The sequence below is a fragment of the Clostridium sp. chh4-2 genome, from assembly GCF_002899675.1.
In the GTDB taxonomy this organism is placed as follows: Bacteria; Bacillota; Clostridia; order Lachnospirales; family Lachnospiraceae; genus CHH4-2.
Window position 1 is genome coordinate 57,672 of sequence record NZ_PKUU01000024.1, and the last position, 57,671, is coordinate 115,342.

Sequence of the window (57,671 nt, forward strand, 5' to 3'; positions counted from 1 at the left end):
TTTCCTGTGTTAAAGACGGCAAGGTCATGGTTAAATATGCGGAAGTCGGCGGCCACAAAACGTATCTCACTTCTTTGGACGTGAGAACCGTGGGCATCGGCGGCGGCAGCATGATACAGATTGACAATGGAAAGATGAAGGACGTGGGCCCACGAAGCGTGCATATCGCCGGAATGGATTATGAAGTGTACACTGACAGCGAAGAGATTGTAAATCCGGTTCTCTGCGCAGTGAAACCCAGGGAATCCGACCCCGATTATGCCTGCGTCCAATGTGAAAATGGTAAGCGGTACGCCCTTTCCTTGGCCGGTGCGGCCAATCTGGCGGGCTGCGTGTCAGAGGACGATTATGCCCGCGGCAATCTGGAAGCGGCAAAAAAGGCCTGGAAACCGCTGGCTGACAACATGGGACTTTCCGTGGAAGACGCGGCGAAAGAAGCGCTCCGGCTGTCGGCGTTAAAGAACAGCAAGGTAGTGGAAGCACTTCTTTCCGATTATAATATGGACCGGAGAACCACCATGCTGGTGGGCGGCGGAGGCGGAGCTTCGGCAGTCGTGCCTCATCTGGCCCAAAGCATGTCTTTAAAGCATAAAAATGCCAAAAATGCACCTGTAATATCTACCATAGGAGTGGCATTAGCCATGATCCGGGATATGGTGGAGCGCACCATCTCCAATCCGACGGAGCAGGATATTCTGGCTGTGCGCAGGGAAGCGGAAGAGCGTGCCATCAAATCAGGGGCGTCTCCGGAGACGGTGGAAGTGTCCGTGGAAGTGGATGCCACTCAGAACATGGTTCGCGCCATCGCAATCGGCACCACGGAAATGCGTTCCAAGGATCTGACCAACCGGAGGCTGGAGGAAGAGGAGATTCGCAAAAAGGTTGCCGAAAACATGGATGTGCCAAGCGACCGCATTTTCACCGCCGCATCCAATGGTTTGATGTATGCAATGCAGTACAAGATAGAAAAGAAGAAATTTTTCGGCATGTTCCGCGAAGTCACAAAACCAACCTCTGTCGTGGACGAAGAGGGCGTGATCCGGCTGCAGAAACGGGACGGAAAGATTCATACCTGCAACGGCGGCAATTGGGAAAGCGTGCTGATCCGTTCCATGGAAGAGATGACAGAATACAACGACGGAGGCAAGACTCTGCCCAATATCTACATGATCTTTGGAAAGCGGATCATCGATTTATCCGGTCTGGCCGACGAGGAACATGTGAAATCCTTAGCCGGAATTGAGCTGGCATCCGTAAGGGAAGACGACACGCTGATCATTCTCTGTTCGGCCCGGACGGACTAAGCGGCGTAAAGGCGAAATGAAACCGGAAATGAGAAAGGCGGACCGCACGATAGCAAAGGAGCTGGCAATGAAGGAATTTCCTTTTCCAAATAGAGAAAACAGCATGCAGGATTTACTTCAGGATTATGTGTTTCCTAAGATTGAAGCAAACAGGGTGAATGAGATATTCGACGACGCCTGGACTTTGGGAGAAATGCAGGGAGAGCTGTTCCTGAAAGAGCATAAAGACGACAATCCCCTGGATATGCTGGACATTATGCAAAAGAGCGGCGTTACGGTGGTATACCGGGATATAGACTATGTTCTTGGAAAACGGAGATATTTCTGCGAATACCTGTCCGGAAAGAATCTTTTAAAGATCTACAGGGGATCGGTTGCGCTCTGGTGTGAAAACAACGGTTTTTCTTTTGAAGAGGGGTTAAACGTCATATTATGCCATGAATATTATCACTATCTGGAATGCCACAAAATCGGCATGACTTCCCGAAGATACCAGGTTCCCATAATAAAAATGGGGCCGGTGAAGATCGGAAAGACAGGCGTTCCATCGCTCAGCGAAATAGGAGCCAATGCGTTTGCAGGCGTGTGCTACAAATATCTGGTGAAAGAGGAAGGGAGTTAAAATGCAGTATACAAAACAGATTGATCGGGTAATTAAGACAGATGTGCTGGTCATAGGCGGCGGTTCGGCCGGATTTGGAGCGGCTGTGGCATCTGCCAGAAACGGAGCGGATACACTGCTCATCGAACGGGCTCAAATGCTTGGCGGAATGGCCACCGCAGGTTTGGTGGGGCCGTTTATGACCTGCTATGATGACCAGCCAACCGAGCAGATTGTCAAAGGCATTTTTGACGAGCTGTGCAGGAGAACCGAGGAACGGGGCGGCGCCATCCATCCGTCAAAGGTGGAAGGAATGACCACTTACAGCTCCTATTATGTCAGAAGCCACTGCCATGTGACCCCATTTTTATCTGAAATTCTGGAAATCGTAATGGAAGAGATGGTTGTGGAATCCGGAGCCAGGATTCTCTATAATGTTCAAATGTGCGATGTCCTGACCGAGAACTCAAAAATCACCGGCGTGGTGGTTTCCATGAAAGAAGGACTGGCTCTGATCACGGCAAAGACTTACATCGACTGTACCGGAGATGCGGACGCCGCATATTATGCGGGAGCCGAATGTGTGTCGGGAGATGAGACTGACGGAGTGATGCAGCCGGTTACCCTGTTTTTCGAGGTGGGAAACATTGACCGGGAGAAATTTGTAGGCGCTCTGGAAGAAAAAAAGGCCAAAGGAGAACTGGGCATTCCGGGCGAAAACTGCTGGTCCTGGTACATAAAAGAAGCCAGAAAAAATGGAGACTGGGATATTGAACGCAATGAAATCGGCAATTATGAGCAGCCTGTAAAAGGCCGCTGGAAGATCAATACAACAAGAATTGCCCACATCGATGCCACCAACACGGAACAGATCACCGACGCGGTGATGGAAGGCCGAAAACAGGTGCAGAAAGTGATGCATTTCTTACAGAAATACGTGCCAGGCTGTGAAGATATACAGCTTCTGCAGGTGGCGTCCACTCTGGGAGTCAGAGAGACCCGGCATGTCAAAGGGCGGTACAAACTGACCGCACAGGATATTATGGAACGGAAGCATTTTGATGATGCAGTCTGCACCTTCGCATATGCCATCGATATACACAATTCAGAAGGCGGAGGAGCTACCTTCCAGCAGGTAAACGGATACTATACCATTCCATTCCGGTGCCTTGTACCAACGGATGTGGATAATCTTCTGGTAGCCGGACGCTGCATCAGCGGAACGTCGGAAGCCGCCGCCAGCTACCGGGTAATTCCCTGCTGCATCGCCACCGGCCAGGCCGCAGGAACCGCCGCCGCCCTCGCCCTGAGGGCAGGAACTCTTCCGGGAGATGTGGACGTGTCCGCACTGCAAAATACGCTGAAGGAGCAGGGGGCTGTTATTAAAGATTGATTTTATTAGGCGGAGACGTCTGGAAGAAGGGGAAATGGAGAGAAACCATTTCCCTTTCTTATTATTAGCTAATAAATATAAAATCTTATTTCAGTTCTGCCCAACAATTCTATAATCCATAAATTAGTAAAATAAATAAGCATTTCCGTTCAGATTTAATTTTAATGAAACCAATTGTTTTTTCCTCAGCCAGCGAAAACCAGCAGAAAAGAGGACCGGGGGAAGCCGGGGAACAGGGCGGGAAGGGGAGCAATGGAACGGTACAGGTTCGTTTGCAGGAGTTGTAGCTTCACTTAGGTTCTGAAGTTTTGCGTTGCCCGTCTAAATAAAGCTGTCTGAGCGGCTTCATCGCGAGTTTTTATTTGGACGGGCGTTTTTAGCAAAAGTTCAGGACCTTAGTGAACCTTAACTCCGAAACCCGCAACCTGTACCGTTCCATTGCTCCTCTTCCCGCCCTGTTCCCCGGCTTCCCCCGGTCCTCTTTTCTGCGCCCCCTCTCCAAATCTTCCGAAAAACGCAATATTTGCTTAATGAATGCGATATTGAATAATTACCCATTATAAGGTATACTGTAAAAGAATTTTGTGAAAGTGAGGGAGCAATGAAGCAAACATATAGAAAAGCTCTGTACTTGGGCATACCGGCCGTGGGAGTTCTGTTTTGTTTATGGTATGTCAAAATTGCAACCTATGATATTGTATACACGGATTATATCCGCCTGGTTAACAGCTACCTTCCGGATGTATGGAATCCGGACAAGTTCTTCGTACCGGATATTCTGACCAGAATTCCGGTTAATTATTTGGCCAGAATTATCAATGTGACATTTTTCGGATACAGGACCACCTTTGACATGGGGCTGGGCGTTTTGGGGCTGGGGCTGGCGGCCGTGGTTTTCGCCTGCTACAGTTTAAGGCGCTCTGTTTCGACCGTATGGTTTCTGCTTTTGATGATCGTCATGTTCAGCCTGAACAAGTGGGAGATGCTGACTAATGGTTCCGGATGGGTGCATTTCCTGGCTTTGGGATGCTTCTATTACCACTATTCGGTGATTGACCGGGTGTGGAGCCAAGAGGAGAAAAAGGCGGACCGGAAATTGCTGCTGGTGCTTCCCTGGATCATAACATTGGGAGTTGCCGGGCCGTACTGCGCCATCTATTCGGTTATCCTTATACTGACATATCTATGCCTGTTTTTGCTGGAATGGAAGGGGCCGGAAAGGAAAAAGGATATCCGGTATTTCTGGTATTCCGCCAGCGCATTGATACCTCTTTTACTCTATATGTGGAGCAATTCCTATGCGGTGGAAGATCATGCGGACGCGGTCAATCTTTCGATTGGAGAAGCATTTGGAATGGACCCGGTATTTCCGGTCCGTTTTCTGATAAAGTCATGCGCATCCATGATATTTGGCGAGGAAGTTTTGAATAACTGGATCAGCCCGGAACCGCCCGGCTTGCCGGTGCTTCCGTCCTGGACGGTCTATGTATTGGGCATTGTAGTTATACTCTGCTACCTGTTTGCAATTTGGCTGAATTTCCGCTATAAGCTGTATGAAAAGACAATTCTTCCGTGTATGCTTTTGGCGGCCGGGGGAATGAACCATCTGCTGATTTTAGTATCCAGATGGATATTTATGAAGGATAATTACGGCATGAGTTCCCGCTATGCGCTTCAATATCAGGTGGGCATTCTGGGCATTCTATTGACAATCGCTCTTTTATGGAAGAAGATGAACGTCAGGGCCGTGAGAGCGGGAGCTGTTGTCTGCTGTATGATATTTCTTGTAGGAAATGGCTATACCACATATAAGGAGATGAAAAAAGCTCCATACCGGGAGGAATACGGGGCGCGAATCGCAGCTGCGGCGCTGCAGTTTGAGGAATTGAGCGATGATGAGCTGAGAGAAACCTTTGACTACAGAAGGAGCAGGGAAGACAGCGGACAGAAGGTGAGAAGTGCGCTGGAGATATTGAAAGAGCAAAACTGGAATGTGTTCAGAGGACGATAAAATGAGAATTCAGGCCGCCAAGGCGGCAGAACAGAGAGGGCAGTGGGAAGTTCCTTCCCACGCAGAGTTTGGAAAAACCATTCCAAACTCCACGAATTCAGGCCGCCATGGCGGCAGAACAGAGAGGTAGATATGAAAGTTGTAATTTTGGCAGGAGGTCTTGGGACCAGAATCAGTGAGGAAAGCCATTTAAAACCAAAGCCGATGATCGAGATCGGTGAAAAGCCGATTCTCTGGCATATTATGAAATATTATTCCCAGTTCGGATTCCACGAATTTGTGATCTGTCTGGGCTATAAGCAGTATGTGGTAAAAGAGTTTTTTGCGGATTATTTCCTCCATACTTCGGATGTGACCTTTGATCTGGCTAATAATAAGATGGAAGTGCACAATAACTATTCGGAACCGTGGAAGGTAACGCTTGTGGATACCGGGCTTCATACCATGACCGGAGGCAGAATCAAACGGATCAGGGAATATATAGGGAACGAGCCGTTTATGCTCACTTACGGCGACGGAGTTTCCACGGTGGATTTAAAGGCTTTGGAAGAGTTCCACAGAAGCCATGGAAAGATTGCTACCATCACCACGGTAAACCTGGGACAGATGAAGGGCGTGCTGGATATCGATGACAGCAACACCATCCGTTCTTTCCGTGAAAAGGATGACAATGACGGTGCGCTGATAAACGGCGGGTTCATGGTGATGAATCCTGAGATATTTGACTATTTGAAAGATGACAGCACCGTATTTGAGCAGGAGCCGATGCAGCGTCTGGCGGAAGAAGGCCAGTTGATGTCCTTCTATCATGACGGCTTCTGGCAGTGTATGGATACTCAGAGAGAAATGATGAAATTAGAGAGCCTGTGGCAGTCAGGGCAGGCGCCGTGGAAGGTTTGGGAAAATTAATGAAAGATTTTTATCAGGGAAAAAAAGTATTGGTAACCGGCCATACGGGATTTAAAGGTTCCTGGCTTTGCAGAATGCTGACCCTTTCCGGGGCAGAGGTAACCGGATATGCGCTGGAGCCGCCTACCAGCCCATCGCTGTTTTGTGCGGCCGGTTTGGAAGAGACGATTCATTCTGTGATTGGAGATATCCGGGACCGGGCTCATTTGGCTGAAGTATTTAAAGAAGTGCAGCCGGAGATCGTGTTTCATCTGGCCGCGCAGCCGATTGTGAGGGATTCTTATAAAGATCCGGTTTATACTTATGAAACAAACGTGATGGGAACGGTTAATGTGATGGAATGTGTGAGGCAGAATCCTTGTGTCCGCTCATTTCTCAATGTGACAACCGATAAAGTGTATGAAAATAAGGAGTGGGAATACGGATACCGGGAGTGCGATCCCCTGGACGGTTATGATCCGTATTCCAACAGCAAATCCTGTTCCGAGCTGGTGACGCACAGCTATAAGAAATCATTTTTTGAGGACGGGCGCTGCGCAATCTCCACTTCCCGGGCCGGTAATGTGATCGGCGGCGGTGATTTTGCCAATGACCGGATTATACCGGACTGTATCCGTGCGGCGGCGGCGGGACGGCAGATCGAGGTGAGGAATCCGCATTCCACAAGGCCGTATCAGCTGGTTTTGGAACCTCTGCATGTGTATATGATGATTGCAAAGAGCCAGTATGAGGATGGAAAATATCAGGGATACTATAATGTAGGGCCGGATGACTGCGATTGTGTGACCACAGGCCGGCTGGTGAACCTGTTCTGCGAAGCGTGGGGAGAGGGAATCAGCTGGGCAGACCGTTATGACGGCGGACCCCATGAAGCCAATTTCCTGAAATTAGACTGCTCCAAGATTAAGCATGTATTTGGATGGCGTCCCCATTATCATGTGGAAGAGGCCATTGAAAAGACGGTGGAATGGTCAAAAGCCTATTTAAACGGCGAGGACATGATGGCGGTGATGGACCGGCAGATTCTGGAATTTTGGCAGAAGGGCCGATAGATTGGGGATTTACAAAGAGTTTTTGATAGAAAACGCCGCACAGACGGCAGACTGAGAGGAAGCTATGTTTGAAAATAAGACAGAGCAGCAGGCCAAAGAAGAGATATTAGAGATGGTAGGGGCTTACTGCGAACAATTTCATAATAAAAAGAAGCCATTTGAACCGGGCAACCGCATTTCCTATGCATCCCGTGTATACGATAAAGAAGAGATGACTAACCTGGTGGACAGCGCTTTGGAATTCTGGCTCACTTCGGGCAGATATACGGACCAGTTCGAAGCGGAGCTTGGAAAATATCTGGGCGTGAGATTCTGTTCTTTGGTGAATTCCGGGTCTTCCGCCAATTTAAATGCATTTATGGCGCTGACCTCTCCCCTTCTGGGAGAGCGCCGGGTAAAGCGCGGAGACGAAGTGATTACCGTGGCGGCCGGATTCCCGACAACCGTCACTCCGATGATCCAGTATGGCGCGGTTCCGGTCTTTGTGGATGTGACCATTCCGCAGTATAACATCGATGTGACCCGTCTGGAAGAGGCGTATTCAGAGAAGACGAAAGCGGTTATGATTGCCCATACCCTCGGCAATCCTTTTGATCTTTCAGAAGTTAAAGCCTTCTGCGACAGACATAATCTGTGGCTGGTGGAGGATAACTGTGACGCGCTGGGAAGCCGTTACATGATTGAAGGAGAGATGAAGTTTACGGGAACCATCGGAGACATCGGAACCTCCAGCTTTTACCCGCCTCATCATATGACCATGGGAGAGGGCGGAGCCGTTTATACGGACAATCCTCTTCTTCATAAGATCATCCGCTCCTTCCGCGACTGGGGCCGGGACTGCGTCTGTCCATCGGGCCGGGATAATATGTGCGGCCACCGGTTTGACCGTCAATACGGAGAACTGCCGTTAGGATATGACCACAAATATGTCTACTCCCATTTTGGATATAATTTAAAGGCCACGGATCTTCAGGCGGCTATCGGCTGTGCACAGCTGAAGAAATTCCCATCCTTTGTGGAGAAAAGAAAAGCGAACTTTGCAAGGCTGAAGGAAGGACTGAAAGGAACCGAAGAAAAGCTGATTCTGCCGAAAGCATGCGAAAATTCCGATCCCAGCTGGTTTGGCTTCTTAATCACCTGCAAAGAAGGCGTGGACCGCAATAAAGTTGTCCGCTATGTGGAGGACAAGGGAATCCAGACGAGAATGCTGTTTGCCGGAAATCTGACAAAACATCCCTGTTTTGACCAGATGAGAGAATCAAAGAGCGGATACAGAATTGCAGGAAGCCTGGAAAATACCGACCGCATCATGGCAGATACCTTCTGGGTGGGCGTATACCCGGGAATGAGCGGCGAGATGATCGATTACATGGCAGAAACCATCCGTGAAGCAGTCCGCTAGGCGCGGAAACAGCGAGGAGCCAAAAGGATATGAGTGATAACAATACAGCCTATGACCTTAAAAAGGTTCATGAGGCGAATCTGAAGATATTAAAGGAGATCGACAGGATCTGCCGGAAATATAGAATTAAGTATTTAATGGATGCCGGAACCCTGCTTGGCGCTGTGCGCCATAAAGGGTTTATTCCGTGGGACGACGACGCGGACGTGGCGTTTACCAGAAATAACTATGAAGCATTTGTAAAAGTAGTAAGACGGGAACTGCCGGAAGGAATGACGTTTTTCGACTGCACCACATTAAAAGGCGGAAAAGCGTTTTATGACTTCACGTCCAGAATCATGTACGATAAAAGCAAAACCCATGAAAGTACTCCGGAAATGGAATATTACGAGGGAACGCTGAACCATCTCTGGGTGGATCTTTTCATCATCGACGAACTGCCGGAGAAGAAGAGTTCGGCGGCACTGACCCTGTTCCTTCATAAAGCAGTTTACGGCCTGGCTATGGGGCACCGCTATCAGCTGGATTTTAGCAATTACAGTTTCATGTACAAAGTGTTTGTAGGCGGCCTTTCCGCTGTGGGAAAAATGATTCCCATGAAGATTATATTTAAAATGCAGCGTATGCTGGCTGTGAAAGATAAAAAGGGCCGCAGCAATCTGCGCTATTACAGCAATTATCAGCCCGACTACCTGTATGTGACCTTGCAGAAAGAGTGGTGTGAGGAAACGGTAGACCTGGAATTTGAAGATACGAAACTGATGGCTCCTAAAGAATGGCATCAGGTGCTCACCTGGATTTATGGTGATTACAATAAACTGCCGCCGGAGAAAGAGCGTGTTCCGTCCCATTCCAGCATGGAGATTGAGATCTATGAATAAGAAAATTTCAGTAGTTGTATCGGTTTACAATGAAGAACTTGCATTGAATAAATTTTATACGGAGACGGTGAAGGTTTTGGAACAGCTTTCCTGGGACTATGAGCTGATATTCGTCAATGACGGGAGCCAGGATGGCAGTTACTGCATTATGAGCGAATTGGCACAGCAGAACACGAAAGTGAAAACCGTGAATTTCTCCAGGAATTTCGGCCATGAAGCTGCCATGATCGCAGGAATCGACTACAGCACCGGAGACGGGATTGTCTGTATGGACGCGGATTTACAGCATCCTCCGGAATGCATTCCCCGGATCATTGAAAAGATGGAAGAGGGATATCAGGTTATCAACATGGTGCGGACGAAAAACCAGTCTGCAGGATGGTTTAAAAACTTTGCATCGGGAGCATTTTACGATCTGATCAATGCGGTTTCCGATGTTAAATTTGAAAAAAATGCCTCTGATTTCTTTGCCATAAGCGATAAAGTGGCTGAGGTGCTGAAAAAGAACTACAGGGAAAAAGTGCGTTTTCTGCGCGGATATGTCCAAAACCTTGGGTTTAAGAAGACTACGCTGGAATACGAGGCGCGGGTGAGGGTTGCGGGAGAGAGCAAATACAGCATTCGGAAGCTGCTTCGCTTTTCCATCAATACCATTATGTGCTTTTCCAATCTGCCGCTGAAGCTGGGGATTTATGCAGGGATATTTGCGGCGGTCTTAGGGCTGGCCGTGCTGGTTTATACGGTTTATTCCTGGGCGTCGGTAGGCACGCCGCCGGGATATGCAACCATGATCGTGCTGATCTGCTTCATGTTTTCAATCCTTTTCATCATTGTGGGAATCATAGGGGAATATATCTCCATCTTATTTTCAGAACTGAAGGACAGGCCGATTTACATCGTAGAAGAAACAAAGAATATGGAATAAAAAAAGGCAGGATGAACATTTCAATCAGGAATGCGGTTCATCTTGCCTTTTAATTATCCTCTTTTTTATTAAGTGTGTGCAGATAATTAGCGTATGAAATCAGATGTTTACGATTTTCTTTATCAAGAGACATTAACAGGGAAAGAAAATCTCCGATGGTGGTGTGGTTAACAAGCGGTTTATTTAAATCGGAGACGTATTGGCGGTATTCTGTCTTACCCAGAAGATAATCCGTTGTCACTCCGTAAAACTCAGATAGTTTAACTAAATGACGGGATGGGAATTCATGGGCACCTGTCTCGTAATTGGAATAAGACTGCTGCGTGATTCCAAGAATCTTTGCAACCTGTATTTGTTTTAATTCATTCTCTTCTCTCAATTCACGGATAATATCAGTGCTGTTCTGCATAAGACCACCTCACATTTTGTATAAATAATTTACCATAGAAACAGAAATAACGAGTAATATACAAGTATTATATGGAGGAAAAGAAATAAATACACTTAATTGTTGTGAACAGGACAATAATAAATGAATAAATGATGTATTTCATAAATATATGGGACGTTATATCGCCCGAAATTGTTTCCGAATTCGAATACACTATTTGAAAAAAGGAGAAAGTAAGATGCAGGTATACGAAGCGACAAAAAAGCGGATTAAAGAGTTGTGCAGACAGAAACGTATGTCAGAATATATGCTGATATATAAGGCCGGCATGCCGCCTTCGACCGTAAAAAGTATTTTGAATGGAAAAAGCAAAAATCCCGGTATCGCCAATATTAAGAAGATTGCAGAAGGGTTTGAAATCAGCATCCGTGAATTTTATGACTCTGATCTGTTTGACGATTTGGAACCGGAGGATTGATTAAGGGGTATCCATGGGGGGATATTTTAGATGGAAGGAAGCGTTCATTTCACAATTTCATTATAATTTTATCACAATTTCATCACAAATAGCTGATAGGATATAACCATAAAAAGTAGTTAAAATCAGTTGTTAAGATGAAGGGGGATCATATTATGTACGATGAAAATAATAAAAATGAATTCGGTTATATGAATCCTGATGAACATGCGGAAGTTTCAAAACAGGAAGAGAATATAGTAAGCCAGACGGCGCATCAGGATATACAGGATCAGGAGTTAAGTGAGAAACAGACGGTTTTGAACCGACAGAATGAGAGATCGGAACAGATATCATCACAGCCTGAAAAACAGAGTGAAGAGGCATTAGAAGTAAATTTTGTTCTTCAGGATTCCGCAAAATCGGAACCGGTGCAGCCGGGGCAGGCAGATCAGCCGTCACAGATGAACCAGGCGGTGCAGCCGGGCCAGATAAATCAGCCGTCACAGATGAACCGGACGGTGCAGCCAGAACAGGCAAATCAGCCGTCACAGATAAATCGGACCCCACAACCGGAACGGATGAACCAGCCTGCACAGGACGCATCCTCTTACCGCCCACAGGCGGCCGGGTATAACCAGTCAGCCGGTTATCAGCAGAGAATGGGAACGGAAAACAGGAACCCATCCGGGGGCGGACAGTATAACGGTCAGGCCCGGCAGCGTCAGGAACAAAGCCGCTACAGCCAGAACCCGCAGATTCCCAACGGATATTATCAGGGACCATATGCGTCCGGACCGGTGTACAGCCAGATTCCTCCGGAGCCTAAGAAAAAGCCGGGAAAGAAACATTCAGTAGCAGGAAAGATAGCGGGAATCACAGCGGCAGCGCTGCTGTTTGGAACGGTATCCGGCGGGACTATGGTGGGCATCAATGTTTTATCAGACCGCTTTTTAGCCAAACCGGTTCAGACAGAGACACAGCCGGTTACCTTAGGCAAAGCAGAGACAGAAGCTGAGACTCAAAAAAAGGAAACAACTGCTCAAGCCTCTCAGGCCATTGTCACGGACGTGTCTGCCATTGTTGAGCAGGCCATGCCGTCAGTTGTGGCGATTAACAATACCATGCTTTATAAGACAAATTCCTGGTTCGGACCGTCTCAGACCTATGAGGTTCCAAGCAGCGGTTCCGGTATTATCGTAGGAAAGAATGATGAAGAACTTTTAATTGTAACCAATAATCATGTGGTTGCGGATTCCAATAACCTGAGCGTGGCATTTATTGATGACCAGTCTGTTGAAGCCACCATTAAAGGAACGGATGCGGATTCCGATTTGGCTGTTGTGGCAGTACCGCTGTCTTCTATCCCTGCGGAGACTCTGTCTCAGATTTCTGCAATCAAGATCGGTGACTCCGACAGCTTGAAAGTGGGCCAGGGTGTGATCGCAATCGGCAATGCCCTCGGATATGGACAGTCTGTTACCGTAGGTTATGTCAGCGCATTAAACCGAGAGGTTAAGACGGACGATTCCTCCACAAGAAACCTGCTTCAGATGGATGCAGCCATTAACCCCGGCAACAGCGGCGGCGCTCTCCTTAACATGCAGGGCGAACTGATCGGCATCAACGCTGCCAAATATTCATCCACCGAGGTGGAAGGCATGGGGTATGCGATTCCGATTTCCCAGGCCAGCGATATTATCAATGAACTGATGAACAGAGAGACCAGGAATGCGGTGGAAGAAAGCAAACAGGGTTATCTGGGCATTCAGGGAAAGAACATCGACGAGACGGCTGCGAAAGAATTCGGTATGCCGAAAGGTGTTTACGTATACAAGATTTTAGATGACGGGGCGGCAGCCAAATCCAGCCTCCGCGAGAAAGACATCATCACTAAATTTGACGGACAGGGCGTTCGTTCCATGGCGGATCTTCAGGAACTTCTGACTTATTATGAAGGCGGAGAAACTGTGACGATGACTGTTCAGTCGCTGGAAAATGGACAATATGAAGAGCACAGTGTGGACGTGACTCTCGGATTCCGTCCGCAGGTTGAAACTTCCAAATAATGAGAAGTTTGGACTCGCTTGTGCCCGGAACAAAAATGTATTATAATGAACCCATGGCTTTAGAGACATGGGTTCTTTTCGTACCACTGATCTGGTCAGTTATCATCAATTTCAACGCGAGAAAAGGAGAAACAGTTTGGAAAACCAGGATAAGGAATTAGAAGAGAATAAAAATACAACAGACGAAGACGATAATAATGATTATGAGAATATATGTTATGTATGCCGCCGGCCGGAAAGCAAAGCCGGAAAGATGATTTCCATGCCGGGCGGCATGTGCTTGTGCAATGACTGCATGCAGAAGGCATTTGATTCCATTACCAAGGGCAATTTTGATTTCTCGCAGATTCAGAACATGCCTTATATGAACATGAATCTCAATGAATTTACCAATGTGCCGGAGATGGCAATTCCCAATAAGCAGAAGATTAAGAAGAAAGCGGCCAAGGAAGCGCCGAAACTGACGATCAAGGACATTCCGGCCCCTCATGTGATTAAACGCCGTTTAGACGAGTATGTGATCGGCCAGGAAAAGGCGAAGAAAGTTGTTTCCGTAGCCGTTTATAACCATTATAAACGCGTGATGCTGGACATGCCGGCAGATCCGGAAAAGGGAGAGGACGTAGTTATTGAAAAGTCCAACATCCTGATGATCGGCCCTACAGGAAGCGGAAAGACCTATTTGGTAAAAACGCTTGCGCGCCTTTTAGATGTGCCTTTAGCCATTGCGGATGCCACGTCTTTGACGGAAGCCGGATATATCGGCGACGATATTGAGAGCGTTATATCTAAACTTCTGGCCGCTGCCGACAATGATGTGGAACGGGCGGAACACGGGATCATATTTATAGACGAGATCGATAAGATTGCAAAAAAGAAAAATACCAATACCAGGGATGTCAGCGGAGAATCCGTGCAGCAGGAGCTTTTGAAGCTGCTGGAAGGAAGCAAGGTGGAAGTTCCGGTGGGTTCCAACCAGAAGAATGCACTTACCCCGATGACAACCGTGAATACCGACCATATTTTATTCATATGCGGAGGCGCGTTCCCGGATCTGGAAGATATTATAAAGGAGCGTTTGACGCAAAAGTCATCCATCGGTTTTGAAGCCGATTTAAAAGACAGGTTTGATAATGATCCTGATCTGCTCAGCCAGGTCACCAATGCGGATTTGAGAGCATTTGGTATGATTCCCGAATTCCTCGGCCGTCTGCCCATCACGGTAACGCTCAAAGGACTGACCGTGCCGATGATGGTGGAGATATTACGCAAACCTAAGAATGCGATCTTAAAGCAGTACATAAAACTGCTGTCTCTGGACGAAGTGAAGCTTGTTTTTGAAGATGATGCCCTGGAATGGATCGCTCAGGAAGCGATTAAACGGGAGACAGGAGCCAGGGCTCTCCGTGCCATAATTGAAGAATTTATGCTGGATATCATGTATGAGATTCCAAAAGACCCTAACATCGGTTCTGTGGTCATAACCAGATCCTATCTGGAAAAGAGCGGCGGACCGATGATTGAGATGAGAGGATAATTCTATTCACGAAAACGCAGCAACGAATTGAACAGATCCAGCGTGCCATAGCCGAATTCCCTATTTGGATATGTGTACGCTGGATTTCTTGATGCTCCCCTCACCAGATAACTTTTAACGCCGGGCTGATATATGGACAGAGGGATCGAATTTTTTAATCCCCATCCCAGCAAAACGGCGGCGGCGCCGGCCACATGGGCGGCCGCTACAGATGTGCCGGTTCTGCGGGTCATGGGAAAGACCCTGCCGTTTTCGGTGTCTCTGCCCAGCCCAGGACCATAGACATCCACGCCAGGTGCAGCGAGTTCAGGTTTAATTCCGCCGTCTCGTGAGAAACCGCGGCTGGAATGGATGTAGATGCTGCCGTTTTGGTGGTTATAAGCGCTGACTGTGATGGGTGCGGGGGAGTTTCCCGGCTCTGTAATCGTGGTGTCAGGGTTGGAGCGCAGAAATACGGTATCATCACTAATAAACCCATGTACAGGAAGCCACATATGGTATTGTCCTGTGATAAAAAGAGAATTGTAGACCCGGATTCTCCACAGGCCGGCTGCTGGTGTTTCAAAGCGGATAAAGACAAGCTGGCTGCCGGAACCCATTTCTGAGGTGATATAATTAACTGTGATAACGGTCTGCTCCAGCAGGAGATTGATCCGTGTTTCATTACCGCGTAAGACCGGTATGCGTTCGATCTGTTCCCCGGATGGAGTGATAAAACCAACCGTATATAATTCTGCTTCTCTGGCCCATAATTCAACCGTAAGCCCTCGTTCACCTTCTGCAATTCTTAATTCCACCTCCTCATAACTTTCATCTTCTCTGATACTTCCAAGAAAATGATGGCGGAATCCAGTTTCATTACCCGCCGCGATAACGCTGGCCACACCGCCGGTCAGGCTGATCTGGCGAAAGAACAACCCCAAAGACGAGGTGCCGGAATGGCTTCCTGAATTAGTTCCTAACCCTAACAGCAGAACCAGTGGGGCAGTGTACAGATAAGACAGATTCAGAAGATAACGGATTCCCGTCAGAATGTCATTTTCCTGGTAAGCGATGGCGTCTTCCCGAATTCCGTAAAAATCTCTCAGGTATTGTTTGGCCGGCTTTAATTTTACGATTCCAAGGCGGCAGGAAGGCGCCGCTCCAAAGAAACTTCCGTCTTCCGTTTCACCGCCTCCGGCTATTCCTGCCAGAAAAGTTCCGTGTCCATTGGTATCCATGGACGGTACGACAGACAAAGGATCGGGGGATGCGAGCGCTTCGTTGATCTGAATTTCCGTAAATTCCTGTCCGTAAAGGAGGGAGTAATCAAAGCCGAAGGTTACGCCGCCGGGACCATTTTCAGGAAGTGTCTGATCCCAAATGCCCAGAATCCGTGTGGTTCCGTCCGGATTTTGAAATAACGGATTGGTATAGTCGATTCCCGTGTCAATGATACCGATGATAACTCCTTCTCCTGACGAATTAAACGCCGGCTGTGCGCGGCTGTCGGTGATACCGGAAGCGTCCATGCTGGAGGTGTCCAACAGAGAATAAAGCTTTGGAATTGTTTCATAAGAATATTTTTCTAAAGACAAGGGAAGAACATCCTGTAGAGGACGGTAAATCACCAGGAGTTCGCGGTTTATAAAATCGATGCATGGTGAATCATAAATACGATACAATTCTTCCAGTGGAAGACTGGTGTGCCGGTAGATAAAATCAGCATAATCTTCGGAGGTAATGTCTGCACTGCAGGGTTCCATAGCGGCTCCGCAATTATAAATTTTCTCTAGTATTATATGCAGGTTTATAGTAAAATGTTAACAATAGGTGTAAGAAGAACAGGAGGGTATCATCATGGTTTTCATCTGTGTGGCAGGAATAATATTTGTTATAGATCTTCTGTTAAAGGAATCGATCGAACAACAGGATCCGGAGACATTTCCAAGAGAGCTGGAAAAAAGCCAGGGAAAGATCCTTCTTTACCGCAACCACAATGAAGGGTTCCCATTTGGTTTTTTAAAGGAAAAACCGGAACTGGTAAAGAATGTCCCTTTAATCATGACTTCAGGTCTGGCCGGAATTTTACTTTGGCTGCTGCCTAAGAAGGGGCAGCTTTTGGAGAAAATTGCGCTGACCTTCGCCATCGGCGGAGCGCTGAGCAATCTGTATGACCGGATGGTGCGTGGATATGTGATCGATTATTTCAGCATTCAGTGGAAAAAACTGAAAAAAGTGGTGTTTAATCTGGGCGATCTCTTTATCTTTGCAGGTGCGCTTCTACTTTTAATCAGCGAGTTGATCCAGTCCATAAAAGAAATGAAACATTGATAAATCTTTATTTAACTGAGTAAGGTACGCCGGAAAGAAGGGGAAACCTGGGCGGGCGGCGGAACTGATAAGAGATAGGGGATTCGAGTTTCGACCCTAAGAGGTACTAAGGCCGTCAGAAACGGAAAAAGGCAGAGCGGCGCCCATTCGCGGTGAACTCTTTATGACTTCATCGCTCAAGGGCGCCTCAAATACTGATTCGGAATTCAGTATTTGTCTGCCTTTTTCCGCTTCTGCCGACCAAGTACCTCTAAGGGTCTGCAAACGATCCCCTATCTCTCATCAGTTCCGCCGCCCGCCCAGGTTTCCCCTTCTTTCCGGCTGTTGCTTGCTAGCTAAGAATAAAAAAGATTTGGTGGATGGGATAGTAAAGTTTTACATCAACCGTTAAGTCTTTTTCAGAAATGCCTTCACCATTTAATGTAAAGGGTGAGGGCTTTTCGCAAAATGCCTTGACGTTTAAAGTAAAAACCGACGGCATTTCTGAAACTGCTTTGACGATCAATGTAAATGTGATGCTACATAAATACCTATGCATCAATATTGTTTTTAACCAGGCTAGCGAAAACCAGCACGGAATGGGGAGGCGGAGCCGGGAGCGGCAGGTCGGAGGAGCCGTCCGGGCCGGGGAAGGAAGTATGCAGCCGTATGGGATCGTATGGAACCCCTTTAGAGCTACTTAGGCCCGTAAGGACAGAACGAGGCAGGTAAAAACTGATTTCCGTCTCAGTTTTTAAAGCGCCGTTGAGCAGCGAAGTCATCAAGAGTTCACTGCGAATGGCGCTGGCCTGCCTCATTCTGTCCTTACGGGCCTTAGTAGTTCTTAGGGGCGAATCCCGAATCCCATACGGCTGCATACTTCCTTCCCCGGCCCGGACGGCTCCTCCGACCTGCCGCTCCCGGCTCCGCCTCCCCATTCCGTGCGTATCTTTCGCCAACCCCGTTAAATAACAATTCTGTGCCAAACTCTTGAGTTTCTTTGTTGACAGATTAGTATATATCATGTACAATCAGAAGCAAAATATTAAAAAACAGGAGTTGATCTTTTTGGATTCGAGTGACGTCAAACAGTTGCTTGCGATTATTATTTTATTATGTCTTTCCGCATTTTTTTCATCAGCAGAAACAGCGCTTACCACGGTAAACCGGATACGTATCCGGACTTTGGCAGAGAATGGAGACCGGCAGGCGGTTACATTGACCAAGGTGATTGAAGACCAGGGTAAGATGCTGAGCGCAATTCTCATCGGTAACAATATTGTAAACCTGTCCGCTTCTTCATTGGCGACCACATTTACGATTCATGTATTTGATAATAAGGCAGTTGGTATTGCAACCGGTATCTTAACTTTAGTGATCCTGGTTTTCGGGGAGATCACACCAAAGACCTTATCCACCATTTATTCGGAAAAAATAGCATTAAAGTACGCAGGCGTGGTGTATGCATTGATGTATGTATTGACACCCGTTATTTTTGTTGTAAATAAATTATCTCTCGGTTTTCTGACACTTTTGAGAATCGATCCCAATAAAAAGCAGGATTCCATCACAGAAGATGAACTGAGAACAATTGTGGAAGTGAGTCATGAAGAGGGAGTCATCGAGTCAGAGGAAAAGAAGATGATCACCAATGTGTTCGATTTTGGGGATTCTCTTGCAAAGGACATCATGGTGCCAAGGATTGATATGGTGTTCGTGGATGTGGATATGACTTATGATGAGCTTTTAGAACTGTATAAGGAAGAGCGTTTTACCCGTATGCCCGTTTATGAGGACACAACGGATAATGTAATCGGCATTATTAATATGAAGGATCTGCTTCTTTTGGAAGATAAAGACAGCTTCTCAGTACGTGACTATCTGCGCCAGCCTCTTTATACCTATGAGTTTAAAAAAACGTCTGAGCTCATGGTTGAGATGCGCCAGACATTTAACAATATTGTGATTGTTTTAGATGAATATGGGGCAACTGCGGGTCTGATCACATTGGAAGATATGCTGGAAGAGATCGTAGGAGAGATCAGGGATGAATACGATGAAGATGAAGAGGAGAGCCTGATTGAACTGGCGCCGGGCGAGTACCTGGTAGAAGGTTCCATGAAACTGGATGATTTAAATGACATGCTGGATTTAGAACTGGAATCGGATGATTATGATTCCATCGGCGGTCTGGTGATCGGACTTTTAGACCATCTGCCGGACGAAGGCGAAGAGGTGACCCACAAAGGGGTGCGCCTGGTGGTTGAAAAGGTGGAAAAGAACAGGATCGATACCATACATCTGTATTTGCTTGAGGCAGAGGATCAAGGGGAAGACGGAAAGAGCGCATAGAACCCTGAAAGCTCCGTTTTTCCGGCATCGGTGAGGACAACAGAAAAACGGAATACAGGTTAACTCATCATGCCGCCCACCGTTCCGCTCAAAGCGCATATGGCCAGAGTGGTACCGATCTGTGTGATGTTTCCGCTGAGACCTTTTCCCAGAATCATAGATACCAGGAACAAGACCAGAAAATACAGAGCGCCCAGTAAAAAACCCCAGAAAAAACGGCGCTGCCGGATTCCTTTTCCCGCCAGAAAACCGCCGATAAGACAGGTGATGATGTAGATGGCATTGACTGCGATCGCCACCTGGCTTTCCTTTAAGCGCAGCTTGTATAGGGCGAACGCAGAGAGGACCAAAAGGATGCCTGTCAGCAGGTAGGAAAAAAGAAGGGACCTGAGTACCGCTTTCATTTTTGAGTTTGCCATGTGTGAACTCCTTTATCAGATTTCTATGCTTCAATATATTCTTTTCAGGGCTGAGATATGTCCCAAGTTACGTAAAAAACTTGCGTTGGTGAAGAACATGTGATATAATTTTCAGGACTTCAAACAATTCGCGAGGCGAACTGAATAAACCAGGAGGGTGATAGATATGAAACATGTAAAAACATTAAGTAAAAACACACTGAAAGATACAATGAAAAAAGGCGGATGCGGTGAATGCCAGACTTCTTGCCAGTCAGCATGCAAAACATCTTGTACAGTAGGAAACCAGAGCTGCGAAAACGCTGACAGATAGTTTCTGTTTTCATTTCAGCAGTTTACATAAGGTGACCGGGAATTAATAAGATAAGGCAGATAAGATATGACCCCTATGGTCGGCCAGATCGTAGGGGTCTTTCGCTTGTTTTCCGGATATGCAGAAAAATCAGGCGGAGTTTCGCGAGCGAAACTCCTTTTTATATCATAGGATATAATTTTTATCTGTTCTAATATGTGCGTTTTCCAATCGGAGATTGGGCGCTAGACAAGGAGAATATTTGTGATTCATCAGTATAAAAATAACGGCTACAACATCATTTTGGATGTCAACAGCGGCTCCGTCCATGTTGTAGATGACGCAGTATATGATGCGGTTGAAGCGGCATCATCCATCATGCCGGAGCTGGAAAAGGCCCAGGAATTGCCGGGGGAGGTAATTTCCGCTGTCAGAGAGGCTTTAAAGGGCCGGTATGAAGAGACTTTAATACAGGAAAGCCTGGATGATATTCAGGAATTAATCGATGCAGAGGAACTGTTTACGAAAGACGTATATCAGACCTATGTGACTGACTTTAAGAAAAGGGAGACTGTGGTAAAGGCTCTGTGCCTCCACATTGCTCATGATTGTAATCTGGCCTGCAGGTATTGCTTTGCGGAAGAAGGCGAATACCATGGACGCAGAGCCCTGATGAGTTTTGAGGTGGGAAGAAAGGCTTTGGACTTTTTGATTGCCAATTCCGGAAGCCGGAGAAACTTGGAAGTGGACTTTTTTGGCGGCGAACCATTGATGAACTGGGAAGTTGTTAAGCAGTTGGTGGAATACGGACGCTCAAAAGAGGCAGAATATAATAAGAGGTTCCGTTTTACCCTGACAACCAATGGAATTTTGTTAGATGACGAAGTGATGGAATTCTGCAACCGCGAGATGAGCAATGTGGTGCTCAGCTTAGACGGCAGAAAGGAAATCAACGATCTGATGCGCCCGTCCAGAAATGGAAAGGGCAGTTATGACATCATTGTGCCTAAGTTCCAGAAGTTTGCGGAGAGCCGGAAACAGATGAATTATTATGTAAGAGGGACCTTTACGCGCAATAATCTGGATTTCTCTGAAGACGTGATTCATTTTGCGGATCTGGGCTTTAAGCAGATGTCCATTGAACCGGTAGTTTCTCTGCCGGAAGAGCCATACTCCATAAGAGAAGAGGATATTCCTAAGATCATGGAAGAGTATGATAAGCTGGCGGTGGAATACATTAAGAGGAAAAAAGAAGGAAGAGGCTTTAATTTCTTCCATTTCATGATAGACCTGCAGCAGGGGCCGTGTGTGGCGAAAAGGCTGTCAGGATGCGGATCGGGTACGGAATACCTGGCCGTGACACCATGGGGGGACCTCTATCCCTGCCACCAGTTCGTTGGCGAGGAAGGATACCTTCTTGGCAATGTGGATACCGGAGTTACGAATACCGCAGTCAGAGATGAGTTCAAGCTCTGTAATGTCTATGCAAAGGATAAATGCAGAGACTGTTTCGCAAGATTTTACTGCAGCGGCGGCTGTGCGGCGAATTCATTTAAATTCCATGGTTCCATTACGGATGCGTATGATATCGGATGCGAGATGCAGAAAAAGCGGATTGAGTGCGCGATTATGATTAAAGCGGCCTTAGCCGACGAATAAAAAGAGGAGAAGAAAATCATGAAGAACAACAAAGGAAAAGGCCTGATTGGCCTGCTGATTCTGTTGATTGCCATAGGCGTGTTCGGATACTTCGGTTATGATACGATGGACGATATCAAACTCGGTCTGGACTTAGCCGGAGGTGTCAGCATCACGTATCAGGCTGTTGATCCGGATCCAAGTGCGGAAAGCATGTCAGATACGATCTACAAACTGCAGCAGAGGGTTCAGAATTACAGTACCGAAGCTGAAGTTTACCAGGAAGGAAGCAACCGTATTAACATCGATATTCCAGGCGTTTCAGATGCCAACTCCATTCTGGAAGAACTTGGAAAACCGGGATCTCTTATCTTTACGGATGAGAATGGCCAGCAGATTCTGACCGGTGATCAGGTGGCTTCTGCAAAAGCGGTTATCGGCGAGCAGAACGGCGTTAAGAAATATATGGTAAGCCTGACATTTACCGAAGCGGGAACGAAAGCATTTGCGGATGCTACAACCGCTAATGTGGGTAAGAGAATTGCCATTATCTATGACGGAAAAGTTTATTCCAATCCGGTTGTCCGCGAGGCAATTACCGGAGGAGAATGCCAGATCGACGGTATGACGGATTATGAAGAAGCAGAAAACCTGGCTTCCACCATCCGTATCGGTTCTCTGTCGCTGGAACTGGAAGAGCTTCGTTCCAACGTGGTTGGAGCTAAGTTAGGCCAGGAAGCCATCGCAACCAGCTTAAAAGCGGGCGCGATCGGATTCGCTATTGTAGCGGTATTTATGATTATTGTATATCTGGTTCCGGGTCTTGCAGCTGTGCTTGCCCTGTGCCTGTATGTGGGTGTAATCCTGATTACGCTGGCGGCATTTGAGATAACCCTTACCCTTCCGGGTATTGCTGGTATCGTGCTTTCAATCGGTATGGCCGTGGATGCCAATGTCATCATCTTCACACGTATTAAAGAGGAAATCGGCCTTGGAAAGACCGTTCATTCAGCTATTAAGACAGGTTTCAATAAAGCGCTTTCAGCAATTATCGATGGTAATATTACCACATTGATCGCAGCGGTTGTTTTGTTCTGGAGAGGTTCCGGTACGGTAAAGGGATTCGCTGCAACTCTGGCAATGGGTATCGTGCTTTCCATGATCACCGCATTGTTTATCACAAAATTCGCTTTATACGGCTTATATGAAATCGGATTCCAGAATCCTAAGTTCTATGGAGTGAAGAAAGACAGCAAGATCATCGATTTTGTCGGAAAGAGAAAGCTCTGTTTTGCAATTTCACTTATTTTGGTACTGGCCGGATTTGTATTTATGGGCGTGAACACAAGCTCAATCGGCAGTCCGTTTAACTACAGCATGGAGTTTAAGGGCGGAACTTCTACCAATGTAACGTTTAATGAAGATATGTCCCTGGAGGATATTTCATCTAAGGTTGTGCCTGTAGTCGCAGAGGTGACCGGAGATCCGGAAGTTCAGACTCAGAAGGTAGCAGGTTCCAATGAAGTTATCATTAAGACAAAGACTTTATCCGTAGAACAGCGTCAGGCACTTGATGATGCGATGGTTCAGAACTTTGGCGTAGAATCTGAAAAGATCACGGCGGAAAGCATTTCCGGTGCGGTCAGCAATGAGATGAAGAGAGATGCTGTAATCGCAGTTGTAATCGCTACGATCTGTATGCTGATCTATATCTGGTTCCGTTTTAAAGATATCAAGTTTGCAGCCAGTGCAGTTTTAGCGCTGCTTCATGACGTGCTGGTAGTTATTACCTTCTATGCGGCTGCAAAATGGTCAGTTGGTTCCACGTTTATCGCATGTATGCTGACAATTGTCGGATACTCCATCAATGCTACGATCGTTATTTTCGACCGTATCCGTGAGAACATGGCAACGAAGACCAATAAACAGTCTTTGGAAGAGGTTGTGAATCTGAGTATTACACAGACATTTACAAGAAGTATCAATACTTCTTTAACCACATTTATCATGGTATTTGTATTATTCCTTTTGGGAGTTTCTTCCATCCGTGAATTTGCGCTTCCATTGATGGTTGGTATTGTCTGCGGTACCTATTCTTCTGTTTGTGTAACCGGTGCTTTGTGGTATGTAATGACTATGGCAAAGCAGAAGAAAAAACAAAACTAATAGATGGGATTACCTATGGAATATAAAATCATAGCAAGGGATGGACGTGCTAAAAGTGCTGAGATGAAAACTGTGCACGGCACGATCCAGACTCCTGTCTTCATGAATGTGGGAACTGTGGCCGCCATTAAGGGCGCGGTATCCACCGATGATTTAAAGGGGATTAAGACGCAGGTTGAGTTGTCCAATACCTATCATCTTCATGTGAGGACAGGAGATCAGTTAATTAAAAAGTTCGGCGGACTTCATAAGTTCATGAACTGGGACCGGCCGATTCTGACGGATTCCGGCGGATTTCAGGTATTTTCTCTGGCCGGACTGAGAAAGATAAAAGAAGAAGGGGTTCATTTTAACTCCCATATTGACGGAAGAAAGATCTTTATGGGGCCGGAAGAAAGCATGAGAATCCAGTCTAACCTGGGTTCGACAATTGCTATGGCATTCGATGAATGCCCGCCAAGCCATGCGGATTACGAGTATATCAAAAAGTCCGTGGACCGGACGACCAGATGGCTTGAACGCTGCAGGGCGGAGATGAACCGTTTGAATTCCCTTCCGGATACCATCAATAAACAGCAGCTGTTATTTGGAATCAACCAAGGCGGCGTTGTGGATGAGATCCGTATTGAACACGCCAAAACCATTGCAGCCATGGATTTAGACGGCTACGCGGTAGGCGGTTTGGCGGTTGGAGAGAGCCACGAAGAGATGTATCATATTCTGGATGTGACAGTACCTCATCTGCCGTCCGATAAGCCCACCTATCTGATGGGAGTGGGAACACCGGCCAACATATTGGAAGGGGTGGACAGAGGCGTTGATTTCTTCGACTGTGTATATCCAAGCAGAAATGGACGGCATGGACATGTCTATACCAATCATGGAAAGCTGAATATGTTTAACCAGCAGTACGAACTGGACCCACGGCCTATTGAAGAAGGCTGCCAGTGTCCGGCGTGCCGTTCTTACAGCAGAGCTTATATCCGGCATCTTTTTAAAGCGAAGGAGATGCTTGGAATGCGATTATGCGTCTTGCATAATTTGTACTTTTATAATACAATGATGGAAGAGATTCGCGACGCAATCAGAGAGCAGCGCTATGCTGAGTATAAAGCCAAAAAACTGACAGGCATGGCGGCAGGGCAAAACGAAGATTAATATCGGATTTGTCATGAGAAGAGAAGAATACGCGGTGAGGCGTTACGCAATAAAACAGCGGTTCTTATATTGAAGGAGGAAGTTTTTATGTTAACAGCATCAAACCTTATGAGTGGTCCTGGATTCTGGATTATGTATGCCGTTTTGATTTTCGGTCTTATGTATTTTATGGCAATCAGACCTCAGAAGAAAGAAAAGAAGAGAATGCAGGAACTGATGGCAAGTATTGCAGTAGGGGACAGCATCTTAACCACCAGCGGTTTCTACGGTGTCGTAATTGATCTGACAGAGGATACTGTTATTGTAGAATTCGGCAATAACAAGAACTGCCGTATTCCTATGCAGAAACAGGCAATTGTTCAGGTTGAAAAACCGGAAGTTTAATTGCAAATCTTTATTTAGTTTAGAAAGAAACGCCGGAAAGAAGGGAGCGCCCGGGCAGCCGGCAGGAATGAAAAGAGATAGGGGATTCGAGTTTCGACCCTAAGTGATACTAGGCCGCCAAGAGCGGAAAAAGGCAGCGCGGCGCCATTCGCGATGAACTCTTTATGACTTCATCGATCAAGGGCGCCTCAAATACTGATTCGGAATTCAGTATTTGTCTGCCTTTTTCCGCTCTTGCCGACCAAGTATCACTAAGGGCCTGCAAACGATCCCCTATCTCTTTTCATTCCTGCCGGCTGCCCGGGCGCTCCCTTCTTTCCGGCTGTTGATTGGCTAGCTAAGGATAAAAAGATTTGATGGATTGTGAGTAAGTTTTTACATCAACCGTTAAGTCTTTTTCAGAAATACTTTCACGATTTAATGTAAAGGGGGAGGTCATTTTGCGAAATGCCTTAACGTTTAAAGTAAAACCTGAAGTCATTTCTGAAAATCCCTTCATGATCTATATAAATTTGGCTTTACGTAAATACCAATGCATAATATTGCTTTTAACCAGGCTAGCGAAAACCAGCACGGAATCGGGAGGCGGAGCCGGAAGCCAACGGCCGGAAGGGCTGTCCGGGCCGGGGAAGGAAGATGCAGCCAAATGGGATTCGGGATTCGCCCCTAAGAGCTACTAAGGCCCGTAAGGACAGAACGAGGCAGGCCAGCGCCATTCGCAGCGAACTCTTGATGACTTCGCTGCTCAAGGGCGCTTTAAAAACTGAGACGGAAATCAGTTTTTACCTGCCTCGTTCTGCCCTTACGGACCTAAGTAGCTCTAAAGGGGTTCCATACGATCCCATTTGGCTGCATCTTCCTTCCCCGGCCCGGACAGCCCTTCCGGCCGTTGGCTTCCGGCTCCGCCTCCCGATTCCGTGCGTCCCCCCTTCGCCAGCCCCCATCGTTAAATCACAATTTAGTCCCTCCCCCATGCAGTTTCTGGTACTGTTTTGGAGTCAGGCCCGTCCTTTGTTTGAAAATCCTGCTGAAATGCGCCTGATTTGAGTAGCCGGAAAGGAATGCGGCTTCCTCAACCGTACAATTTTGATGAAGGAACTCCTTGGATTTTTCCAGCCGGTAGCGGATGATATACTCTCCGGGAGACTCCTGGCAAATATCATGGAATAAATGATATAAGGCCGCTTTGCTTAAAAGAAATTGGCGGCATATATCATCAACAGTCAGTTCTTTTGAATAATTACTGCTGATATAAGAGATAATGCGGTAAAAAGTTTTATGGTTTTCAGAACCGGAAAACGGTACTTTATGAATTTCCCGATATCTCCGGTTAATAAAGAGGAGAAGCTGGGCCAGCAAAAGCTTTTTTGATAATTCACATCCATAGAGTTTCCCGGGATCAGCGTTATGGTAAAAAAGCAGCTGTTCCAGATATGCGGCCGCCTCTTTTCGCTGTTCGTAAGACGACAGGGGAAGAAGCTGGGGAGTGTTGACGTTGCGGTAGATAAAACATTCCTGCAAATCGGCATCAAAAGAGAAACCGGAAAGATATTCCGGCGAGAAAAAAAGTACATAACGGCGGCAGGGCTGGTTTGTGCTGGTTCTGAGGCAATGAAGGTCCATATGATTTAGAAGCAGAAAGCAGCCGGGTGGAACCGGTATTGTTTGGTTTTCCAGTTCACAGATAATCTCATCTGTCAGTGAGAAGACAATTTCAAACTGACTGTGGATATGAAACGGCTTTTTTGATGAAATGATATCAGACTTATACTTGATTGAAAAATCATCCTGAAGTTTGGCGCTGTATTTTAATAATTCTTTTTTCATAATATCTTTTTCCTGGTGAAATGGTTATTTGGATAGAATATGCAAAAAAATAAACAGGAAATGCAAAGCAATTTTTTCGTCTTTAGTATAACATAGGTGTATTAAAAATGAAAGGTTGTGAGATGTCCCTATGAATTATGGTGAAAAGGTATATGAATTATTGGAATTGTTGGAACGGGGACTGGTTGCTGAGATAGAGGAAGAAAAGGCAGAACGGATAAAAAAAGCGCTGAATTATGAGAAGACTGAAAAAATACCGCTGCGTGTGATTTATCCCAACCAGTCAGGCTATAAACCTGCTTCAATGGAATGTATACATCAGGATATGGATGCCATGATGTATAATGAGCTGATTAAATGTCTTCCGGTCATCGAGATACGGGATGACTCAATCCCTATGATACGGGCCAATTACGGAACCGGAACTCTGCCTTCGCTATTTGGAGCAAAATTCAAGATAGTAGATGATAATATGCCTTGGGTATCGCCTCTTTCTCAGGATGAGATAGACGGCTTTATCCGCAATGGTATGCCGAAGCTGAGCGGCGGGCGGGTGAGCGCCACGCATGAGCATTATCACAAACGACTGTCCGAGTTTCCCAAGTGCCGGAAATATATCAGGGTATATCATGCGGATCTGCAGGGGCCTTTTGATGTGGCCCACCTTTTGTGGGGGAGCAATATTTATTTGGATATGTACGATGACCCGGACCGGGTAAAGGCATTTTTAGCTGTGGTTACGGATACGTATATCGCTTATATGAAACAGATTCTGAACGAGACAAATGCGGAGACAGGCGATGGGTTCCACTATCATTGGTCCAGCATTTATAAAGGCAGAATTACTCTCAGGGAGGACAGCAGCGTGAATCTGTCCAGGGACTTTTATGAAGAATTTATCAAACCCTGCAATGAGAAAATTGCAGATGCCTTTGCTCCCATTACCATGCATTTTTGCGGGAGAGCAGACCAGTGGGTGCACAGTCTCATCTCAACGCGCAATATACAGGGACTTAACTTTGGCTATATGCCGGGAAAATTCGATAATGAGTTTTTAAAATTTATCCATAATGCGTGCGAGCAAAAGGGCGTTTCTGTCCAGGATTATAAGTCCAATGAAAAAGAATATCAGGTATTGGATAAAAGTATTTTTAAAACAGGCATTACATATGGGGTTAATGTGGAAAATTATAAGCATGCAATCGAAATTTCGCGCTGAGCATGTCTATGTAACCGAATAAGTTAAAGAAACAAGGATATGCGAATAAGCAGAACAGAGAAGGCTGAGCCGGTAACAGCGGCAGAATCCGTCTTTCCTGTTCTGCTTTTTGCGTTCCCTGCCGGCGTATTGCCGGAAGTTAAAAAAGAATACCGAAGCCCGGGGAAATGTGGTACAATTTAGGCTGTATAAATTTGTAGGAGTGATAATAACCTGACGGAGGAATTGAAATGATAAAGAATATTGTATTTGATATGGGAAATGTCCTGGTGGCCTATGATTCCATGAGGGTGTGCCGGCAGTTCATTGAGGATGAACAGGACCGTGAAACGGTATGCACGGCGATATTCGTATCGCCGGAATGGATCTTTTTAGATATGGGTGTAATATCCGAAGAGGAGGCTTTAAAGAAGATTATTAAACGCCTTCCAAAAAGGCTGCATGAAAAAGCAAAGCTTTGTATGGAGCATTGGCCTGATTACTGTATGTGGCCCATCGAGGGAATGGAAGAGCTCATTAAGAATTTAAAGGAAAGGGGTTACGGGATTTATCTCTGCTCGAATGCTTCCATGAGACTTCCGGATATGTATAAAAAAGTGATTCCCGGAATCCGGCATTTTGACGGAGTTCTATTTTCGGCTTCTGAAAAATGCATTAAGCCCCAGCGCCAGATATATGAGGCCCTGTTCTCCAGATTTAGTTTAAAGCCGGAAGAATGCTTTTTCGTGGACGATCTTCAGCTAAATATCGACGGGGCCAGGGAATGCGGTATGGACGGATATTGTTTTGCGGATGGAGATATTGAAAAGTTGAAAGGTGTTTTGTATGGACTGTAATGATGATATCAAGATCATCCCCACCACAGGAAGGAATAACTGCGGCGGCAGATGTATTATTCAGGCTCATGTGAAGGATGGAAAGATTATGAAGCTGACTACGGACACGAAAGAGGCGGCGGGAAGCGGTGTGCCGCTCTGTGCCTGTGCCAAAGGGCTTAATTATCATAAAACATTTTTAGGTGAAGACCGTCTGAAATATCCTATGAAGCGGATTGGAGAGAGAGGAGAAGGGCGGTTTCAGCGGATTTCCTGGGAAGAAGCTGTAACAATTATTGCTGAGGAATGGATGCGTATCCGGGATACCTATGGGCCGGGTTCCCGTTATGTGAATTATGCGACGGGAATCAGCGCCCTGATGAGGGGTAATAAACTGGCGAAGCGCCTTCTGTGCATGGACGGCGGTTTCCTGGATTCCTATAATTCTTACAGCACCGCATGCATCCGGCAGGCCACGAATCTGATGTATGGAACAGGTGAGACGGGAAATAGTCTGGAAGATTTGCTGAACACAAACCTGATTATCCTTTGGGGCCATAACCCGGCTGAAACAAAATTTGACAGCGGGACCATGTATTATCTTAGGAAAGCGGTGGAAAAAGGAATTCCGGTCATAGGTGTTGATCCCAGGGAAAATGACACCATCCGCCAGTTGGGCGCGGAATGGATAGCCATCCGCCCTGCCACGGACAGCGCGATGATGGACGCCATGGCATATGTGATTGCAGAGGAAGGGCTTTTAGATCAGGAATTTCTGGACCGGTGTTGCCTTGGATTTGACGGCAGCCATATGCCGGAAGGGATTGACCCGTCAGAATCCTATCTGTCCTATTTAAACGGAGAAAAGGACGGCATCAGGAAAACTCCGGAATGGGCGGAACCCATAACAGGAGTGGATGCCAAAACGATCCGTTCTCTAGCCATCCGTTATGCAACGGCCAAGCCGGCTGCCTTGATCCAGGGGTACGGGGCCCAGCGCCATGCTTATGGGGAACAGAGTACCAGGGGAGGAATTGTATTGGCATGCATGACCGGAAATGTGGGGATTTCCGGAGGATGGGCCAGCGGAACCGCAGACTGCACCCGTCACAAAAACCCTGAATTTCCATCCCCGGCCAACCCTTACCAGAAGAAGATCCCGGTATTTTTATGGACGGATGCCGTTAAACGGGGACATGAGATGACGGATCTGGATGGAGTGACAGGAGGCAAAAAACTGGATTCAGACATCAAGATGATCATCAATCTGGCCGGCAACTGTCTGATCAATCAGCACAGCGATATTAACAGGACGGCAGAGCTTTTAAAGGACACGAAAAAATGTGAATTTATTCTGTGCAGCGACCTGTTCATGACCTCCAGCGCCAAATTCGCGGATATCCTGCTTCCCGGCACTTCCATGTTCGAAGGTGAAAATATTACAATGCCGTGGCTGTACGGTGATTTTCTGGGATTCAACAATAAAGTGATTCCGCCGTTGTATGAAAGCCGGTTTGAATATGACTGGCTGGCGGAAGTGGCCGAAAAAATCGGATTAGGGGAAGAATTTACCCAAGGCCGGACTGCGGAGGAATGGCTGGAAACCATTTACAAGGAACTTCAGAAATCGGAGCCGGAACTGCCAGACTATGAGCAGTTTAAAGCTGCCGGTATTTACAGATATCAGAATAATCCGCGGGTGATCGCATTTGAAAAAGAATGCCAGGACCCGGTAAAACATCCGTTTCCGACAAAAAGCGGCCTGATTGAGATTTTCTCTCCTGAAATCTACAATACAAAATTTAAAGATTTCGTACCGGCAATTCCAAGATACGTGGAACCGCTGGAAGGCCCTATGGACCCGTTAACGGAAAAATACCCGATCCAGCTGATCGGATGGCATACAAAGAGGCGCTGCCACAGCATCCACGACAATAACAAGGAACTTCACAAACTGGATCCCCAAGCACTGTGGATGCACCCGGAAGACGCGGCCGCCCGCGGCATAAGCGATGGAAACATGGTTTTAGTGTGGAATGACCGAGGCAGAATCCAAATTCCCGTAAAAGTGACGGCACGCATCAAAAAAGGAGCTGCGGCCCTTGCCCAAGGCGCTTGGTACCAGCCGGGCCCGGACGGCACAGACCTGGCCGGCTCCATCAATGTGCTTACCTCCCAAATGCCAACCACCTATGCCAAGGGAAATCCACAGCACACAAATTTAGTTGAAATCCGTAAAATTGTTATTTAACTGAGTTGACGAAAGGTACGCACGAAATCGGGATGCGGGGAAGGAAGAGGCGGTCTTTACGGGACCCCGGGCTGGGGGAAACGAAAAAAGGCCAATTGGGATTCGGGATTCGCCCCTAAGTGATACTAAGACCCGCAAGTACAGAAAGAGACAGGATCGCGCCCATTTGCAGTGAACTCCTTATGACTTCACTGCTCAAGGGGCGCTTAGAAACTGATTCGGAATTCAGTTTCTACCTGTCTCTTTCTGTACTTGCGTGCCTAAGAATCACTAAAGGGGTTCCATACGCTCCCAATTATCCTTTTTTCGTTCCCCCCAGCCCGGGGTCCCGTAAAGACCGCCTCTTCCTTCCCCGCATCCCGATTCCGTGCTGGTTTTCGTCGGCCTGGTTAAAAACAATAGATGTGCTTAGGTAGTTGTATAGAACCGCATTTACATAGATCTTCAAGGGATTTTCAGAAATGCCTTCATGGTTGATGTAAAAACTTACTCACTACTCCACCAAATCTTTTTTACCCTTAGCTAGCCAAGCAGCAGCCGGAAAGAAGGGGAAGCCCAGGCGGGCGGCGGAAGTAATCAGCGAAATGGGATCGTATGGAACCCCTTAGATGTACTTAGATCCGCAAGAACAAAAAGAGACAGGTAGAAACTGAATTCCAAATCAGGTTCTAAGCGCCCCTTGAGCAGTGAAGTCATCAGGAGTTCACTGCGAATGGGCGCGGTCCTGTCTCTTTTTGTCCTTGCGGGTCTTAGTACATCTTAGGGGCGAATCCCGAATCCCATTTTGCCGATTACTTCCGCCGCCCGCCTGGGCTTCCCCTTCTTTCCGGCGTACCTTAGTCCACTAAATAAAGATTTTCTCATTTAAGATTGATGTATCTGTATTTGGTGCTATAATGTATTTATGTGAGTACAAAGATCAGGGGATAAAGGGTAAGAGCGTGGAGAATAAGATAACAAAATCATTACAAGAGAACTCGGAGTACATAAAGACAGCGGCTAATATGGCTTGGCCGGCGGTGTTGGAATCGTTTTTTGTGGCATTTGCCGGAATGGTCGATTCCCTGATGGTTAGTTCCATCGGGGCTTATGCGGTGGCTGCGGTAGGACTTACGACCCAGCCTAAATTTATCGGTTTAGCATTATTTATTGCCAACAACGTGGCAGTTTCTGCAATTGTGGCCAGGAGGAAAGGGCAGCAGGACAGAAAAAGCGCCAATCAGACCATGATGATTTCTCTTATGTATGTGGTCATTATAGGAACACTGGTCAGCGCAGCCTGTGTGTATTTTGCAGATCCGATTATCAATTTATGCGGTGCCGGGCCGGATACTCATGAAAGTGCGGTTATCTATTTTCAGATTATTATGGGCGGCATGATGTTTAATATCATATCCTTAGCGATTAATGCGGCACAGCGTGGTTCCGGCAAGACGAAGATTGCCATGAAAACCAATGTGACGGCCAATGTAGTCAATATGATCGGCAATTATCTGCTGATCGGCGGTAAGTTCGGTTTCCCGGCGCTGGGAATCCGCGGTGCGGCTTTGGCTACTGTTTTCGGAACGTTTGTGGCCTGCTGTATGAGCATCGCATCCATTTTGTCTAAAGACAGTTTTGTCAGCATTCCTTATATTATAAAAGAAAAAGTGAAGCCGACCATTGCGCCTGTGCGGAGTATGGTGAGAATCGGTTCCAATATCTTCATCGAGCAGATCCTCATGAGAGTCGGCTTTATGTCGGTTGCGGTGATGGCTGCTAAACTGGGAACGGATGCATTTGCGGCTCATCAGGTGGGGATGAATGTTATGAGTTTATCCTTTTCGTTTGGAGACGGCATGCAGGTGGCTGCGGTGGCTTTAATCGGGCAGAGTTTGGGAGAACAGAACCCGGAGATGGCCAAGCTGTACGGAAAAATCTGTCAGAGAATGGGGAATGTGATCTCTGTCATTCTGTCGGTCTTTTACCTGTTCTGCGGACATTTTCTGTTCAGCCTTTATTTTAAGGAAGAACATATCATAGCTATGGGAGTTATGATTATGAAGATCGTTATGATTATCGTTCTGCTTCAGATCGCTCAGGTGATCTATATGGGATGTCTGAGGGGAGCGGGGGATGTGCTTTTCACCACTGTGGCATCCACCATCAGCGTGACGCTGGTTCGTCCGTTGTTTTCCTATCTGTTCTGCTATGTGATGGGGATGGGAATAATTGGAATTTGGCTGGGGGTTGTATCGGATCAGTTCTGCCGTTTTGTTCTGACCACATGGAGGTTTAAGTCGGGCGTGTGGACAAAAGTTAAAATCTGATTCCGATTTGCAGGCAGAAAACGCTCAGGAATGAGCGGTAAGGTATCGGGCCGCAGAAGCGGTCCGCCGCAGACGAAGAGTCCCTCAAATGGGATTCTTTCTTAAATAGAAAGACAGATAAAAGCTCATCCGGCCGGCCTAAAAGAAAATTCCTTCACGAAATATAAAACTCCGATATAGATTTACCTTCATATCATAACGTCAGGTTATGAACCTGATTCCAATCTTGTATATCCCAATCTGCAAAAATCACTTGCTAATAGTTGAAATCTCCCAGTAAATGCGATATTATGTAAAGAAACAATTGCGACATAACCGCGAGAAATGAAGAATAAGGGAGACATTTGTATGGATTATAATGTAGTTACCATTTCAGGCGATGGGATAGGACCTGAGATTGTCAGGGAAGCCTGTAAGGTATTAGACAAGGTGGGGCAGGTATACGGCCATACATTTAACTATACCGAAGTGCTGATGGGAGGATGTTCCATCGATGCATACGGAGTGCCTCTTACGGACGAGGCATTGGAAACAGCGAAAAAGAGTGATGCGGTTTTGCTTGGCGCCGTAGGCGGCAATGTGGGCAATTCCAGATGGTACGATGTGGCACCAAACCTGAGACCTGAAGCAGGATTGTTAGCCATCCGCAAAGGTCTTAATTTATTTGCAAATATCCGTCCGGCTTACCTTTATAAAGAACTGGCCGAGGCGTGCCCGCTGAAGAAAGAGATTATCGGCGATGGTTTTGATATGGTGATTATGAGAGAGCTGACAGGCGGCATTTACTTCGGAGAGCGCCATACGGAAGAAGTGAATGGAGTCATGAAAGCCACCGACACGCTTACATATGACGAGAATGAGATCAGAAGAATTGCAATTAAGGCATTTGACATTGCCATGAAGCGCAGAAAACAGGTGATCAGCGTGGATAAGGCCAATGTGCTGGATTCATCGAGACTTTGGAGAAAAGTGGTGGAAGAGGTTGCGAAAGATTATCCTGAAGTAACGTTAAGCCACATGCTTGTCGATAACTGTGCAATGCAGCTGGTCATGAATCCGAAGCAGTTTGACGTGGTGCTGACAGAGAATATGTTCGGAGACATTTTATCGGATGAGGCCAGCATGATCACCGGCTCCATCGGCATGCTGTCATCCGCCAGTTTAAATGAAAGCAAATTCGGAATGTACGAGCCGAGCCATGGTTCCGCACCGGATATTGCCGGAAAAGATATAGCGAATCCGATAGCGACCATCCTTTCGGCAGCGATGATGCTCCGTTATTCCTTCGATCTGGACAAAGAGGCGGATGCCATCGAAGCTGCAGTCCAGAATGTGCTGACAGAGGGGTACCGCACTGTGGATATCATGTCCGAGGGCTGTGTTCAGACAGGCACCGCAAAGATGGGCGATCTGATCGCAGAACGGATCGGTTAAGAAGAACAGGAATGGAGGATTAAGATGAAAAGTGATAATGTAAAATGTGGGATGCAGCAGGCGCCCCACCGTTCCTTATTCAATGCGTTAGGTATGACAAAAGAGGAGATGGATAAGCCGTTAGTAGGTATTGTAAGCTCCTTTAACGAGATAGTTCCGGGGCATATGAACCTGGATAAGATTGTGGAAGCCGTAAAATTGGGAGTTGCCATGGCAGGCGGAACACCGGTTGTATTTCCGGCGATCGCAGTCTGCGACGGAATTGCCATGGGACATATCGGAATGAAATATTCCCTGGTAACCAGAGATCTGATTGCGGACTCCACGGAATGTATGGCGTTGGCCCATCAGTTCGATGCGCTGGTCATGGTTCCGAACTGTGATAAGAATGTACCGGGACTTTTGATGGCTGCGGCACGCGTTAATGTACCCACAGTGTTCGTCAGCGGCGGTCCGATGTTAGCAGGCCATGTACACGGACAGAAAACAAGCCTTTCCAGCATGTTTGAGGCGGTAGGTTCCTATACAGCCGGTACGATGAGCGCTGAAGAAGTGGAAGAATTTGAAAATAAAGCCTGCCCGACCTGCGGTTCCTGTTCCGGTATGTATACGGCCAACAGCATGAACTGTCTGACGGAAGTTCTGGGCATGGGATTGCAGGGCAACGGAACCATTCCGGCCGTTTACTCCGAGCGCATTAAGCTGGCAAAACATGCCGGTATGGCCGTTATGGAGATGTACAGAAAGAATATCTGTCCCCGTGACATCATGACGAAGAAAGCGTTTATGAATGCCCTCACCATGGATATGGCGCTGGGATGCAGCACCAACAGCATGCTTCACCTTCCGGCAATCGCTCATGAAGCAGGAGTAGAGTTGAACGTGGACATTGCCAATGAGATCAGTTCCAAGACGCCGAACCTGTGTCACCTGGCTCCGGCAGGACATACATATATTGAAGAATTAAATGAAGCCGGCGGCATTTACGCCGTTATGAATGAGATCAGCAAGCTGGGACTTCTGAACCTGGACTGCATGACCGTGACCGGCAAAACCGTAGGAGAAAATATCAAAAATTGCGTCAACCGGAATCCGGAAGTTATCCGCCCGGCGGAAAATCCATATTCATCGACCGGCGGCATCGCAGTGCTTCGCGGAAACTTAGCGCCTGATTCCTGCGTAGTAAAACGTTCCGCAGTGGCGCCTGAGATGCTGAAGCATGAAGGGCCTGCCAGAGTATTTGACTGCGAAGAAGATGCGATCGAAGCCATCAAAGGCGGTAAAATTGTAGCAGGAGATGTGGTTGTAATCCGATATGAAGGGCCAAAAGGCGGTCCTGGTATGAGAGAGATGCTGAATCCGACCTCGGCAATTGCCGGTATGGGGCTGGGCTCCAGCGTAGCACTGATTACGGACGGCCGTTTCAGCGGCGCTTCCAGAGGCGCTTCCATCGGCCATGTATCTCCGGAAGCTGCGGTGGGCGGACCGATTGCCCTGGTGGAGGAAGGCGATATCATCGAGATCGATATCAATGCCAATACCATCAATATGAGAGTTTCCGAGGAAGAACTGGCTGCAAGAAAAGCAAAATGGCAGCCCAGAACTCCACAGGTGACCACCGGATATCTGAAACGTTATGCGAAACTGGTAACGTCAGCTGACCGGGGCGCTGTATTAGAAGCGTAAACCGTTCGGTCAGGACGGCAGTGACATCAACCCGCCCCGTCGGATTGAATCAGGAGAAAGAACAAGGAGTAGGGAATATATGGCAAAATTGACAGGAGCAGATATAGTTATTGAATGTTTAAAGGAACAAGGGGTAGATACTGTTTTTGGTTATCCGGGCGGCACCATTTTAAATATTTATGATGCCCTTTATAAACACCAGGATGAGATCACGCATATATTGACTTCTCATGAACAGGGAGCGGCTCATGCGGCCGACGGCTATGCCAGAGCCACCGGAAAAGTCGGCGTATGTATGGCGACTTCAGGACCCGGAGCGACCAACCTCGTAACCGGTATTGCGACCGCATATATGGATTCTGTTCCGATTGTGGCCATCACGTGCAATGTGGCGGTAAGCCTTTTGGGACGCGACAGTTTCCAGGAGATCGACATCGCCGGAGTGACCATGCCGATTACGAAATACAACTTTATCGTAAAAGATATTACAAAGCTGGCAGACACCATCCGCCGTGCATTTTCAATCGCCCAGTCGGGGAGGCCCGGCCCGGTTCTCATTGATATCACAAAGGATGTGACGGCAGGACTGTGTGAATATGAATACAAACAACCGGAAAAGGTGGAACGCCAGACCGATTCCATCACGGAAGAGGATATGGAGCGGGCGCTGGGCATGATCCGCAATTCGCAGAAACCGTTTATCTTCGTAGGAGGCGGCGCTGTTCTGGCGGACGCGTCCGATGAACTGAGAACATTTGCCCATAAGATCCAGGCGCCGGTTGCGGACAGCCTGATGGGAAAAGGAGCGTTTGACGGAACCGATGAGTTATACACCGGCATGGTGGGTATGCATGGAACAAAAACCTCCAACTTCGGATTTACCGAATGCGACCTTTTGATCGTTTTGGGAGCCCGTTTCAGCGACCGTGTAACCGGAAACGCATCGAAGTTTGCGAAAAATGCGAAGATTCTTCAGATCGACGTAGATCCTGCGGAGATCAATAAAAATATCAGAACACACGCCAGCATAATCGGCGATCTGAAATCGGTTCTGAGAAAGTTAAATGCGCGTCTTGACCCGGTTAATCATGATGAATGGATCGGACATATTGAACGGATGAAGGATATGTATCCGCTCCGTTATAATAAAGAAGGGTTGACAGGACCCGGAATTATTGAGACAATCTATGAATTAACACAAGGCGATGCGATCATTACAACTGAAGTAGGTCAGCATCAGATGTGGGCGGCCCAGTATTACAAGTATAAGAAGCCGAGAACATTTTTAACTTCCGGCGGTCTTGGAACCATGGGTTACGGCCTGGGAGCATCCTTAGGAGCTAAGATGGGATGCAAAGATAAAACGGTGTTTAATATCGCAGGAGACGGATGTTTCCGAATGAACATGAACGAGATAGCTACGGCTACCAGATACAATATACCTGTTATCCAGGTGGTTATTAACAACCATGTGCTTGGCATGGTTCGTCAGTGGCAGACCTTGTTCTATGGAAAGCGCTATTCACATACAGTATTAAATGACCAGGTGGATTTCGTGAAACTGGCGGAGGCCATGGGAGCCAAAGCATATCTGGTAACAAAGAAGGAAGAGTTAAAACCGGTTCTCAAAGAGGCGATGGAATTAAATATTCCTGTAGTGATTGAATGCCAGATCAACTGCGATGACAAAGTATTCCCAATGGTATCACCGGGAGCGCCGATTCAGGATGCATTTGATGAAACAGATCTCAAGATAAATTAATAGATATCCAGTGCGCGAAAGCGTGCTGGATTATGTTAATATAAAAACAATCTTTTATAGGAGGGAACGAAGATGAGTAGAGTGTATAACTTTTCAGCAGGACCAGCGGTTCTGCCGGAGGAAGTTCTGAAAGAAGCGGCAGCTGAAATGCTGGATTACCAGGGCACCGGAATGTCGGTTATGGAGATGAGCCACAGGTCAAAGGCGTTCGAAACCATTATTAATGACGCGGAAGCTGATTTAAGAGAGCTTATGAACATACCGGACAATTATAAGGTATTATTTTTACAGGGCGGCGCACATCTGCAGTTCTCCATGATTCCGATGAATCTGATGAAGAACAAGGTGGCTGATTATGTGATCACCGGACAGTGGGCGAAAAAAGCATATCAGGAAGCGCAGAAATATGGAGAGGTACATGCCGTAGCGTCCAGTGCGGATAAGACATTCAGCTATATTCCGGACTGTTCAGACCTGCCGATTTCAGACAATGCAGACTACGTTTATATCTGCGAAAACAACACCATCTATGGAACAAAATTCAAAACTCTGCCGGATACAAAGGGCAAAACACTGGTAGCAGACGTTTCCTCCTGTTTCTTATCTGAGCCGGTTGACGTGACAAAATACGGCCTCATTTACGGCGGCGTACAGAAAAATATCGGACCTGCAGGCGTTGTTATCGTTATTATCCGTGAAGACCTGATCACAGAAGGCGTTCTTCCGGGCACACCAACCATGATGCAGTACAAGATACACGCCGATGCAAAATCACTCTACAACACACCTCCTGCTTATGGCATTTACATCTGCGGAAAAGTGTTCAAATGGTTAAAGAAACGCGGCGGCCTTCAGGCTATGAAAGAATATAATGAAAAGAAAGCGGCTATCCTGTATGATTTCCTGGATGAAAGCAAACTGTTCAAAGGAACGGTTGTAAAAGAAGACCGTTCTCTCATGAACGTACCGTTTGTTACAGGCGACGACGAGCTGGATTCCAAATTCATCAAAGAAGCCAAAGCGGCCGGTTTTGAAAACTTAAAAGGCCACAGATCCGTGGGCGGAATGAGAGCCAGCATTTATAACGCGATGCCGATAGAGGGTGTAGAAGCGTTGGTTGAATTTATGAAGAAGTTTGAGGCGGAAAACGCGAAATAGAGTTTGTTTGCCGTATAAACGGCTGATATGGAGGATAGATATGAAAAAAATTCATTGCTTAAATGCCATTTCCAAATATGGCACAGATCTGCTGAACGAAGAATATGCTCTGACCGATAACATGGAGGAAGCCGAAGGCGTGCTGGTCCGCAGCGCAGCCATGCATGACATGACATTTTCCGATAACCTGCTGGCCATTGCCCGTGCAGGAGCAGGCGTTAACAACATCCCTCTGGCTTCCTGTGCCGATCAGGGTATCGTGGTATTCAACACTCCGGGCGCCAACGCAAACGGCGTTAAGGAACTTGTGATCGCAGGAATGCTTCTGGCTTCCCGTGACGTGGTGGGCGGAATCGAATGGTGCCGCGGCATCAAGGAAGATCCGGATATCGCTAAAGCGGTTGAAAAGGGAAAAAAAGCATTTGCAGGAACAGAAATCAAAGGCAAAAAACTGGGCGTGATCGGCCTTGGCGCCATCGGCGCAGAGGTTGCCAATGCGGCCGCAGCTTTAGGCATGGAAGTATACGGATACGACCCGTTTATCTCCGTAAACGCAGCATGGATGCTGTCCAGATCCGTTAAGCATATCACTGCAGTAGACACGATCTATAAGGAATGCGATTACATAACCGTTCACGTGCCGCTTTTAGACAACACAAGAGGCATGATCAATAAAGAAGTATTAAATGAGATGAAAGACGGAGTTGTGATTCTCAACTTCGCAAGAGATCTGCTGGTAAATGATGACGATATGGCAGAAGCTCTGGCCTCCAAAAAAGTGAAAAAATACGTAACGGATTTCCCAAATCCCAAATCAGCCAACATGGAAGGCGCATTGGTGATTCCTCATCTTGGAGCTTCCACAGAAGAATCCGAAGACAACTGTGCCGTTATGGCGGTAAAAGAGATGATGGATTATCTGGAAAACGGAAACATCCAGAATTCCGTTAACTATCCAAACTGCGATATGGGCGTATGCAAGTCAACCAGCAGAATCGCAGTGCTCCATATGAACATTCCAAACATGATCGGCCAGATTACAGGAAGCCTGGCAGCAGGCAATATCAACATTTCCGATATGACCAACAAGAGCCGTGATAAATATGCTTATACCCTTCTGGATCTGGAAAATGTACCGGATTCCATCACAATTCAGAAGCTGAATGCGATTAAAGGCGTATTAAGAGTACGGGTGATCTGCTGATGGCTGTTGTAAGACCTTTTCCATGTATCAGGCCGGCAGCGGATAAGGCAGCACAGGTGGCAGCACTTCCTTACGATGTTTACAATCGTAAGGAAGCCTGTCAGGCTGTTGCCGGAAATCCGCTGTCTTTTTTAAATATTGACCGGGCGGAAACCCAGTTTTCCGACGATGTGGATACTTATGATGACCGGGTGTACGCAAAGGCAAAAGAGCTTTTAGATGCCCGGATTGAAGACGGCACCTTTGTAGAAGACGGTTCAGAAGCTTATTATGTCTATGCGTTAACCATGGACGGGCGCCGTCAGGCGGGAATTGTGGCCTGTTCTTCCATTGACGATTATCAGAACGGCGTCATTAAAAAACATGAAAATACCAGGGAGAGCAAGGAGCTGGACCGTATCCGCCATATAGATGAGACGGATGCCCACACAGGCCCCATATTTTTGGCCTACCGGGCGGTGCCGGAACTGAGCCGGATTGTGGACCAAGCGATGTCTGAGCCGGAACTCTATGATTTTACCTCGTCCGACGGAGTGCGTCATCAGGTGTGGAAAATCGGTTCCGGGGAGATGATCCGCAGGATAGAAGCTTTATTCGGTCAGATTCCATGCACTTATATCGCCGATGGCCATCACAGAGCGGCTTCCGCCGTGAAAGTCGGTTTAAAGCGCAGGATGGAAAATCCTGATTATACAGGAAATGAGCCCTTTAATTATTTTTTGACCGTGTTATTCCCCGACGATCAATTGATGATACTTCCATATAACCGTGTGGTCCGTGATCTGAACGGCTTAACAAAGGAAGAGTTTTTAGAAAAGATTTCTGAACCGTTCCTGGTAGAAAAAGTTGGAACACAGGCTTATGAGCCGGAGGATAAGGGGAAATTCGGCATGTACCTGGATGGAGAATGGTACTGCCTGACAGCGAAAAACGGGATCTTATCGGACGATCCTGTGGCGGGTCTGGACCCTTCTATTTTGCAGGATAACCTGTTATGCCCCATTCTTGGAATTCTGGATCCGAAAACGGATAAACGGATTGACTTTATCGGAGGAATCCGCGGGATGAAGGAACTGGAGCGCCGTGTTTCGGAAGATATGGCGGCCGCTTTTGCCGTATATCCTGTTTCCATAGGGGAACTGCTGCATGTGGCCGATGCCGGACTTCTGATGCCGCCCAAGTCCACCTGGTTTGAACCAAAACTGAGAAGCGGATTATTTATCCATAGATTAAAAGAAATATAAATCATATAGATTACGGTTGGAGTGAAAAAAGTCTCCGCCCTGTGAATGGTTTTATCTGTTTGCAGGGCGGAGATTTTTTGTGCAGATGAGGAATTTAAAAGAAATATGACAATGTCCGGTTCAAAAAAGGGCTTTTCTTAAAAGAAAGATAAATATTCTTAATTTTTTATAAATATTTGTGCAAAATTTAATTAAGACAGCCTGGAATATATTTCCATTTAGAAGTTTTGTACAAAAAACTTGACTATTATGTAAAATGTGGTATAATACAAACGTAATAAATGTAACAATTACGTAATAACTTGATATATAATCTTAATTAATAGGAGAGTTTTGTAATGAAAAATAAAGCTTTATGCGCAGTTGCAGCACTGCTTATCTGTGGAACTATGGCATTTATTTCACCTGATACCGCTATGGCGGCTCAGAGTACGAACGAATCTTCTTTAAGCAGCGGAGAATACATAGCAACAATTGATAAACTTGTTAACATTAACAAAGAGCATGGAAGCGATGAAGTTTTATTACAGGCTCAGATCGGTGAGAAGTATCAGATTTTAGAAGATATGGGCGACGGCTGGCTGAAAGTTCAGGTTGGAGACCGTTACGGTTACCTTCCGGTGGACGACAATGCCACTGTTTCAACCATGAGCGAAGAGGACAAGCAGGCAGTGGAAGCGCTGGCAGCAAACCAGAGCAGCAAACGCCAGCAGGTAGTTGATTATGCCCTTCAGTTTTTAGGCGGCCGCTATTCTTACGGCGGAACCGACCCGCATACCGGAGTGGATTGTTCCGGATTTACCAGATATGTGATGCAGTACGGCGCAGGCGTTTCCTTACCCCATTCATCAGGCGGACAAGCCGGATCAGGTATTGGTATCAGCGCAGATCAGATGCGTCCCGGAGATTTAATCTGTTATGGAAACGGAAGCAGAATTAACCATGTGGCTATGTATATCGGCAACGGCCAGATTGTACATGCCTCTACATATGAAACCGGCATCAAGATTTCCAATTGGAATTACCGTCCGCCGGTAAAGATCGTTAATGTTTTAGGTGATTAGGAATTATTTGGGATAAATAGGATAGGATAAAAAGGAAGTGCCCCTGATTTCAGGAAGGCACTTCCTTTTTTCATAAAAATATCGTATATTAGGAAAGGATGTTTTTTCAGAAAACAGTGACGAAAAAACGGTATGCAGGTCTGCAGATCAGCGGAATGGAGGAAATATGGAGGAGCGTTTAAAAAAGGTGTCGGATTCACTGACAGAACAGGCGTATATTGTAAGAGCCAGATATTTGAATTCGTCAGGCCGTTTGTTCGGAGGCAGCCTGATGTCATGGATTGATGAGACGGGAGCGATGGCGGCCAGACGCCACTGCAATATGTCCGTTACTACCGTGGCAGTGGATAATCTGCAGTTTGTGGAACCGGTTCTGCTCAGTCAGATTGTGGTACTGGTTGCCAAAGTTACTCATGTGGGCAATACTTCTATAGAAGTGAGGGTGGATACTTATGTGGAAAATCTGGAGGGAATCAGAAGCCGTGTGAACAGGGCTTACCTTGTATACGTGGCTTTAAAAGACAATGTTCCGGCCAGGGTTCCCAGATTAATTGTGGAGTCAGAATCCGAAAAAGCTGAATGGGAAGCTGGAGAGCGCAGAGCCCTTCTGCGTAAAGAGCGAAGAAAAGAAGGTTATTAAATAGTAGTTACTGTTCACAGTTCCGGGAGAGTCTCCAGTCAGACCCGAGTCCGGCGGTTTGCAGGACCCGGGCCTGACTGGAGACTCTCCTGGAGCTGTGAACAGTAAAAACAAAGTATTTAATAAAAAACAAAATTTACCTTGACACAAATTAGCAATATGGATATAATAAGTAGGCGTGTATAAAATACGCGATGTTTTGGTGTGCAATTTTGGCATCATCAAAAAGCTGAAACTTACAGCAACCAACAGACAAATATCACAGGAGGTGAAAAGAATGCCAACATTTAACCAGTTAGTGAGAAAAGGAAGACAGACATCAGTTAAGAAGTCTACAGCACCAGCTCTGCAGAAGGGATACAACTCTTTACAGAAACGTGCCACAGATAGTTCTTCTCCTCAGAAAAGAGGTGTTTGTACCGCAGTTAAGACTGCTACACCTAAAAAACCTAACTCAGCTCTTAGAAAGATCGCCAGAGTTCGTCTTTCCAATGGTATCGAAGTAACAAGCTACATTCCAGGAGAGGGTCACAACCTTCAGGAGCATAGTGTAGTTCTGATCCGTGGTGGTAGGGTTAAAGACTTACCAGGTACCAGATACCACATCGTTAGAGGTACACTTGATACAGCAGGTGTTGCTAACAGAAAACAAGCTCGTTCTAAATACGGTGCTAAGAGACCTAAAGACAAAAAATAATTGAAAGCCGACAGGGAAAACCGCTGTAAATTGTTTGTATAAACAATGCTTTCAGATTTAGTATCACACATTTTGAATTAAATTCTAGTGCCGGATTGTTGATATTGCCTGTGGTTGCAGGAGATAGATTAAGATAACCGAGCGCGAAACACGTAGTGAAATGTCGTGAGTACCGAAGATCTAATTCAAAGCTGGAAGGAACTAAAAAAGCTCCGGACAGCCAATATTAAGGAGGGAAGTAACGTGCCACGTAAAGGACATACTCAGAAAAGAGACGTATTAGCAGATCCGCTTTACAACAACAAAGTTGTTACAAAACTGGTTAACAACATTATGTTAGATGGTAAAAAGGGTGTTGCTCAGAAGATCGTGTACGGAGCATTCAGCCGTATCGCTGAAAAAACCGGTAAAGACGCGGTCGAAGTATTTGAGGAAGCAATGAATAACATTATGCCAGTTCTGGAAGTTAAGGCTAAACGTATCGGTGGAGCTACCTATCAGGTGCCGATCGAAGTTAAGCCGGAGAGAAGACAGGCATTGGCTCTTCGCTGGATCACACTTTACTCTCGTAAGAGAGGCGAGAAGACTCAGGAAGAAAGATTAGCAAACGAACTTATGGATGCAGCTAACAACACTGGTGCTTCTGTTAAGAAGAAAGAAGACATGCATAAGATGGCAGAGGCTAATAAGGCATTTGCTCATTACAGATTCTAATAGGAGGAAAAAGCTTTGGCTGGAAGAGAATATCCGTTAGAGAGAACCAGAAATATTGGTATCATGGCTCATATCGATGCTGGTAAAACAACATTAACAGAGCGTATCCTTTATTACACTGGTGTTAACTATAAAATTGGTGATACCCATGAAGGTACTGCTACTATGGACTGGATGGAGCAGGAGCAGGAAAGAGGTATCACAATTACTTCAGCTGCTACTACCTGTCATTGGACTTTACAGGAAAACTGTAAACCTAAAAAAGGTGCTTTGGAGCACCGTATCAACATTATTGATACTCCAGGACACGTTGACTTTACAGTAGAAGTAGAACGTTCTCTGCGTGTACTTGACGGTGCGGTCGGCGTATTCTGCGCTAAGGGCGGTGTTGAACCACAGTCCGAAAACGTATGGCGTCAGGCTGATACCTATAACGTTCCGCGTATGGCATTCATCAACAAGATGGATATCTTAGGTGCGAACTTCTATGGCGCAGTAGATCAGATTAAAACAAGATTAGGCAAGAACGCAATTTGTCTTCAGCTGCCGATCGGTGCAGAAGATGAATTTAAGGGCATTATCGATTTATTCGAGATGAAAGCTTATATCTACAATGATGATAAGGGTGAAGATATCACCATCACAGATATCCCGGAGGATATGCAGGATGATGCAGAACTTTACCATACAGAATTAGTAGAGAAGATCTGTGAACTCGATGATGATCTGATGATGGAATACCTGGAAGGTGAAGAACCAACTGTTGAAAAGCTGAAAGCAGCTCTTAGAAAAGGAACCTGTGAATGTACAGCAATTCCTGTATGCTGCGGTACCGCTTACAGAAACAAAGGTGTTCAGAAGCTTCTGGATGCAGTTCTTGAATTCATGCCTTCTCCAACAGACATTCCTTCTATTAAGGGTGTTGACCTGGAAGGCAACGAAATTGAAAGACATTCATCTGATGATGAACCTTTCTCAGCATTAGCATTTAAGATTATGACTGACCCATTCGTAGGTAAGTTAGCATTCTTCCGTGTGTATTCCGGTTCTATGAACTCCGGTTCTTATGTACTGAATGCAACTAAGAATAAGAAAGAACGTGTTGGACGTATTCTTCAGATGCACGCTAACAAGAGACAGGAATTAGACAAAGTATATGCAGGTGATATCGCAGCAGCTGTCGGATTTAAATCCACAACTACCGGTGATACAATCTGTGATGACCAGCATCCGGTTATTCTGGAATCCATGGAATTCCCAGAGCCTGTTATCGATATCGCAATCGAGCCTAAGACCAAAGCAGGTCAGGGCAAGATGGGTGAAGCTTTAGCAAAACTTGCTGAAGAAGATCCTACCTTCAGAGCAAAAACTGATCAGGAAACAGGTCAGACAATCATCTCTGGTATGGGTGAGCTTCATCTGGAAATCATCGTTGACCGTCTTCTTCGTGAATTCAACGTAGAAGCTAACGTTGGTGCTCCTCAGGTTGCTTACAAAGAAACATTTACAAAAGCAGTTGATGTTGACAGCAAGTATGCAAAACAGTCCGGTGGACGTGGACAGTACGGTCATTGTAAGGTTCACTTCGAACCAATGGATGCCAATGCAGAAGAAGTATTCAAATTTGAATCCAGCGTTGTCGGCGGTGCTATTCCTAAGGAATACATCCCAGCAGTCGGCGCAGGTATCGAAGAAGCTTCCAAGGCAGGTATCTTAGGCGGATTCCCTGTACTTGGTATCAAAGCTACTGTATATGATGGTTCTTACCATGAAGTCGATTCCAATGAAATGGCATTTAAGATTGCCGGTTCCTTAGCTTTCAAAGAAGCTATGCAGAAGGCAGGCGCTATTTTACTTGAACCGATCATGAAAGTAGAAGTTACTATGCCTGAAGACTACATGGGTGATGTTATCGGTGATATCAACTCCCGTCGTGGCCGTATCGAAGGTATGGATGACATCGGCGGCGGAAAGCTTGTAAGAGCATTTGTTCCGTTGTCAGAGATGTTCGGATATTCAACAGACCTGCGTTCTAAGACACAGGGACGTGGTAACTACTCCATGTTCTTTGATAAATATGAACCAGTTCCTAAGTCCGTACAGGAAAAAATTATTGCTGAACGCAAAGGCAAATAAATTGCCGTAAGGCAGATAATGAGCTTTTGGGGCAGTGCAAAAACTGCCCGTTCAGCTGCAATAATAGGCTTGAAAATTGTGCATAAATAGCATATAATGAGAGATAGCCATAGTTTGACAGGCATAGTCTGCCGAGCGCAATACTAAAACAATAGGAAGCCCCAAGAGGCCCAATTAAGGAGGACGTTATAAAATGGCAAAAGCAAAGTTTGAAAGAAACAAAACGCATTGTAACATCGGTACCATTGGACACGTAGACCATGGTAAAACAACTTTAACAGCTGCTATCACAAAAACTCTTCATGAGAGATTAGGAACTGGTGAAGCTGTTGCATTCGAAAACATCGATAAAGCTCCAGAAGAAAGAGAGCGTGGAATCACTATTTCTACAGCTCACGTTGAATATGAAACAGAAAAAAGACATTACGCACACGTTGACTGCCCAGGACATGCTGACTATGTAAAGAACATGATCACAGGTGCTGCTCAGATGGACGGCGCTATCCTTGTTGTTGCTGCTACTGATGGTGTTATGGCTCAGACAAGAGAGCACATCCTGCTTTCACGTCAGGTAGGCGTTCCTTATATCGTAGTATTCATGAACAAATGCGATATGGTTGACGACGAAGAATTACTTGAATTAGTAGACATGGAAATCAGAGAATTATTAAACGAGTATGAATTCCCAGGCGATGATACACCTATCATCCAGGGTTCTGCTTTAAAAGCTCTTGAAGATCCTACAAGCGAGTGGGGCGACAAGATCCTTGAATTAATGAAAGCTGTTGACGAGTGGGTTCCAGATCCTGTACGTGCTACAGATCAGCCTTTCTTAATGCCAGTTGAGGACGTTTTCTCAATCACAGGCCGTGGTACTGTTGCTACAGGTAGAGTAGAGCGTGGTACATTACACGTATCTGACGAAGTTGAAATCGTTGGTATTCATGAAGAAACACGTAAAGTAGTAGTTACCGGTATCGAAATGTTCCGTAAATTACTTGACGAAGCTCAGGCTGGTGATAACATCGGTGCTCTTCTTCGTGGTGTTCAGAGAACTGAAATCGAAAGAGGACAGTGTTTATGTAAACCAGGTTCTGTAAAATGCCATAAGAAATTTACAGCACAGGTTTACGTATTAACAAAAGATGAAGGTGGACGTCATACTCCTTTCTTCAACAACTACAGACCTCAGTTCTACTTCAGAACAACTGACGTAACTGGTGTTTGCGAATTACCAGCTGGTACAGAGATGTGCATGCCTGGTGATAACGTAGAAATGACTATTGAACTGATCCATCCAGTAGCTATGGAGCAGGGTCTTCGTTTCGCTATCCGTGAAGGTGGACGTACTGTAGGTTCAGGTAGAGTTGCTACTATCGTTGAATAATTTTAATTGAGATTAATATAGATTTTTGTGCCCAAGCGTAAAGAGAGCCCTTGAAAAGCATTGCTTTTCAAGGGTTTTTTTGTGCTGCAGCTTTCATATTTTTTATTATGTGGCAGAATTTCATTTGAAGGCAGACCGATGTGGAGTTATAATAATAATATAGATTATCATGGAACTCTGCGTACTTTGATTTGATGTCGTGGGTTTTTCAGGACAGATATGGAGGCCATATGAAAATAGAAGAATTGTTAAATCAATATTATGACAACCTTACCCCCAATGACAGAGAGATCATGAATTTAATTTTAAAGAACAAACGTAAGGCCAGCCAGCTTTCCAGCACAGATCTTGCCGGATTTTGCCATGTGTCAAGAACCACCCTGCTCCGCATGATTAAAAAGCTGAGTCTTCAATCATTTACAGAATTTAAATTTCTGCTGTCGAATGAAGAAAGCGAATCGGCGGCGGACGGCTTAGAGTGGCGGGAGGTTATTGATAATTATCACAATATGATAGATGACCTGAAAAAGATGGATTACGGACCAATCTGTCAACTGATTTATCAGGCGCAAAACATCTATCTGTATGGAACGGGAAATGAACAGAAATCCATTTCAGAAGAGTTTAAAAGGATTTTTTTGAATTTTGGAAAATGCTGTATGGATCTGTTCGACTATGGGGAATGTGAATTTGCAAAGCAGAATTTTACCGAGAATGACGTATTTATTATCATATCTTTATCGGGAGAGACCAGAGAAGGAATTGAACTTTTAAAACTGGTGCAGAATACTCCGATTCAAACTCTTTCAATCACCAGATGGAACAACAATACAATCGCCAGAATGTGTGGCAGCAATTTATATGCAGGAACTAAGATGCTGAATGGAATGGAAGCGCAGCCTTATGAAGTGGTTTCCGCTTTTTATGTGCTGTTGGATATATTGTCCGTTAATTATCTGGAATTCATTGGAGGTAAAATATGAAATTTGAAGAGTTAATGAACCGCTATTACCGCACGTTCAGTGAAAATGAAAAATATGTCTGCCGGTACATTATAGAACATAAGCGGGAATGCTGTAGAAAATCAATCGATGAATTTGCAAAAGAGTGTCATGTCTCTAAAACCATGCTGGTACGTTTTGCAAAGAAGATGATGCTGCCCGGGTTTGGGGAACTGAAAGCGATGATCCGGCTGGAGAATGAAGAAAAGCTGGCCAGCCGGGATAAACTGCTGGATGAAGTAACCGGCAGTTATCATAAGATGATCGAAGACTTTTATAAACGAGACCTTACCGGGATTTTTGAAAAGATCAGAACTGCCAACCGGATTCTGATCTATGGAAGCGGTTCTGCACAGTCACACGTGGCCAGTGAGTTTAAACGGATTTTTTTACCGGTTAATAAGCCTATGTTCCATGTCTATGGCCACGATATGGTCACCGCTTTAGGAAAATCGGCAAAGCCGGAAGACTTGGTGGTAATTATTTCTCTGACAGGGGAAGAGAAGAGCACGGTTTCTTTAGCCGAATATCTGCGTTTGAAACAGGTGCCGTCAATTTCCATCACAAGGATTCAGAATAATTCCCTTGCATCTCTGTGCAATGAGAACCTTTATATTCATTCCATACAGATCCCTATGGAATATGGGATCGATTATGAAATCGTAACGCCGTATTTTATACTGATTGAACTTTTATTTTTACGATATCAGATTTATGCAAGTGAACAAAAATCCATAATGTGAAACTTTGTGCGAAAATGGTACAATGGTTTTAAGTGGGGCTATCTTATTGATAGCTCTTTTTTCATGTGCTATGATGCAGATAACAAGAGCGGAAAGGGAATGATGAATGACAAAAATCATATTTTTTGACATCGATGGAACTCTCAGGGATGAGGCAGAAGGTATTCCAAAAAGCGTTAAGACCGCATTTTCCCAATGCAGAATAAATGGCTGTAAACTGGTAATCTGCACAGGACGGAGCATGGGTACGATCCAAGAGGATGTGATGGAATTGGGGGCGGACGGATATATCACCGGAGGGGGATGCAGAATTCAATATGGAACATCCATTTTAAAAGATGAGGCGTTTGCGTCCGATCTGGTTGGGAAATTACTTGAGCAGTTCCGACAAGAAAAGGACAATGGCATTACCATGGAATCGGAAAATTTAGTATTCATGAACGCCCGGGCAGCTTCCTTATTAAAATCCAGAAATCAAAAGCTGGGCAAAGATGAACGGTCAGAGAAAATCACCTATAAAGAGAACCTGAATTCCCTCCGCGTGGAAGATCACCGGATTCATAAAATCTGTTTTTGGACCTATGAAGACAATGGCAAGCTTTTAAAGGAACTGTTAGAAGTCAAAGCCCAACTGGCACAAAGCGGCAGATGGGAAGATTTCATGTATTATGAGTTAATCCCGAAAGGCTGCGGAAAAGGAAATGCGGTCCAAACCCTGTGTTGCCATCTGGGAATACAGCTGAAAGACGCCATGAGTTTTGGAGATGGTAAAAATGATATCGATATGCTGAAGGTGACCGGTATCTCAGCCGCCATGGAAAACGGCGACCGGGAATTATTTCCCTATGCGGATCTGATCTGCCGGGAACCCATGAAGGACGGAATTTACAAGGCTCTGATAGAGACAGGTGTGATAACAGGCGTCATAGAGTAACGGTGCACGGAATAAGAGGACATAGAGTGAGGAGATGGAGGAAATGATGAAAAAACATTGGTGGCAAAAAGAAGTGGTCTATCAGATTTACCCGAAGAGTTTTAAAGACAGCAATGGAGACGGGATTGGCGATATAAAAGGGATTACAAATAAGCTGGATTATCTGGAATATCTGGGGATTACGGTGATTTGGATCTGTCCCATCTATCAGTCTCCCATGGATGATAACGGATATGACGTGGCGGATTACAGACAGGTGGCGCCGGAATTTGGAAGCATGGAAGATTTGGAAGAGCTGATCGGAAAAGCGTCGGAGAAGGGCATTAAGATCATTCTGGACCTTGTAATCAACCATACCTCAGATGAACATGAATGGTTTAAAAATGCGCTGGCCGATCCGGACAGCAGGTTTCATGACTACTATATTTTTAAAGAGGGCGAGGAGATTCCTAATAACTGGCGTTCTGTTTTCGGCGGAAGCGTGTGGGAAAAGGTGCCCGGGCGCAGCGAATACTATTTTCACGCATTTGGAAAAAAACAGCCTGATCTCAATTGGGAAAATGAGGAAGTCAGGGAAAAGCTTTATGAGATGGTAAACTGGTGGCTGGATAAGGGGATTGCCGGATTCCGGATCGATGCCATTACATTCATAAAAAAGGATCTCACATTTGAAAGCAGAGAGCCGGACGGTTCAGACGGTCTGGTAAAATGCACGAAAACTTCCAGAAACCAGGCGGGGATCGGAACATTTCTTCATGAGCTGAAAGAGCGTACCTTTGATAAATATGACTGCATGACGGTGGCGGAAGCGCCGGGAGTGCCTTATGAAGAGCTGGAAGAATTTATTGGAGAACAGGGATATTTTTCAATGATTTTTGATTTCCGGTATGCGGATCTGGATGTGGCATCGGGAAGCGAGTGGTTTAAACGGATTCCATGGACCGTGAAAGAGCTGAAGGAAAAAATCATGTGCAGCCAGATGGCTTTGCAAAAATGCGGCTGGGGAGCCAATTTTATAGAAAACCATGACCAGCCAAGGGCAGCATCCAAATATCTGAAAGAGGATGCGCAGAATGCGGATGCGGTAAAAATGATGGCAGCCATGTATTTTTTCCTGAGAGGAACGCCGTTTATCTATCAGGGACAGGAATTGGGAATGGTGAATTTTAAACGTAAGGGTATCGGAGAATTCAATGACATTTCCAGTTTGGACCAATATTACCGGTCAATAGATGAAGGGCTGGACGAACAGGAAGCTTTAAATATCGTGAATTTAAGAAGCCGGGATAATGCAAGAACTCCATTTCCGTGGGATGACAGTGATTTTGGCGGGTTCAGTACAGCAGAACCCTGGCTTGGAATGAATGAAACTTATCCTCAAATTAATGCAAAGAGCCAAATTGGAGATCCGGACAGCATATTGGAGTTTTACCGGAAAATGATAGAGCTGAGAAACAGGGAAGAATACCGAGACTGTCTGGTATATGGTGACATTGAGCCGTTAGAAAGCTGCGGCCGGGTAATCGCATATGTGAGAAAAGACAAGGACAAAAAGATTTACTGCTATTTTAATTTTTCAAATGAATCTGCGGATGTCTGTCTGCCGGAGAAAGGATTGGATCTCTTTTGGGGAAATAGGAATGATGCCGGAAAACAGGGGGACCGCCTTACATTACAGCCATATCAGGCTGCACTGCTGAAATAATAAGGAGAAGATTATGGGAGAGAATCAGTATCGGGAAACGGCCAGAAAAATTCTTGAAATTGTGGGAAAAGACAATATTGTATCGGTAACGCATTGTGCAACGCGCCTGCGTTTTGTGGTAAAGGACCGGAATCAGATTGACGATAAAGCGATGGAGCAGGTGAACCAGGTAAAAGGAGTCTTTTTCACTTCCGGCCAATACCAGATCATCTTAGGGACCGGAATTGTGAATAAGGTTTATGAGCAAATATCACAGATGGGGCTGAAAACTCTGTCAAAACAGGAACAGGATGAACTTTTAAAAGAACAGCAGAAGGGAATTAAATATCTGATGCGCGTACTGGCCGATATCTTCGTGCCGATCATCCCGATTATCGCGGCGACCGGCCTGTTCCTGGGCCTGAAGGGCTGCATATTCAATGATAATGTGCTCAGCCTGTTTGGAGCGTCTTCAGCCATGATTCCCCAATATGTGCAGACTTTAGTCAGCGTGCTCACGGAAACTGCGTTTGCATTTCTTCCGGCAATCATATGCTGGTCTGCGTTTCGTGTATTTGGAGGAACTCCTGTAATCGGTCTGGTCATTGGACTGATGCTGGTATCGCCAAGCCTTCCTAACGCCTATGCGGTCGCTGACCCGAAAAGCGGTGTGGATGCGATCATGGCATTTGGAGTGATTCCCATCGTGGGATGTCAGGGAAGCGTTCTGACCGCGATTTTGACCGGATTTTTAGGGGCAAAGCTGGAAAAAAAGCTGAGAAAGGTTATGCCCGATGTTTTAGATCTGATCTTTACACCGTTTATAGTGATGCTGGTAATGCTTTTGGCAGTTCTTCTGGGAATCGGGCCGGTGATGCATGTATTCGAACTGAAACTGGTTCATGTGATCGAATCTCTGATTCATCTGCCGTTTGGAATCGGCGGTTTTGTGATTGGATTTACGTATCCGTTAGCCGTTATCACCGGACTCCATCACACTTACGTGATGATTGAGACTTCCCTTTTGGCTAATACAGGATTCAATCCGCTTATTACACTGTGTTCCATGTATGGGTTTGCCAATGTGGGAACCTGTCTGGCATTTATGGTGAAAACGAAAAAGCAGAACATTAAAGCGACCAGCATCGGCGCCATGCTGTCCCAGCTGTTTGGAATCAGCGAGCCGGTTCTGTTCGGCATTCAGTTAAGGTATAATTTAAAACCGCTGTTTGTAATGCTGACCACATCAGGACTGGGAGCGGCTCTGCTCTCCATATTCAGAATCCAGTCCAATTCCTATGGTTTGGCAGTTATTCCTTCCTATCTAATGTATATATATGAAGGAAGGCAGTTCCTTTTCTATCTTCTCATATCATTATTTACGGTGGCGTGCTGCTTTGTGCTCACCTGTCTGTTTGCAATTCCGCAGGAAGTGTCGGAAGAAGAAATGGATGAGGAAAATGATTTTGAAGGCCATTCCGATTTTTATGCTCCTGTCACAGGCCGCTTTGTACCTTTGGAGGAAGTGAAGGATGAGATGTTTTCATCTAAAGTGCTGGGAGACGGATTTGCCATTGATCCGGCGTCGGGGACGGTGAAAGCTCCGGTGGACGGAACGGTTACTGTGGCTTATCCTACCGGACACGCATTCGGAATCCGGACAGAAGGCGGGATGGAGATTCTAATCCATATTGGAATTGATACCGTGGAATTAAATGGTGACGGATTTAAGACCTATGTGGAACAGGGGCAAAGGATCAGGAAGGGAGAGCTTTTGGCCGAAGTGGATTTGGACAAAGTGAAGGAACGTGGAAAAGAGCCTGTTACAATGATTCTCTTCCCTTCGGGAGAACAGATGGAATACCAAAAGGACGGACAGAACGAGGAAGCGGGAACTCCGGTAAAGAGTATAAAAATATTAGCCTCTATTCGGGAAGAAAAGTAAAATACCGGGTGGAAAATCATGGTAAAATCAGTTATACTGAAAATATTATTGAAGATTTGCAATTATTCAGCAGATCTGTAGGGTTATAACGATTTTATCAAATGATTCTGGAGGTTTTCTATGGACGAATGGATAAGCTACCCCGGTGACAGCGCTGTGGGGATGGATGTTTTTCCGGTTAAAGAGCCGGTGGGGGCAGTTGTGGTCTGCCCCGGAGGAGGATATGGTTTTGTTTCCCCGAGAGAGGGCAGACCGGTGGCTAAGGCGTGGAACAGGGCAGGGTTTTGCGCATTTGTACTCACATATTCCTGTGAAGGAGCTCCTCTTGAAAAAAGACCGCTGCATCAGCTCAGCTGGGCCGTATCTCAGGTTAAGAAAATGTCCGGACAGTACGGCTTTTCTCCGGACAAAGTCATAACCTGCGGATTTTCGGCCGGAGGCCATCTGGCAGGGAATCTGGGAGTGGTTTGGAACCGTCCTGAGTGGTTTTTGGAAGGGACGGATCTGGAACTTCACCGCCCGGCAGCTCAGGTACTTTGCTATCCCGTGATAACGGCTGGAGAATTTGCCCACAGAGGAAGTTTTGACAACCTGGCCGGAACAGACAGGGCTCATCAGCAGGATTATTCTTTGGAAAATCTGGTAACGGAACAGACTCCGCCTACATTTTTATGGCATACCATAGCGGATGAATCCGTTCCGGTAGAGAATACACTGTTGTTTTCCAGAAAGCTGCTTGAGAACCATGTAATTCAGGAAGTACATTTATTCCCATTTGGATGCCATGGTCTGTCCTTGGCGACAGAGGAGGTTACTCAGGTGGAAAAGAACCGATATGCCGATCCGCATTTGGCTCATTGGTTTACCTTAGCAGCAGAGTGGGCGAAGGAAGTTTTAGAACATAAGAACAATTAAAAAACAGATGCCCGACAGATTATTTTCTGTCGGACATCTGTTTTTTTGCAAAGAAAATGTAATTGAATATTAAAATACCATCCCCAATAGTTTGCTATAATAATAGTAGGAAATCGGATAAAATGTGTATAGAAGATTGAAGAGGAAAATTAAGATAAAAGTAAAACAGAATACAAATATATCTGATAACATGAAGATAGGGAAGGAGATGTTAGATTATGGAGAAAAAATTAATAAGCTATGGTTTAGCGATTTTATTGCTTATGACCGCATGTACAGATAAAAAAACTGAGAATCAGGCGATTCCTGAATCCAATGTTTCAATCAGCCAGACTGCCGCCAATCCGTCGTCCGTACAATCGGAAGAGACGCCGGTAAAGACGGAAGAAGATATCCAAACTGTCGCAGCATACCAGTTTGTACCGGATTATGGTATCTGTGAAAAGGGAAATGCTCCCATCTATGTGATGGACCCGCAGAGCCGTCCGGTTGTGAAAGAAGATGACGCGGAGATCGAACTTTTATCCGCAGTATATCAAAACGGAACCATGCTGGCAAAATTTAGGACCAAGGATTACTCGGCGGTGCAGATACCGGAAGAGGAGGCTCAGGTTTTGTTGGAAACGGAAAAAGAAAATCAGAAAAAGCAGGAGCAGGGAGAACCTGTGCAATGGGATGACACTTATATTACCATTGATTCCGAAAAAGGAATATTGGTTAGAAGTCCATTTGCACAGCGGGTAAAAGAGGAAAATGAAAGACGGAACACCTCAAAGGAAAAAAGAACAAAATGCGTATACGGCGAGGGAATACCGGAAGTAGGCTATTCATTTACAAAATCCACAAGTTCTTCTGATTATGATAACTATCTGGAAAAAGGCTACATCACTACCGTATCAGAGCATTGTATGGAAGATAAAGTATTTGAAGTTTCCAGTCCAACTGGAGTTTACGAGATTAAGATGCCGGGATTTACAGAAACCTTGACATTTGAATTTGTACCGGCCATGCAGATACCTTCCTTGGAAGAACTAAAAGGGTATACCAGCCACAGCAGCGCCGGTATTTATGCAGTAGGAAGCTCTGAAGAAGAAGGAATGGAGCTGCAGTATTATACATATTCCAAGAAAAATGAGAGAATTTATCCGGATACCAATCAGTGCATTTTGGAGAAAGATGGAAATGTATATGAAAGGATCTATCACAATGATTACTGGGACGGATCTCACTACTCGATAACAGGTATTGGAAAGGGGAGACAGGGCGACA

Annotated in this window: 50 protein-coding genes (2 of these 50 cut by a window edge); 45 read left to right on the forward strand and 5 right to left on the reverse strand. The window is 45.9% G+C overall.

Going from position 1 to position 57,671, the window contains the following annotated elements; genetic code table 11:
* From C0033_RS21215 to C0033_RS21255, 11 genes are all read left to right on the forward strand, one after another.
* On the forward strand, window positions 1-1,304 hold the 3' portion of the coding sequence (locus C0033_RS21215) for a hydantoinase/oxoprolinase family protein (protein WP_103229913.1). Its footprint begins 844 nt before the window's first position; only the last 1,304 of its 2,148 coding nucleotides appear in the window; its start codon lies off the left edge, out of view; it ends in the stop codon at window positions 1,302-1,304.
* A gap of 16 nt (window positions 1,305-1,320) precedes the next feature.
* A complete protein-coding gene (locus tag C0033_RS21220) occupies window positions 1,321-1,926 on the forward strand; it encodes a hypothetical protein (protein WP_103229914.1) in 606 nt (201 codons plus the stop codon).
* 1 nt (window position 1,927) lies between these two features.
* The gene (locus C0033_RS21225; protein WP_103229915.1) at window positions 1,928-3,298 is read left to right on the forward strand and encodes an FAD-dependent oxidoreductase; all 1,371 of its coding nucleotides are present in this window, start codon (window positions 1,928-1,930) and stop codon (window positions 3,296-3,298) included.
* Between the two features lie 164 nt (window positions 3,299-3,462).
* Window positions 3,463-3,585 carry a hypothetical protein gene (locus tag C0033_RS27685; RefSeq protein ID WP_278320769.1) on the forward strand — a complete coding sequence of 41 codons (123 nt, stop codon included), beginning with the start codon at window positions 3,463-3,465 and terminating at the stop codon, window positions 3,583-3,585.
* A 314-nt stretch (window positions 3,586-3,899) separates the two neighbouring features.
* Window positions 3,900-5,309 carry a hypothetical protein gene (locus C0033_RS21230; protein WP_103229916.1) on the forward strand — a complete coding sequence of 470 codons (1,410 nt, stop codon included), beginning with the start codon at window positions 3,900-3,902 and terminating at the stop codon, window positions 5,307-5,309.
* Between the two features lies 1 nt (window position 5,310).
* Window positions 5,311-5,439, forward strand: coding sequence for a hypothetical protein (locus C0033_RS27690; protein WP_278320770.1), 129 nt, complete (start codon window positions 5,311-5,313; stop codon window positions 5,437-5,439).
* A gap of 2 nt (window positions 5,440-5,441) precedes the next feature.
* A complete protein-coding gene (gene rfbF, locus C0033_RS21235) occupies window positions 5,442-6,218 on the forward strand; it encodes a glucose-1-phosphate cytidylyltransferase (RefSeq protein ID WP_103229917.1) in 777 nt (258 codons plus the stop codon).
* The gene (gene rfbG / locus C0033_RS21240) at window positions 6,218-7,270 is read left to right on the forward strand and encodes a CDP-glucose 4,6-dehydratase (RefSeq protein WP_103229918.1); all 1,053 of its coding nucleotides are present in this window, start codon (window positions 6,218-6,220) and stop codon (window positions 7,268-7,270) included. Before rfbF ends, rfbG begins: the two co-directional genes overlap by 1 nt.
* 64 nt (window positions 7,271-7,334) lie before the next feature.
* Window positions 7,335-8,672 (forward strand): lipopolysaccharide biosynthesis protein RfbH, encoded by a 1,338-nt coding sequence (gene rfbH / locus C0033_RS21245; RefSeq protein WP_103229919.1) that lies wholly within the window; start codon window positions 7,335-7,337, stop codon window positions 8,670-8,672.
* A gap of 29 nt (window positions 8,673-8,701) precedes the next feature.
* Window positions 8,702-9,553 carry a LicD family protein gene (locus C0033_RS21250; protein WP_103229920.1) on the forward strand — a complete coding sequence of 284 codons (852 nt, stop codon included), beginning with the start codon at window positions 8,702-8,704 and terminating at the stop codon, window positions 9,551-9,553.
* Window positions 9,546-10,478, forward strand: coding sequence for a glycosyltransferase family 2 protein (locus tag C0033_RS21255; protein ID WP_103229921.1), 933 nt, complete (start codon window positions 9,546-9,548; stop codon window positions 10,476-10,478). Before C0033_RS21250 ends, C0033_RS21255 begins: the two co-directional genes overlap by 8 nt.
* Window positions 10,479-10,527: 49 nt before the next feature.
* Here C0033_RS21255 and C0033_RS21260 read toward each other — a convergent pair whose 3' ends face one another.
* On the reverse strand, window positions 10,528-10,887 hold the full coding sequence (locus C0033_RS21260) for a helix-turn-helix transcriptional regulator (RefSeq protein ID WP_103229922.1): 360 nt from the start codon (window positions 10,885-10,887) through the stop codon (window positions 10,528-10,530).
* A 220-nt stretch (window positions 10,888-11,107) separates the two neighbouring features.
* Here C0033_RS21260 and C0033_RS21265 point away from each other — a divergent pair, with 220 nt between their 5' ends.
* The 3 genes from C0033_RS21265 (at window position 11,108) to clpX (ending at window position 14,932) form a co-directional block, all read left to right on the forward strand.
* Complete coding sequence (locus tag C0033_RS21265; RefSeq protein WP_103229923.1) at window positions 11,108-11,347, forward strand: helix-turn-helix transcriptional regulator; 240 nt, start codon at window positions 11,108-11,110, stop codon at window positions 11,345-11,347.
* Between the two features lie 155 nt (window positions 11,348-11,502).
* Entirely contained in the window at window positions 11,503-13,395 is a 1,893-nt protein-coding gene (locus C0033_RS21270; RefSeq protein WP_103229924.1) for a trypsin-like peptidase domain-containing protein, read from the forward strand.
* 67 nt (window positions 13,396-13,462) lie between these two features.
* Window positions 13,463-14,932: an ATP-dependent Clp protease ATP-binding subunit ClpX gene (clpX, locus tag C0033_RS21275; RefSeq protein ID WP_103229925.1), complete on the forward strand. Its 1,470-nt coding sequence runs from the start codon at window positions 13,463-13,465 to the stop codon at window positions 14,930-14,932.
* A gap of 2 nt (window positions 14,933-14,934) precedes the next feature.
* Here the strand turns inward: clpX and C0033_RS21280 are convergent, their stop codons facing one another.
* On the reverse strand, window positions 14,935-16,677 hold the full coding sequence (locus C0033_RS21280; RefSeq protein WP_103229926.1) for a S8 family peptidase: 1,743 nt from the start codon (window positions 16,675-16,677) through the stop codon (window positions 14,935-14,937).
* A gap of 94 nt (window positions 16,678-16,771) precedes the next feature.
* On the opposite strand from C0033_RS21280, the gene lspA reads away from it, so the two are divergent.
* Window positions 16,772-17,245, forward strand: a complete 474-nt coding sequence (gene lspA / locus C0033_RS21285; RefSeq protein ID WP_103229927.1) for a signal peptidase II — start codon at window positions 16,772-16,774, stop codon at window positions 17,243-17,245.
* Between the two features lie 530 nt (window positions 17,246-17,775).
* On the opposite strand, the gene C0033_RS27180 is transcribed toward lspA, so the two are convergent.
* The gene (locus C0033_RS27180; protein ID WP_180994842.1) at window positions 17,776-18,183 is read right to left on the reverse strand and encodes a hypothetical protein; all 408 of its coding nucleotides are present in this window, start codon (window positions 18,181-18,183) and stop codon (window positions 17,776-17,778) included.
* Window positions 18,184-18,292: 109 nt separating this feature from the next.
* Between C0033_RS27180 and C0033_RS21295 the strand changes: the two genes are divergently transcribed.
* A complete protein-coding gene (locus C0033_RS21295) occupies window positions 18,293-19,576 on the forward strand; it encodes a hemolysin family protein (protein WP_103229965.1) in 1,284 nt (427 codons plus the stop codon).
* Window positions 19,577-19,635: 59 nt separating this feature from the next.
* Here the strand turns inward: C0033_RS21295 and C0033_RS21300 are convergent, their stop codons facing one another.
* The gene (locus C0033_RS21300) at window positions 19,636-19,995 is read right to left on the reverse strand and encodes a TIGR04086 family membrane protein (protein ID WP_103229929.1); all 360 of its coding nucleotides are present in this window, start codon (window positions 19,993-19,995) and stop codon (window positions 19,636-19,638) included.
* A gap of 166 nt (window positions 19,996-20,161) precedes the next feature.
* On the opposite strand from C0033_RS21300, the gene scfA reads away from it, so the two are divergent.
* The 6 genes from scfA (at window position 20,162) to C0033_RS27185 (ending at window position 26,313) form a co-directional block, all read left to right on the forward strand.
* Window positions 20,162-20,308 carry a six-cysteine ranthipeptide SCIFF gene (scfA, locus tag C0033_RS21305; RefSeq protein WP_103229930.1) on the forward strand — a complete coding sequence of 49 codons (147 nt, stop codon included), beginning with the start codon at window positions 20,162-20,164 and terminating at the stop codon, window positions 20,306-20,308.
* A 243-nt stretch (window positions 20,309-20,551) separates the two neighbouring features.
* Entirely contained in the window at window positions 20,552-21,946 is a 1,395-nt protein-coding gene (gene scfB / locus C0033_RS21310; protein ID WP_103229931.1) for a thioether cross-link-forming SCIFF peptide maturase, read from the forward strand.
* A gap of 18 nt (window positions 21,947-21,964) precedes the next feature.
* On the forward strand, window positions 21,965-24,091 hold the full coding sequence (gene secD, locus C0033_RS21315; RefSeq protein WP_103229932.1) for a protein translocase subunit SecD: 2,127 nt from the start codon (window positions 21,965-21,967) through the stop codon (window positions 24,089-24,091).
* 15 nt (window positions 24,092-24,106) lie between these two features.
* On the forward strand, window positions 24,107-25,249 hold the full coding sequence (tgt, locus tag C0033_RS21320) for a tRNA guanosine(34) transglycosylase Tgt (protein WP_103229933.1): 1,143 nt from the start codon (window positions 24,107-24,109) through the stop codon (window positions 25,247-25,249).
* Between the two features lie 87 nt (window positions 25,250-25,336).
* A complete protein-coding gene (gene yajC, locus C0033_RS21325; protein ID WP_103229934.1) occupies window positions 25,337-25,633 on the forward strand; it encodes a preprotein translocase subunit YajC in 297 nt (98 codons plus the stop codon).
* A gap of 497 nt (window positions 25,634-26,130) precedes the next feature.
* Window positions 26,131-26,313, forward strand: coding sequence for a hypothetical protein (locus C0033_RS27185; protein ID WP_180994843.1), 183 nt, complete (start codon window positions 26,131-26,133; stop codon window positions 26,311-26,313).
* A gap of 271 nt (window positions 26,314-26,584) precedes the next feature.
* Here C0033_RS27185 and C0033_RS21335 read toward each other — a convergent pair whose 3' ends face one another.
* Window positions 26,585-27,460: an AraC family transcriptional regulator gene (locus C0033_RS21335; protein WP_103229936.1), complete on the reverse strand. Its 876-nt coding sequence runs from the start codon at window positions 27,458-27,460 to the stop codon at window positions 26,585-26,587.
* A gap of 130 nt (window positions 27,461-27,590) precedes the next feature.
* Between C0033_RS21335 and C0033_RS21340 the strand changes: the two genes are divergently transcribed.
* The 23 genes from C0033_RS21340 to C0033_RS21450 form a co-directional block, all read left to right on the forward strand.
* Window positions 27,591-28,679 (forward strand): uroporphyrinogen decarboxylase family protein, encoded by a 1,089-nt coding sequence (locus C0033_RS21340; RefSeq protein WP_103229937.1) that lies wholly within the window; start codon window positions 27,591-27,593, stop codon window positions 28,677-28,679.
* A gap of 230 nt (window positions 28,680-28,909) precedes the next feature.
* The gene (locus tag C0033_RS21345) at window positions 28,910-29,515 is read left to right on the forward strand and encodes an HAD family phosphatase (protein WP_103229938.1); all 606 of its coding nucleotides are present in this window, start codon (window positions 28,910-28,912) and stop codon (window positions 29,513-29,515) included.
* Window positions 29,505-31,745, forward strand: a complete 2,241-nt coding sequence (locus C0033_RS21350; RefSeq protein ID WP_103229939.1) for a DMSO/selenate family reductase complex A subunit — start codon at window positions 29,505-29,507, stop codon at window positions 31,743-31,745. Before C0033_RS21345 ends, C0033_RS21350 begins: the two co-directional genes overlap by 11 nt.
* Window positions 31,746-32,641: 896 nt before the next feature.
* Window positions 32,642-34,054, forward strand: a complete 1,413-nt coding sequence (locus tag C0033_RS21355; RefSeq protein WP_103229940.1) for an MATE family efflux transporter — start codon at window positions 32,642-32,644, stop codon at window positions 34,052-34,054.
* Window positions 34,055-34,402: 348 nt separating this feature from the next.
* Window positions 34,403-35,488 carry a 3-isopropylmalate dehydrogenase gene (gene leuB, locus C0033_RS21360; RefSeq protein ID WP_103229941.1) on the forward strand — a complete coding sequence of 362 codons (1,086 nt, stop codon included), beginning with the start codon at window positions 34,403-34,405 and terminating at the stop codon, window positions 35,486-35,488.
* A 24-nt stretch (window positions 35,489-35,512) separates the two neighbouring features.
* Window positions 35,513-37,174, forward strand: a complete 1,662-nt coding sequence (gene ilvD / locus C0033_RS21365; RefSeq protein WP_103229942.1) for a dihydroxy-acid dehydratase — start codon at window positions 35,513-35,515, stop codon at window positions 37,172-37,174.
* 79 nt (window positions 37,175-37,253) lie between these two features.
* The gene (gene ilvB, locus C0033_RS21370; protein WP_103229943.1) at window positions 37,254-38,936 is read left to right on the forward strand and encodes a biosynthetic-type acetolactate synthase large subunit; all 1,683 of its coding nucleotides are present in this window, start codon (window positions 37,254-37,256) and stop codon (window positions 38,934-38,936) included.
* A gap of 72 nt (window positions 38,937-39,008) precedes the next feature.
* Window positions 39,009-40,094, forward strand: a complete 1,086-nt coding sequence (gene serC, locus C0033_RS21375; protein ID WP_103229944.1) for a 3-phosphoserine/phosphohydroxythreonine transaminase — start codon at window positions 39,009-39,011, stop codon at window positions 40,092-40,094.
* A 40-nt stretch (window positions 40,095-40,134) separates the two neighbouring features.
* Window positions 40,135-41,298: a phosphoglycerate dehydrogenase gene (locus C0033_RS21380; RefSeq protein WP_103229945.1), complete on the forward strand. Its 1,164-nt coding sequence runs from the start codon at window positions 40,135-40,137 to the stop codon at window positions 41,296-41,298.
* Window positions 41,298-42,542: a DUF1015 family protein gene (locus tag C0033_RS21385; RefSeq protein WP_103229946.1), complete on the forward strand. Its 1,245-nt coding sequence runs from the start codon at window positions 41,298-41,300 to the stop codon at window positions 42,540-42,542. Before C0033_RS21380 ends, C0033_RS21385 begins: the two co-directional genes overlap by 1 nt.
* Window positions 42,543-42,880: 338 nt before the next feature.
* Window positions 42,881-43,606 carry an NlpC/P60 family protein gene (locus C0033_RS21390; protein WP_180994844.1) on the forward strand — a complete coding sequence of 242 codons (726 nt, stop codon included), beginning with the start codon at window positions 42,881-42,883 and terminating at the stop codon, window positions 43,604-43,606.
* Between the two features lie 166 nt (window positions 43,607-43,772).
* Window positions 43,773-44,246 carry a hotdog domain-containing protein gene (locus C0033_RS21395; protein ID WP_103229947.1) on the forward strand — a complete coding sequence of 158 codons (474 nt, stop codon included), beginning with the start codon at window positions 43,773-43,775 and terminating at the stop codon, window positions 44,244-44,246.
* Window positions 44,247-44,523: 277 nt separating this feature from the next.
* Entirely contained in the window at window positions 44,524-44,943 is a 420-nt protein-coding gene (gene rpsL / locus C0033_RS21400) for a 30S ribosomal protein S12 (RefSeq protein ID WP_103229948.1), read from the forward strand.
* Window positions 44,944-45,186: 243 nt separating this feature from the next.
* Window positions 45,187-45,657 carry a 30S ribosomal protein S7 gene (gene rpsG / locus C0033_RS21405; RefSeq protein WP_103229949.1) on the forward strand — a complete coding sequence of 157 codons (471 nt, stop codon included), beginning with the start codon at window positions 45,187-45,189 and terminating at the stop codon, window positions 45,655-45,657.
* A 15-nt stretch (window positions 45,658-45,672) separates the two neighbouring features.
* Entirely contained in the window at window positions 45,673-47,793 is a 2,121-nt protein-coding gene (gene fusA, locus C0033_RS21410) for an elongation factor G (RefSeq protein ID WP_103229950.1), read from the forward strand.
* Between the two features lie 193 nt (window positions 47,794-47,986).
* Window positions 47,987-49,180, forward strand: a complete 1,194-nt coding sequence (gene tuf / locus C0033_RS21415; RefSeq protein WP_103229951.1) for an elongation factor Tu — start codon at window positions 47,987-47,989, stop codon at window positions 49,178-49,180.
* A gap of 230 nt (window positions 49,181-49,410) precedes the next feature.
* Window positions 49,411-50,163, forward strand: a complete 753-nt coding sequence (locus tag C0033_RS21420; protein ID WP_103229952.1) for a MurR/RpiR family transcriptional regulator — start codon at window positions 49,411-49,413, stop codon at window positions 50,161-50,163.
* Window positions 50,160-50,924 carry a MurR/RpiR family transcriptional regulator gene (locus C0033_RS21425; RefSeq protein WP_103229953.1) on the forward strand — a complete coding sequence of 255 codons (765 nt, stop codon included), beginning with the start codon at window positions 50,160-50,162 and terminating at the stop codon, window positions 50,922-50,924. Before C0033_RS21420 ends, C0033_RS21425 begins: the two co-directional genes overlap by 4 nt.
* A 106-nt stretch (window positions 50,925-51,030) precedes the next feature.
* Window positions 51,031-51,858, forward strand: a complete 828-nt coding sequence (locus C0033_RS21430; RefSeq protein ID WP_103229954.1) for a Cof-type HAD-IIB family hydrolase — start codon at window positions 51,031-51,033, stop codon at window positions 51,856-51,858.
* 43 nt (window positions 51,859-51,901) lie between these two features.
* The gene (locus C0033_RS21435) at window positions 51,902-53,563 is read left to right on the forward strand and encodes an alpha-glucosidase (protein WP_347501206.1); all 1,662 of its coding nucleotides are present in this window, start codon (window positions 51,902-51,904) and stop codon (window positions 53,561-53,563) included.
* A gap of 13 nt (window positions 53,564-53,576) precedes the next feature.
* The gene (locus C0033_RS21440) at window positions 53,577-55,487 is read left to right on the forward strand and encodes a PTS transporter subunit IIBCA (RefSeq protein WP_103229955.1); all 1,911 of its coding nucleotides are present in this window, start codon (window positions 53,577-53,579) and stop codon (window positions 55,485-55,487) included.
* A 120-nt stretch (window positions 55,488-55,607) separates the two neighbouring features.
* Window positions 55,608-56,402, forward strand: a complete 795-nt coding sequence (locus C0033_RS21445; RefSeq protein WP_242984571.1) for an alpha/beta hydrolase — start codon at window positions 55,608-55,610, stop codon at window positions 56,400-56,402.
* A gap of 218 nt (window positions 56,403-56,620) precedes the next feature.
* A protein-coding gene (locus tag C0033_RS21450; protein ID WP_103229956.1) for a hypothetical protein crosses the window boundary here: on the forward strand, window positions 56,621-57,671 show its 5' portion. 527 nt of this gene lie beyond the right edge of the window; 1,051 of the gene's 1,578 nt are visible here — the first part of the coding sequence; the start codon lies at window positions 56,621-56,623; the stop codon falls past the right edge of the window.

Bases quoted from the DNA above. Each gene is read 5' to 3' on its own strand.
- C0033_RS21220 (WP_103229914.1), top strand. From the start codon at position 1,321: ATGAAACCGGAAATGAGAAAGGCGGACCGCACGATAGCAAAGGAGCTG.
- C0033_RS21225 (WP_103229915.1), top strand. From the start codon at position 1,928: ATGCAGTATACAAAACAGATTGATCGGGTAATTAAGACAGATGTGCTG.
- C0033_RS27685 (WP_278320769.1), top strand. From the start codon at position 3,463: ATGAAACCAATTGTTTTTTCCTCAGCCAGCGAAAACCAGCAGAAAAGA.
- C0033_RS21230 (WP_103229916.1), top strand. From the start codon at position 3,900: ATGAAGCAAACATATAGAAAAGCTCTGTACTTGGGCATACCGGCCGTG.
- C0033_RS27690 (WP_278320770.1), top strand. From the start codon at position 5,311: ATGAGAATTCAGGCCGCCAAGGCGGCAGAACAGAGAGGGCAGTGGGAA.
- rfbF (WP_103229917.1), top strand. From the start codon at position 5,442: ATGAAAGTTGTAATTTTGGCAGGAGGTCTTGGGACCAGAATCAGTGAG.
- rfbG (WP_103229918.1), top strand. From the start codon at position 6,218: ATGAAAGATTTTTATCAGGGAAAAAAAGTATTGGTAACCGGCCATACG.
- rfbH (WP_103229919.1), top strand. From the start codon at position 7,335: ATGTTTGAAAATAAGACAGAGCAGCAGGCCAAAGAAGAGATATTAGAG.
- C0033_RS21250 (WP_103229920.1), top strand. From the start codon at position 8,702: ATGAGTGATAACAATACAGCCTATGACCTTAAAAAGGTTCATGAGGCG.
- C0033_RS21255 (WP_103229921.1), top strand. From the start codon at position 9,546: ATGAATAAGAAAATTTCAGTAGTTGTATCGGTTTACAATGAAGAACTT.
- C0033_RS21260 (WP_103229922.1), bottom strand. From the start codon at position 10,887: ATGCAGAACAGCACTGATATTATCCGTGAATTGAGAGAAGAGAATGAA.
- C0033_RS21265 (WP_103229923.1), top strand. From the start codon at position 11,108: ATGCAGGTATACGAAGCGACAAAAAAGCGGATTAAAGAGTTGTGCAGA.
- C0033_RS21270 (WP_103229924.1), top strand. From the start codon at position 11,503: ATGTACGATGAAAATAATAAAAATGAATTCGGTTATATGAATCCTGAT.
- clpX (WP_103229925.1), top strand. From the start codon at position 13,463: ATGGGTTCTTTTCGTACCACTGATCTGGTCAGTTATCATCAATTTCAA.
- C0033_RS21280 (WP_103229926.1), bottom strand. From the start codon at position 16,677: ATGGAACCCTGCAGTGCAGACATTACCTCCGAAGATTATGCTGATTTT.
- lspA (WP_103229927.1), top strand. From the start codon at position 16,772: ATGGTTTTCATCTGTGTGGCAGGAATAATATTTGTTATAGATCTTCTG.
- C0033_RS21300 (WP_103229929.1), bottom strand. From the start codon at position 19,995: ATGGCAAACTCAAAAATGAAAGCGGTACTCAGGTCCCTTCTTTTTTCC.
- scfA (WP_103229930.1), top strand. From the start codon at position 20,162: ATGAAACATGTAAAAACATTAAGTAAAAACACACTGAAAGATACAATG.
- secD (WP_103229932.1), top strand. From the start codon at position 21,965: ATGAAGAACAACAAAGGAAAAGGCCTGATTGGCCTGCTGATTCTGTTG.
- tgt (WP_103229933.1), top strand. From the start codon at position 24,107: ATGGAATATAAAATCATAGCAAGGGATGGACGTGCTAAAAGTGCTGAG.
- yajC (WP_103229934.1), top strand. From the start codon at position 25,337: ATGTTAACAGCATCAAACCTTATGAGTGGTCCTGGATTCTGGATTATG.
- C0033_RS27185 (WP_180994843.1), top strand. From the start codon at position 26,131: ATGATCTATATAAATTTGGCTTTACGTAAATACCAATGCATAATATTG.
- C0033_RS21335 (WP_103229936.1), bottom strand. From the start codon at position 27,460: ATGAAAAAAGAATTATTAAAATACAGCGCCAAACTTCAGGATGATTTT.
- C0033_RS21340 (WP_103229937.1), top strand. From the start codon at position 27,591: ATGAATTATGGTGAAAAGGTATATGAATTATTGGAATTGTTGGAACGG.
- C0033_RS21345 (WP_103229938.1), top strand. From the start codon at position 28,910: ATGATAAAGAATATTGTATTTGATATGGGAAATGTCCTGGTGGCCTAT.
- C0033_RS21350 (WP_103229939.1), top strand. From the start codon at position 29,505: ATGGACTGTAATGATGATATCAAGATCATCCCCACCACAGGAAGGAAT.
- C0033_RS21355 (WP_103229940.1), top strand. From the start codon at position 32,642: ATGTATTTATGTGAGTACAAAGATCAGGGGATAAAGGGTAAGAGCGTG.
- leuB (WP_103229941.1), top strand. From the start codon at position 34,403: ATGGATTATAATGTAGTTACCATTTCAGGCGATGGGATAGGACCTGAG.
- ilvD (WP_103229942.1), top strand. From the start codon at position 35,513: ATGAAAAGTGATAATGTAAAATGTGGGATGCAGCAGGCGCCCCACCGT.
- ilvB (WP_103229943.1), top strand. From the start codon at position 37,254: ATGGCAAAATTGACAGGAGCAGATATAGTTATTGAATGTTTAAAGGAA.
- serC (WP_103229944.1), top strand. From the start codon at position 39,009: ATGAGTAGAGTGTATAACTTTTCAGCAGGACCAGCGGTTCTGCCGGAG.
- C0033_RS21380 (WP_103229945.1), top strand. From the start codon at position 40,135: ATGAAAAAAATTCATTGCTTAAATGCCATTTCCAAATATGGCACAGAT.
- C0033_RS21385 (WP_103229946.1), top strand. From the start codon at position 41,298: ATGGCTGTTGTAAGACCTTTTCCATGTATCAGGCCGGCAGCGGATAAG.
- C0033_RS21390 (WP_180994844.1), top strand. From the start codon at position 42,881: ATGAAAAATAAAGCTTTATGCGCAGTTGCAGCACTGCTTATCTGTGGA.
- C0033_RS21395 (WP_103229947.1), top strand. From the start codon at position 43,773: ATGGAGGAGCGTTTAAAAAAGGTGTCGGATTCACTGACAGAACAGGCG.
- rpsL (WP_103229948.1), top strand. From the start codon at position 44,524: ATGCCAACATTTAACCAGTTAGTGAGAAAAGGAAGACAGACATCAGTT.
- tuf (WP_103229951.1), top strand. From the start codon at position 47,987: ATGGCAAAAGCAAAGTTTGAAAGAAACAAAACGCATTGTAACATCGGT.
- C0033_RS21420 (WP_103229952.1), top strand. From the start codon at position 49,411: ATGAAAATAGAAGAATTGTTAAATCAATATTATGACAACCTTACCCCC.
- C0033_RS21425 (WP_103229953.1), top strand. From the start codon at position 50,160: ATGAAATTTGAAGAGTTAATGAACCGCTATTACCGCACGTTCAGTGAA.
- C0033_RS21430 (WP_103229954.1), top strand. From the start codon at position 51,031: ATGACAAAAATCATATTTTTTGACATCGATGGAACTCTCAGGGATGAG.
- C0033_RS21435 (WP_347501206.1), top strand. From the start codon at position 51,902: ATGATGAAAAAACATTGGTGGCAAAAAGAAGTGGTCTATCAGATTTAC.
- C0033_RS21440 (WP_103229955.1), top strand. From the start codon at position 53,577: ATGGGAGAGAATCAGTATCGGGAAACGGCCAGAAAAATTCTTGAAATT.
- C0033_RS21445 (WP_242984571.1), top strand. From the start codon at position 55,608: ATGGACGAATGGATAAGCTACCCCGGTGACAGCGCTGTGGGGATGGAT.